Source organism: Pseudoduganella sp. SL102, from assembly GCF_027856995.1.
In the GTDB taxonomy this organism is placed as follows: domain Bacteria; phylum Pseudomonadota; class Gammaproteobacteria; order Burkholderiales; family Burkholderiaceae_D; genus Rugamonas; species Rugamonas albidiflava.
In genome coordinates, this window is record NZ_CP115554.1 from 1,374,522 (window position 1) to 1,431,180 (window position 56,659).

A 56,659-nucleotide genomic window follows, 5' to 3' on the forward strand; every position below is an offset into this window, starting at 1 on the left:
GCATCGATTCGCTGAGCCAGGCCGTGACGATCCTGGGCCGCCGCCAGTTGCAGCGCTGGCTACAGATCATGCTGTACGCCGAACCGGGCAAGCGCGGCGGCAGCCAGACGCCGCTGCTGATGCTGGCCACCACCCGCGGCCGGCTGCTGGAACTGCTGGCCCACAAGCTGCGGCCGGCGCACCGCCATGTCGCGGACATCGCCTTCACGGTGGGTATCATGTCGCTGATGGATACGCTGTTCTCGATCCCGATGGCCGAACTGCTGACACAGATCGCGGTCAGCGACGAAGTGGCCGAAGCGCTCGTGTACCGCACCGGCTTCTTCGGCGAGCTGCTCAAGCTGGCCGAATGTATCGAACGCATCGAGGACATGGAACATGCCATCATGCCGGCCCTGCGCGACCTCGAGATGTCCACCGAAGAACTGGTGGAGCTGGAAATGTCCGCCTACGTGTGGAGCGACAACGTGGTGCGCTACGCGATCTGACCGGGACGGCACGGCCAGCGGACGGCATCGCGGCGCGGTGCCGTTTTCAATTGAGGAGAACGATGCGGGAAGTATTGCTGGAGGTGCGTGACCTGGCCAAGTCCTATGGCAAGCGGCGCGCGGTGGATGGCGTGTCGTTCCACGTGCGGCGCGGCCAGACGGTGGGCCTGCTGGGACCGAACGGCGCCGGCAAATCGACGACCGTCGGCATCATTGCCGGCATCCTCGATGCCGATGCCGGCGAAGTGCTGCTCGATGGCCAGCCCGCCGGCACGCGCCACCACGATACGCGGCGCCGGATCGGCCTGGTGCCGCAGGACCTGGCGCTGTATGACGACCTGCCGGCGGTCGAGAACCTGAAACTTTTCGGTGCGCTGTACGGCTTGAAGAACGCCGCGCTGGCGGCGCGTTGCGCGGCCGTGCTGGAACTCGTGGGCCTGGCCGACCGGGCGCGCGACAGGCCCGCCACCTTCTCCGGCGGCATGAAGCGGCGCCTGAACATCGCCGCCGCGCTGCTGCACGAGCCGGCGTTGCTGATCCTCGACGAACCGACGGTGGGCGTCGACCCGCAAAGCCGCAATGCCATCTTCGACACGCTGGCGGCACTGCAGCGCGCCGGCACGGCGCTCGTCTATACCAGCCACTACATGGAAGAGGTGGAGCGGCTGGCCGACCATATCGTCATCATCGACCATGGCAGGGTGCTGGCCGACGAGAGTCCGGCGGCGCTGTACGCGCGCCTTCCGGCACGCGCCGCGCTGCACGTCGACCTGGCGGAGCCGCTGTCCGGCGAGCTGGCCGGCGAGCTGGCCCGGTTGCCCGGCGTGGCAGGCTTGCTTGGCGAAGGTTCGGCGTGGGACGTGCGCCTGCAGGACAGCACGCAGGCCATCGCCGTGCTCGACTGGCTGCGCGACCGGGGGCAGGTGCCGGTGCATTTCGCCACCGCCCGCGCACGTCTCGAAGAGGTCTTCCTCGATCTCACCGGCCGCTCGCTGCGCGACTGAAGGAGCGATGATGACCGCCATTCTCGCCCTGGTCCGCAAGGACCTGCTCCTCTACCTCAACGACCGCCGCGCGCTGGCGATCCACCTGCTGGTCCCCGTCATCGTGGCGGCGTTCTTCGGCTCGCTGTTCGGCGGCACCGGCAACGGCAAGACCGGCAGGATCGATGTCGCCGTCGTGCAGCAGGATGACTCGGGCCTTGCTGCGAACCTCGTGGCCAGCCTGCAGGCCGATCCGAACCTGCGCGTGCAGGTGTTGCCGCTCGCCGCCGCGCGCGACCGGGTAGTCGCCGGCAAGGCCACCGTGGCCGTGGTGATCCCGCCGGGATTCGGCGGCGCGGCGGTCGGCGCGCTGACCGGCACGGCCCCGGCGCCCATGCTGCCGCTGCTGTTCGATCCTTCGCAAGGGGCCGTGCTGGCGATGGTGAAAGGGCTGGTGACGCATCACGCCATGCAGCACGCGAATGCCGGGATGATTGCCCGTGCCTCCGGCCTGGGGGCGGCGCTCCCGGCCGGTGCCGGGATGCCGTTCTTCATGCGCGACGAGGCTGTCAGCGCCGGTCCGGCCTACGATGCTTACGCCCACTCGTTCGCCGGCATGGGCGTGCAGTTCATCCTGTTCATGGGGGTGGACTGGGGCATCGGCCTGCTGACGGCGCGGCGCAGCGGGATCTGGAGCCGCCTGCTGGCCGCGCCCGTCACGCAATGGCAGATCCTGCTGTCGCGGCTGTTGTCCGGCACGCTCATCGCGGCGGCCCTGCTGGTGGCGATCTTCCTGTGTGCCGTCGTGCTGTTCGGCGTCACGATCTCCAACCCGGCCGGCTTCGTGCTCGTCACGCTGGGCTTTGCGCTGATGACAGCCACGTTCGGCCTCCTCGTTGCCGCACTGGGCCGCACGCCGGAAGCGACGCGCGGCATCGCCACGTTCGCCACGCTGATGATCGTGATGCTGGGCGGCGCGTGGGTGCCGTCGTTCATTTTCCCCGAATGGCTGCAGCAGGCCTCGCTGGTCGTGCCGGCCCGCTGGGCGATCGACGGCCTCGATGCCGTGACGTGGCGCGGCCTGGGCATCGACGCCGCGCTGCACTGCGCCGGCGTGCAGCTGGCGTTCGCCGCGCTGTTCGGTGCGCTGGCGGCATGGCGCTTCAGCGTACAGGCACGAGAGGCCTGACGGCCGGCGGTCGACCGGCCTGCCAGTCGCTTACAGGTTCGGCGCCAGCCAGCTTTCCAGCTGCGCCTTCGGCACGCCGCGGCGCTGCGCCATGTCGGCCAGCTGGTCTTCGTTGATCTTCCCGACCGTGAAGTACTTCGATTGCGGATGGGCGAAATAGAAGCCCGCCACGGCGGCGCCGGGGAACATGGCGAACGATTCCGTCAATTCCATGCCGATCTCCTCGGCGCCGGTCACGCGGAACAGGTCGGCCTTCACCGTGTGCTCCGGGCAGGCCGGATAACCGGGGGCGGGGCGGATACCCGCGTACTCTTCGCGGATCATCTGCTCGTTGGTCAGCCGCTCGTCCGCGGCGTAGCCCCACAGGTCCTTGCGCACGCGCTCGTGCAGGTATTCGGCGAACGCTTCGGCCAGGCGGTCGGCCAGCGCCTTCAGCATGATCGACGAGTAATCGTCGTGCGCATCCTCGAAGCGCTTTTCGTACTTCTCGATGCCCAGGCCGGCCGTGACGGCGAACATGCCGAGGTAGTCCTTCACGCCGGAAGCCTTCGGCGCGATGAAGTCGGCCAGGCACTGGTTCGGGCGCTGCACGCCGTCGATCACCGGCTTCACGCCCTGCTGGCGCAGGCCGTAATAGGTGAACGCCACTTCGCTGCGCGTATCGTCGGTGTAGACCTCGATATCGTCGTCGTTCACGCTGTTGGCGGGCAGCAGCGCGACGGTGCCGTTGGCGGTCAGCCAGCGGCCCTCGATGATGCGCTTGAGCAGCGCCTGGCCTTCCTCGAAGACCTTGGTGGCCGCTTCGCCGACCACTTCGTCGGTGAGGATCGCCGGGAACGGGCCGGCCAGGTCCCAGGTCTGGAAGAACGGGCCCCAGTCGATGTACTGCGCCAGCAGGGCCAGGTCGACGTTGCGGAACAGGCGGCGGCCGACGAACTTCGGCTTCACCGGCGCGAACTGGAGCTTTGCCTTGTTGGCGCGCGCGGCGGCCAGCGTCACGGTCGGCAGCGCCTTCTTGTTGGCATGCTGCTCGCGGATGCGCGCATAGTCGGTTTCCAGTTCTTCCACATAGCGATCGCGTGCGTCCGGCGTCAGCAGCGACTGCGCCACCGAGACGGAACGCGAGGCATCCGGCACGTACACCACCGGGCCGTCGTAGTTGTGGGCGATCTTCACCGCCGTGTGGGCGCGGCTGGTGGTGGCGCCGCCGATCAGCAGCGGGATCTTCAGCATGCGGAAGTGCTCGTCGCGCTGCATTTCCTTGGCCACGTGCGCCATCTCTTCGAGCGACGGCGTGATCAGGCCGGAAAGGCCGATGATGTCGGCATTTTCCACCTTGGCACGCGCCAGGATCTCGGAAGCGGGCACCATCACGCCCATGTTCACCACTTCGAAGTTATTGCATTGCAGGACCACCGAGACGATGTTCTTGCCGATGTCGTGCACGTCGCCCTTGACGGTGGCGATGACGATCTTGCCCTTCGGTTTCGCGACGATGCCGGTGCGCTTTTCCTCGGCCAGCTTTTCTTCCTCGATGTAGGGGATCAGGTGGGCCACGGCCTGCTTCATCACGCGCGCCGACTTCACCACCTGCGGCAGGAACATCTTGCCCTGGCCGAACAGGTCGCCGACGATGTTCATGCCATCCATCAGCGGGCCCTCGATCACGTTGATCGGGCGGCCGCCGCCGTTGAGGACCTGCAGGCGCATTTCCTCGGTATCCTCGGTAATCCATTGCGTGATGCCATGCACCAGCGCGTGCGCCAGGCGCTTTTCCACCGGCCCCTCGCGCCACTCCAGGTTGGCTTCCTGTTGCTTGCCGCCGGCCTTCAGCGTGCCGGCGAATTCGATCATCCGCTCGGTCGCATCGGGGCGGCGGTTCAGCACCACGTCTTCCACGCGTTCGCGCAGTTCGGCCGGCAGGTCGTCGTACACGCCCACCATGCCGGCGTTGACGATGCCCATCGTCATGCCGGCCTTGATGGCGTGGTACAGGAACACGGTGTGGATCGCTTCGCGCGCCGGGTCGTTGCCGCGGAACGAGAACGATACGTTCGACACCCCGCCCGAGATCTTCGCGTGCGGCAGGTTGTCCTTGATCCAGCGCGTGGCGTTGATGAAGTCCACCGCGTAGTTGTTGTGTTCCTCGATACCGGTGGCGACCGCGAAGATGTTCGGATCGAAGATGATGTCCTCGGCCGGGAAGCCCACTTTTTCGGTCAGCACCTTGTAGGCCCGCTCGCAGATCTCGATCTTGCGCTCGAAGGTATCGGCCTGGCCCGTTTCATCGAAGGCCATCACGATCACCGCGGCGCCGTAGCGGCGGCACAGGCGCGCCTGGCGGATGAACTCCGCCTCGCCTTCCTTCATCGAGATCGAGTTGACGATGGACTTGCCCTGCACGCACTTCAGGCCAGCCTCGATGACCGACCATTTCGACGAGTCGATCATGATCGGCACGCGCGAGATGTCCGGCTCGGAAGCGATCAGGTTCAGGAAGCGCGTCATGGCGGCCTGCGAATCGAGCATGGCCTCGTCCATGTTGATGTCGATGACCTGGGCGCCGTTCTCCACCTGCTGGCGCGCCACGGACAGGGCCTCGTCGTACTGCTCGTTCAGGATCATGCGCGCGAACGCCTTCGAGCCGGTGACGTTGGTGCGCTCGCCCACGTTGACGAACAGCGAGTCGTCGTCGATCGTGAACGGCTCCAGGCCGGACAGGCGCTGCGCCACGGGGATGCGCGGCAGCGCGCGCGGCTTCATGTCCTTCAGCAGGCCGACGATGGCGGCGATATGGTCCGGCGTGGTGCCGCAGCAGCCGCCGGCCATGTTGATGAAGCCCGCCTCGGCGAATTCGCGCAGCAGGGCCGAGGTGTCGGCCGGCAGCTCGTCGAAGCCGGTGTCGCTCATCGGGTTGGGCAGGCCGGCGTTCGGGTAGATGCACACGAAGGTATCGGCGATCTGCGACAGTTCTTCGGCATAGGGGCGCATCAGTGCCGCGCCCAGCGCGCAGTTCAGGCCGATGGTCAGCGGTTTCGCGTGGCGCACCGAATTCCAGAAGGCCGGCACGGTCTGGCCGGACAGGATGCGGCCGGACGCATCGGTGACGGTGCCGGAGATCATCAGCGGCAGGCGCTCCTGCTCCGGGTGGTCGTCGAAATACTGGTCGATGGCGAACAGCGCGGCCTTGCAGTTCAGCGTATCGAAGATGGTCTCCACCAGCACCACGTCGATGCCGCCCTCGACCAGTGCGTCGAGCTGCTCGTAGTACGACGTCACCAGCTGGTCGAACGTGATGTTGCGGGCCGCCGGGTCGTTGACGTCCGGCGAGATCGATGCCGTCTTCGGCGTCGGGCCCAGCGCGCCGGCCACGAAGCGCGGCTTGTCCGGCGTGCTGTACTTGTCCACCGCCGCGCGGGCCAGCTTCGCGGCCTGCAGGTTCATCTCGTAGACCAGATGCGCCATGTGGTAGTCGTCCTGCGCGATGCCGGTGGCGCCAAAGGTGTTGGTTTCGATCAGGTCGGCCCCGGCCGCCAGGTAGCGCTCGTGGATTTCCTGGATCACGTGCGGCTGCGTCAGGTTCAGCAATTCGTTGTTCCCCTTCACGAACAGCTCGCGCGCGCCACTGCCGGCCGGCGCCGCGAAGTCCGCGAAGCGTTCGCCGCGATACGCCGCTTCATCGAGCTTGTATTGCTGGATGATCGTGCCCATCGCACCGTCGAGGAACATGATGCGGCGCGACAGGATGTCGCGCAGTTGCGCTTCGGTCTGGGAGGCGGGGCGGTTCGCGGGCTGGTTCATTGGTATCGGTCGGGAACGGAAAGGGGGTACTGATTATACGGCAAAGCGCCATTCCCGCCCCGCCAGGGCCCGGCCGGCACGCGGCCGCGGATCCGCCATGATGCCGGCGCGCGGCGGCGCATGCCGGGCAGCCGGTGGCTGCCGGCACCGGTATCGGCATGCAATTGCGCAGGGGAGGAACGACGTGGCAGCCGCGTTGGCTGCCGTGGACCGGCGCCGGTACGAACCGGCGCCGCGGTGGCGCCCGGGCGCCGGAAGGCAAGCGGGGAAGTCAGCCTCGGATCGGCTGTTCCGCCTGGCGGCGGCGCCGTGCCGCGCCGGTCACCAGCAGCAGGCCGGTGGCCAGCATGGCCCAGGTGCCCGGTTCCGGCACGGCGATCACGGGCGAGCCGCCCACGGCGACCTTGTCGATGGCGAACTGGGTCTGTTCCGTCCACAGGTAATCGTTGCGATAGCTTTCGAAAGGCGTGAACAGGTATTCGAATTCACGGTCGCCAGTCGTGTAATAGTGGCCGTTATACATGCCGCCATAGGGATCTTCGCCACGCTGGCCGGCGGAGAACGCGAGCGCGCCACCGATCTGGTATTCGAACGTGTCGGTACCGCACTGGTAGAACTCATTACTGTCGCCTGCACAGCCGAGAAACTCCGTGCCGTTCAGGGAAAAGGACGTGATTTCGTCTTTCCCCACATAGCCGTCACCATTTGCATCGTCGCCGGAGAACGATCCTTGCAGCACGCGCGCGTCGTCGAAAAAGGAAGTGCTTTCATGCAGAAAACCCGTGTACGAGAAGTTCCACGTCGTTACTGCGTGAGCGCTGCAGCTGGCGGCCATCAAAGTGGCAAGGGCAATCGTCTTGAACATGATACTTCTCAACAAAGGTGAAGAGGAGTAAACATAGTAACTGGCCCGGCTTTGCGGCGAAACAAAATATCGACATGTTTGTGCCGAAACAACGCAAGCGGTGCCGGTGCTGTCATCGCCGGGGAACAGCATGCCGTTGCGCAGGGGAGAGGGTGTAACAGTCGTGTTTGCGGCCGGCCCCGGCACCCACCGCGGCGCCTGGGCGGGCCGGCGTCCGCAGTGGGGGCCGGGCGCCGGAGACGGGGAGGGAAGTCAGTTGCGGACAGGTTGCGCCGTCCCGGCGCGGCGCCGTGCCGCGCCAGCCACCAGCAGCAAGCCGGTAGCTAGCATGGCCCAGGTGCCTGGTTCCGGTACGGCAAGCACGGCCGATGCCATCATGGGGTTATTACCCGCGCCTTTGCTCTTGCCGATATTGAACCTGGTCTGGTCTGTCCACCGGTACGCGCTCGTCAGATAGGAATCGGGCGTGTAACGGTAATCGTATTCGCCGTCACCAGCGACGAAATAATGCCCGCCACCAAAATATCCCTCCGGATCTCCACCGTTTTCCCCGACGGAAAAGTCGAGCTTCTTGCTGCCGATCTGGAAGCTGAAGCTGTCGGTGCCGCAGCGATAAAATTCATTGCTGGTACCGGCGCAGCCAATGTAATCGACGCCATTCAGGATAAAGGTGCTGATTTCATCCTTGTCGAGAAAACCATCGTGGTTTCCATCGCGGCCCGAAAAAGAGCCCTTCAGCTTGTAAGTACTGGCAAAAATACCGGTATTCTCATCCAGAAAACCCGTGTACGAGAACGTCCATACCGGTACTGCGTGAACGGCGCAGCTGGCGGCCAGCAAGGTGGCGAAAACAAGGGGTTTAAACATGATTCTGCTCGACGAAGGCGATGAAGAGCATGCATGGTAACTGGCGCCGCATTGCGGTGAAACAAATAATCGCAGGGTTTGTACCGATACAACGCAGTGTTAAAACCAAGATAACGAAATCAATGTCGGCATATGGCAACAAATGAAACTCCAGCAATCAGCTTTATCCGAAAAGATTCTAACTGGAAATATATATTAAAGAATGGAATTAAATCGGGCTGGAAATGGCGCACAGGATGCCAGTTCAGAATATCGTCCAGGGGGCGGGGGAGTCCCCGCCCCGGCATGCGTCATTCGAAACGCAGGCCTTCCAGCGCGAAGCCCTTGATGAACTCCGCCGCCGGCAGGCGTTTGCCGCCCGGCTTCTGCAGATGCGTCAGGCGCAGTGCGCCGCTGCCGCAGGCTACCACGATGCCGTGCTGGGCATCCGCTGCCAGCACCTGGCCGGCCGGGGCCGTGCTGTCCGCATCCAGCAGCTCGGCGCCCCACAGCTTGATGACGGTGCCATTCACCACGCCATGGGCGCCGGGGAACGGATTGAAGGCGCGGATCTTGCGGCCGACTTCGCGCGCCGGCAGGGAAAAGTCCAGTGCCGCTTCTTCCTTGGCGATCTTGGCGGCATAGGTGACACCCGCTTCCGGCTGGGGCACGGCTTCGATCACGTCGTGTTCCATCTTGCGCAGTACCTTGACCACCATCTCTGCGCCCATGGCCGCCAGGCGGTCGTGCAGCATGGCCGTGGTGTCCTGCGGGCCGATCGGCGTGCGTTCGATCAGCAGCATGGGGCCGGTATCGAGGCCTTCTTCCATCTGCATGATGGTGACGCCCGTTTCATGGTCGCCCGCTTCGATCGCGCGATGGATGGGCGCGGCGCCACGCCAGCGGGGCAGCAGCGAACCGTGGATATTGATGCAAGGTTTGATGTCGAGCGTGCTGCGCGGCAGGATCAGGCCATACGCGGCCACCACCATCGCGTCATAGTCCGTGGCCAGCAGCAGTTCATGCGCTTCCCGGGCCTCCTGTGCGCGCTGCGGGTCCTTGGCATCCATCCGCAACGACAGCGGCTGCGCCACGGGAATGCCGTGGGCCACCGCATACTGCTTGACGGCCGAGGGCTGCAGCTGGAGGCCGCGCCCGGCCGGGCGGTCCGGCTGCGTCAGCACCAGCGGGATCTCGATGCCCGCGGCATGGATGGCCCGCAGCGCCACGGCTGCGAACTCGGGAGTGCCGGCGAAAACGACCTTCATCGGGCGCCCGGTCAACGGCGGGCGGCGCTGCGCAGCTGGCGCTCGCGTTCCATGCCGCGTTCTTCCTTCTGCAGCTTGGTCTTGATGCGGTTGCGCTTCAGCGGCGACAGGTATTCGACGAAGACCTTGCCCATCAGGTGATCCATTTCATGCTGGATGCACACGGCCAGCAAGCCGTCCGCGTCGACCTCGAAGAATTCGCCCTTTTCGTTCTGGGCGCGCACCTTGACCTTGGCGGGGCGCTCGACATCGTCGTAGATGCCGGGTACCGACAGGCAGCCTTCGTCGTAGACCTGCTTGTCGTCGCTGGCCCACAGCACTTCCGGGTTGATGAAGACGGTCAGCTGGTCCTTGGTTTCGCTGATGTCGATGACGATCACGCGCTCGTGCACGTCGACCTGCGTGGCGGCCAGGCCAATGCCGGGTGCGTCGTACATGGTCTCGGCCATGTCGGCAACGAGGCGCGCGAGGCGCTCGTCGAACACGGTGACGGGCTTGGCAACCTTGGTCAGGCGCGGGTCGGGATAGCGGAGGATGTTCAGTTTCGACATGGGTGATCTGGTAAAAGGCTAAAGCGGGCTAAAAGCGGGATGCCGGAAGCGGGATACTCAAAGCGCAGGTGTTCAATAAAAACAAAAAAGCCGGCGCCGCAGTGTTATCGGTGCCGTTATGGATACCGTTATCGGTAGCGTTAACAATGCCCTCATCGATTCGGTCATGATTCGGCCCCGCAACAAAGCAACGCCTGAACCATGGCCCATTGCGCATTGCAGCGCTGTTCGGCTTGTCAGTTCAGGGTAAGTTGGGCAGAATGATTCTGTTCGGCAACTTCTGCGAGCGCTTCGCTTCTTTCCATGATGGGTTCGTCAAGTAAATTGAACGAATATCATTGAAGGAATGATAGTGAGAAATGACAGGCGGAGCGTCGAAAAAGCAATGACCGGGCGTTTTTTGGTGCCGAATCAACGGACATATTCAATGAAAAATTTTAGCACAGTCGGCGCACGCCTGTTGGTAGCCATGGCGTTTTGCGGAACCACCGCCGTGTCCGCCACGGCACAGGAAAGCCGTTGCGAATTCCGGCCGAACGCGCCGGACCAGCATACCGTGGCCCGGGGCGACACCCTGTGGGACATCGCCGGTACCTTCCTGCAGAAACCATGGTGCTGGCCGCAGGTATGGGGCCTGAACCGCGCCGAGATAGCCGATCCCCACTGGATCTATCCCGGCCAGGTCATCTGGTTCGACCGCGCCGCCGGGCGCCTGCGGCTGGGCAACAAGGTCGGCGGCAACACGGCCAGCGGCGAGCCGGGCTCGGCCAGGTTGTCGCCCCAGGCGCGCATCGAGGGCCTGGGCAAGGATGCCATTCCCGCCATCGCACCCGGTGTGATCGAGCCATTCCTGGCGCAGCCGCTGATCGTCGAGGCGGACGAGCTGAAGGATGCGCCCCGCATCGTGGCCACCGACGGCAACCGGGTCTTCCTCGGCAAGGACGACAAGGCCTACGTGCGGGGCAGGCTGAAGGGCGCCACGTCGTTCCAGGCGTTCCGGCCCGGCAAGCCGCTGCGCGACCCGGTCACCAAGGCCGTGGTGGGCCAGGAAGCGCATTACCTGGGCACTCTGGCATTGCAGAAGGAGGCCGCCCCCGGCACGGACGTGCACACCTTCATCGTCACCGGCGCGAAGGAAGAGATGGGCGTGGGCGACCAGCTGATGCGCACCGAGCCAGTGCCGGTGCAGAACTATGTGCCGCACCCGCCGGCGGTACCGGTGGAGGCGCGCGTGCTGGCCATCTACGATGGCGTGGTGCATGCGGGCCAGAACCACGTGGTCTCGATCAATCGCGGAAAGCTTGATGGGCTCGACGTTGGCGCCACCCTCCAGCTGTACCATGTCGGGCAGGCGGTGACCGACAAGTCGGCCAGCAAGGGCTGGCACAATCTCGGAAATCCGCAGGTCAAGCTGCCGGACGAACAAGTCGGCAGCTTGTTCATCTTCCGCGTGTTCAAGCGCATTTCCTATGGCCTGATCATGCAGGCGACCGAACCGGTAGTGGTGGGCGACGTCGCCAGAACTCCGGAGTGACCGCGCCGTGCAAGCCACGGAATCCCTTTTCTCGCCTGGCGCCGGTTGCGGCGCCGATGGCACTGTCGAAGGCACTGCCGGTTGCAGTGCTGCCTGCGGTGCGAACTGCGGCGTTGCATGCACCGATTGCCTGTTGTCGTGGCTGCGCCTGGCGATGATGCCGGGCCTGCCGCGCCACGCGGCCGCGCAGCTGGTGCGCGCGCATGGCACCGCGCCCGCGGTGATCGCAGCGGCTCGCGCACAGCGCCTCGCCCACGTGGGTGTCGCATTGCCCACGGCTGCGATTGCCGCGCCCTTCGCGCCGCGCGCCCGCGCGGTGGCCGAAGCCACCTTGCACTGGGCCAGCCAGCCCGGCAACCGGCTGCTGACACTGAACGATGCAGCCTATCCCGCGCAACTGAAAGAGATTGCCGATCCGCCAGTGCTGCTGCATGCGCAAGGCGATCTCGCGCTGCTGCAGGGCGACAGGGCAGGCAGGGCGATCGGCATCGTCGGCAGCCGCCGTGCCACGCAGCAGGGCATGGCCAATGCCGGCAATTTCGCGCGCGCATTGTCGGACGCCGGCGTCACAATTGTCTCCGGTCTCGCGCTCGGCATCGACGCGGCCGCGCACCAGGGCGGCCTGGCGGGCATCGGCTCGACCGTGGCGGTGGTCGGCACCGGCATCGACGTGGTCTATCCGCCATCCAATGCGGCACTGGATGCGCGCATTCGCGAGGCCGGTTGCGTGCTCAGCGAGTTTGCCCTGGGCACGCCGGCGCGCAAGCAGAACTTCCCGATCCGCAACCGCATCATCAGCGGGCTGTCGCGCGGCGTGCTGGTGGTCGAGGCGGCGGAGCAATCGGGGTCGCTGATCACCGCGCGCCTTGCCAACGAGCAGGGGCGCGATGTGTTCGCGATTCCCGGTTCGATCCATGCGAGCCTGGCGAAAGGCTGCCACCGGCTGATACGCGATGGTGCGCGGCTGGTCGAGACGGCGAACGATATCCTGGACGCATTTGGCATGGAGGCCGTGCGCGGCACCGAAACGATGCTCGATGAATTGACGCGGGCGGCCGATGTGTTGTTAACGGCATTGACGTACGATCCAGTACCGGCCGATGAACTGGCGGCAAGGCTGAAACTGGATCCGGCTGACACTCAGGCAAGTTTGCTTGCACTAGAGTTAGCAGGTGTTGTGGAACGGCTGCCTGGTGGTGTTTTTCAGCGACTCAAAAGGTGAAAAGCAAGGGTGCGGGTCTTGTGCCGCGTCGATTTATGCTGATAGAGTAGCGCCATGTTCGACATCCTTGTTTATCTCTACGAGACCTATTATCGCCCCGACGCATGCCCCGAACCGGCTGCGTTGGCGAAGAAGTTGTCCGCTGTCGGTTTCGACGACGTGGAGATTTCCGAGGCGCTGGTCTGGCTTAACGACCTGACCGCGATGGCCGGTGAAATGGCCGGCGTCGAACAGGCCGCGACCGCCGCATCGACCGGCACGCGGTTCTATGTGGAAGAAGAACAGGACGTCCTCGGCACGCAAGCCATCGGCTTCATCGCGTTCCTGGAAAGCGCGCGCGTGCTGTCGCCGCTGCAACGCGAAATCGTCATCGAGCGCGCGCTCGCGCTCGAAGAGTCGCCCGTCAACCTGGGCAAGCTGAAGATCATCGTCCTGATGCTGCTGTGGAGCCAGGGCAAGGAACCGGACGCGCTGATGTTCGACGACCTGTTCGGCTCGGACGAGGAACAGGCGCCGCGCCTGCTGCACTGAACCTGCTGCACTGAGCCCTGCCGCCCGCCGCGGCAAGCGCGAGACGGCACAAGCCGTGCATCCTGTCTCGTGCATCCCGGCTCATGTCTCATGTTCACGTCTCCTGCAGCCTGACTTATTCGTGATGCACCATGCGTGACGCATCATGCGTGACCCGTCTTGCATCATGCAGCCTGCCTTGTCATCCCGCGTTGTCCATCCTGCGTTGTGCATCCTGTATGTGCAGGCTCGTCACTGATAAGAAGTATCTGGGAAGTATGCTTGCCGGCCGCCTTTGCGGCCGGATTGCATTCGTGCGCGTGCTTGCGGTTTTGCCGCTTGCGCGATTATGATTGGCCCCTTGACAAAAATGCCCGGGGCGAAAAAGTCGGCACGAAGCGTGATGCCCATGTATCATGCGCCTGCCATACCCCGGAGGCCGGCCGACGCGCCGCGCGCGACGCTGGCCCCCGCAGCAACCGAGCAAAAGCAAACCGAGAACAACAATCATGAGCAAAACCCTCATCATCGCCGAGAAGCCTTCTGTCGCGAACGATATCGCGAAGTCGCTTGGCGGCTTCACCAAGCACGATGAGTATTTCGAATCCGAAGAATACGTGCTGTCGTCCGCCGTCGGCCACCTGCTGGAAATCGCCGTGCCGGAAGAGTACGACGTCAAGCGTGGCAAGTGGAGCTTCGCGCACCTGCCGATGATTCCGCCGTACTTCGCGCTCAATCCGATCGCCAAGACGGAAAGCCGCCTCAAGGTGTTGAACAAGCTGATCAAGCGGAAGGACGTTACCGCCCTGATCAACGCATGCGACGCGGGCCGCGAAGGAGAACTGATCTTCCGCCTGATCGCGCAGAACGCCAAGGCCAAGCAGCCGGTCAAGCGCCTGTGGCTGCAGTCGATGACGCCGGGCGCCATCCGCGACGGCTTTGCGCACTTGCGCAGCGACGAAGAGATGCTGCCGCTGGCGGACGCGGCACGCTGCCGTTCCGAGGCCGACTGGCTGATCGGCATCAACGGCACCCGCGCGATGACGGCCTTCAATTCGAAAGAGGGCGGCTTCTACCTGACCACCGTGGGCCGCGTGCAGACGCCCACGCTGTCGATCGTCGTCGAGCGCGACGAGAAGATCAAGAAGTTCGTGCCGCGCGACTACTGGGAAGTGCGCGCCGAGTTCGTGTGCGCCGCCGGCGTCTACGAAGGCCGCTGGCTCGACACCGGCTTCAAGAAGGACGAGAACGATCCCGAGAAACGCGCCGAGCGCCTGTGGAGCAAGGCCGCGGCCGATTCGATCGCGCTGGCGTGCAAGGGCAAGCCCGGCATCGTCAGCGAGGAATCGAAACCCACCACGTCGATGGCGCCCGCGCTGTTCGACCTGACCAGCCTGCAGCGCGAGGCCAATGGCCGCTTCGGCTTCTCGGCCAAGAACACGCTGGGCCTGGCACAGGCGCTGTACGAAAAGCACAAGGTGCTGACGTATCCGCGTACCGATTCGCGCCACCTGCCGGAAGACTACCTGCCCACCGTGAAGTCCACGCTGGAAGTGGTGAAGCAGAACCCGAACTACCACCAGTTCGCCAAGCAGATCCTGGACAAGGGCTGGGTCAAGCCGAACAAGCGCATCTTCGACAACACCAAGATCTCGGACCACTTCGCGATCATCCCCACCGGCATCGCGCCGAAGGGCCTGTCGGAGCCGGAACAGAAGCTGTACGACCTCGTCACGCGCCGCTTCATGGCCGTGTTCTTCCCGGCCGCCGAATTCCAGGTGACCACCCGCTTCACCGAAGTCTCGGGCCACCAGTTCAAGACCGAGGGCAAGGTGATGACCAACCCCGGCTGGCTGGCCGTGTATGGCAAGGACACCACCGACGACAAGGAAGGCGGCGGCAACCTGGTGCCGGTGGCGAAGGGCGAGAAGGTCCACACCGACAAGGTGAATGCGAACGGCCTCGTGACGAAGCCGCCCGCGCGCTACACGGAAGCCACGCTGCTGTCGGCGATGGAAGGCGCCGGCAAGCTGGTCGATTCGGATGAACTGCGCGATGCGATGGCCGGCAAGGGCCTCGGCACGCCGGCCACGCGGGCGGCGATCATCGAGGGCCTGCTGACGGAGAAATACCTGATCCGCGAAGGCCGCGAACTGATGTCCACCGCGAAGGCATCGCAGCTGATGACGCTGCTGCGCGGCCTCGGTGTCAGCGAACTGACCGCTCCCGAGCTCACCGGCGAGTGGGAGCACAAGCTGTCGCAGATGGAAAAGGGCCGTATCTCGCGCGAGGAGTTCATGCGCGAGATCGCGCAGATGACGCAGATCATCGTCAAGCGCGCCAAGGAATACAACAACGACACGATCCCCGGCGAATACGCGACGCTGGAAACGCCGTGCCCGAACTGCAGCGGCGTGGTCAAGGAAAACTACCGCCGCTTCGCCTGCACCAAGTGCGAATTCTCGATGACGAAAACGCCGGGCAGCCGGCAGTTCGAGATCGCCGAAGTGGAAGAGCTGCTGAAGAACCGCACCATCGGTCCGCTGCAGGGCTTCCGCTCGAAGATGGGACGGCCGTTCGCCGCGATCCTGCGCATTGCGCGCGACGAGGACATCAACAACTTCAAGCTCGAGTTCGACTTCGGCCAGAACGACGAGGAAGGCGAGGATGGCGAAGGCGTCGACTTCTCCGGCCAGACGCCGCTGGGCCCGTGCCCGAAGTGCAATGCCGGTGTCTACGAGATGGGCCTGGCCTATGTGTGCGAGCACAGCGTGGCAAAGCCGAAGACCTGCGACTTCCGCAGCGGCCGCATCATCCTCCAGCAGGAAATCCTGCCCGAGCAGATGGCCAAGTTGCTGAACGAAGGCAAGACCGACCTGCTGCCCGGCTTCATCTCGCAGCGCACGCGCCGGCCGTTCAAGGCGTTCCTGGTGCGGGGCAAGGATGGCAAGATCAGCTTCGAGTTCGAGCCGCGCAAGGAAAAGCCGCCCGCGAAGGGCAAGGCGGCCGTCGCCGCACCGGAAGGTGCGGAAGGGCAGGCCGACGAGGCGGCGGTGGTGAAGAAGCCGGCGGCGAAGAAAGCCGCGGCAACGAAGACCGCCGCCACCAAGGCCGCGGCAGCCAAGAAGGCCCCGGCGAAGAAGGCGGCGGCGAAGAAGGCCGTGACGACCGAATAAGCGGATCAGCCGGAACAAAAAAACGGGGCCATGTGGCCCCGTTTTTTTTAGTCCTTCAGGTCCGCGGGGACCTTGCCGCCGTTGGCGGCCAGCTTGTTCATCACCTGCCGGTGCAGCCACACATTCATCTTCGCCGAATCGCCCATGTCGCCCGTGTAGTTCAGCTCCTGGGCAAGTTCCTTGCGCGATTGCAGGCTGCTGTCCAGGTCCAGCAGTTTCAGCAGGTCGACGATCGAGGTACGCCAGTTCAGTGGCTGGCCGGCCTGCTGCGCCTTGCCGTTCAGGATCGCTTCCACGTCAACTTCCGACAGCGCGGCCGGCTGTGCAGGCGCGGCCGGCGATTGCGCCGCGGTCGCGGTGGCCGGCGCAGCAGGCGCTGCCTGTGGCGTGGCGGCCGGGGCCGCTGCGGGGGCCTGCGCGGGTTTTTGCTGTGCTACGGCCGGGTGCGACGACGGGAAGATCTTGTGGAAGATATTGCTGAGGATGCCCATGTGATGTCTCCTTGAAAGTGGATCAGATGCAAGATGGATCGTTGCGCAGATCAGTTGGTCCGATCAGTTGGTCCGATCAGTTGCGTCGCTCAGTTGCGTCGCTCAGTGGCGTGAATCAGTGGCGTAAATCAGTTACGGCTGGCTTGCGCGATCTTGCCCAGCACGATCGCCAGCGCGGCGCCGCCCAGGGCCTGCACGAGCTGCGGATGCTCGGCATAGAAGTCGCCGATGCGGTCGACGATGCCGGGGTTGTGCTGCTCGGCCGTGGTGGCGATTTCCTCCACCTGCTGCGGCGTGATCTTTTCCGCCTGCTCGGGCGTCACCTGCGGCTGGCCGTTCTGGCCGAACAGGTTGCCGATGCTGCCGGCCAGCGCCGTCAGCATGGCCGGGTTGACGTTGCCCAGCAGCTGGTTCAGCATGCCGGCCCGCTGCTGCGGGTCGCTGCGGCCGAACAGCTGGCTGACCATCTGTGCGAATGGCGGGGTCTGGTCGGAGCGGAGTGCTTCGGTGACGCCTTGTGCCACCGCGCCGCGCGGCGCCTGTTGTGCCGCCTGCGGAAAATCCTGCTCCGCGCGGGCGGGGTCGATAGCCCCGCCGAGGTATTGCTGTAACAGATTACCGAGATCGAATCCCATTGCCGGCTCCTGTGTGAAAGTCAGCCGACAGCATAAGCCCATTCGCGCCGCGGGTCTGTTCGCGGACTAACTATTGGTGGCAACGGCACCAGTCAGGGCGGTGCCATGTCCACGGCAATCATGTTGTCGTCCGGCTTCCGGTCGATCAGCTTGTTGTCGGGGTCGATGCCGGCGCGGGCCGGCCGGCCCGAGACCACCAGCGTGACCGTGCTTTCGCGGCGGTCGACCAGCCGGCGTTCGCGCAGCAGCGGCTTGCCATCCTTGTCGTCGATGCCGATATCGATCATGTCGGCCAGCAGCGCATCCTTCTCGGCGCCCAGGCCGTCCGTGCGCAGCTTCGCCGCATGGACCGTCAGGCGCACGTCATAGCGGCCATCCTTGCGGCGCTGCGCCGTGGCCGCCAGCGCGCGGTTGTCGTACAGGACGATCGCATTGAACAGGTCGTCGATCAGGTAGGCCTGCGCGGGCGGCACCACGGCGCGCAAGCCGTCCACCAGCGCCGTCACGCTGGGGTAGGGATCGCCCCGGTAGGCATACTGCCCGAGCAGGCCGCGCAGCACCGTGTTCACACGCTCCTCGCCGATCACGTCCTGCAGCTGGTACATCGCCAGGCTGCCCTTGCGGTAGTGGATATAGTCCTGGTCCTCGTTGTCCGCCAGCGGCAATTCCCGCTTGTTCTCCATCGCCCGGCCATACAGGTACATGTCCAGGTCGTGGCGCAGGAAGCGGCGCATGCCGCCGGGGCCGAACGTGCGCTTCATGACCATCAGCGCGGAGTATTCGGCCAGCGTTTCGGACAGCACCGTGCCGCCACGCGTATTGCCGGCCACCAGTTGCTGGCCCCACCACTGGTGGGCCAGTTCGTGCGCCGTCACGTAGTACGGATAGTCGATGTCCTTCGGATCGTCCTCGTCCACCTCGGCAATGAAGCCCATGCCTTCCGAGAACGGGATCGAGTTCGGATACGGCTGCGCGTGCGACTGGTAGCGGGGGAATTCGACGATGCGCAGGATCTTGTGCTGGTAGGGGCCGAAGCTGCGCGTGTAATAGTCGAGCGCATCCTTCGCGCCCTTGGTCATCCGGTCCAGGTTGGCTTCGTGCCCGGGGTGGTAGTAGATCTCGATGCCCACGTCCTGCCACCAGTCGTGCTTGACGACGTAGCGGGCCGACTGGAACGCATAGAAATTCAGGATCGGCTTGTCCATCCGGTAGTGGAACCAGCGCCGGCCATCCTTCATCCATTCCTTTTCCAGCGTGCCCGGCGCGATCGCCGTCTGGTCGGCATCCGTGCCGACCACGGCATCGAAGGTGACCCAGTCGGCGTCGCTGCCCAGCATGTTGCTGGCCAGGCCCTTGGGATCGTCGCGCGGCAGCGCGCGGTCCTGGGCCGGCAGCCCGTGCCGCTTGCGGTCGCGCGGATCGGCCAGCTCTCGGTCGCGCTGGTAGCCGATATGCGGCAGGATCGTGTTGTTGAAGAAAGTGCCGTTGGCCACCACGGGCGTATCCTTGCCGAGGCCGAAGAAGCCATGCGGCGCATACGACATCTCGAAGTCCAGCGCCAGCGTGGCGCCCGGCGCCAGCGGTTGCGCCAGCGTATAGCGGTGGAAGCCCAGTTCCCGGTCGGCGAGCGTGACCCGGCTGGCGGTGCCGAACGCCAGCGGACGCAGGTCGGCCTGCGGGTCGGTGCTCACATGGATCGTGGCCAGTGGCGTGCTGCCGCGGTTGGCCAGCAGGTAGCGGCCCTTGACCAGCAGCCGCCGGTCGGCCGGCATGATTTCCACGCGCAGCTTGACGTCGGTGATGCGCGGCTGCGCCATGCCGGCGGTGGCCTTGTATTTGCGCTCGTAGTCGGCCCGGTCGGCATCGCGCCGGAACTGCGACTGGAATCCGTTGGCCACGTTCAGGTTCCAGTACACGATCGCGCCCGCCGCCGTCATCACGGCAAGGCCGATACCGAAGCCGGCCAGCACCGGCATGGTCAGCGCGCGGCGCGCCAGTTGCAGGCGGGTGCGCCATTCGTCGTTCGCGCCGCGTGGCCAGAACACGCGCGTGGCCACCGCCAGCATCAGCGCCGCGCCGCTCCAGTACAGCGCATACCAGTGCTCGCGCGCCAGGTAATGGCCGAAACCGTTCATGTCCGAGTAGCGCATCGGCGGCGTCCACGCATACAGCACCATCGGGTGGTCGAAGCCCGCCGTGGTCATCGCGATCGTGGCCACGTAGTACATCACCATCACGAAGTACGCCACGTACTTGTGGCCGATCAGCACCTGCATCGCCACGGCCAGCACGGCCAGCAACGCATACAGGGGCAGCTGCACCGCGTAGAGCGTGTGCAGGTACTGCACCGGTTCCAGGTGGGAGTAGCCGCGGAACACCTGCACCGCCATGCCGCATGCCATCACCAGCAACAGCAGCAGCGCCTGCAGCGCCACCAGCGCAAGCAGCTTCGACACCATCGGCAGCCAGCCCGGCACCGGCAGCGCGTCGAGCATCAGCGCCATGCGGTGTTCGCGTTCCCGCCATACCATCTCGCCCGCATAGAACGTGGTCACCACCAGCATGATGAGCGCGAACGATTTCGACATCGATTCGAGCACCATGTACGTGACCGGGTAGGTCGCGCTGCCCCACATCGGTCCCATTTTCAGGGCGCTGGCGAACATCAGCAGCACGCCGGCCAGCACCAGCACGGCGAAGTACACGTTCTTCACCGTTTCGCGCAGGTTCATCCAGCTGAACTGGACCAGCAGCAGCGCCAGGCTGCGCGACTTGAAGTCGGGTGTCTCGGTGGTGCGGGCCGCGGTGGTGGTGATCCGCAGCGGCACGTCGCCTTCGCCGCGCGCGGCGGCGTGGCTGTCCACGGTGCTGACGAAATGGAAGCGCCAGTAACCGAGCAGCAGCGCCACCAGCGCGAACGACGACCAGATCGCGCGGTTCAGCAGGTACACGCCTTCCGGCAGCACCAGCCGCGTGCTGCGTTCGGCGACCGGCCAGTATTCGGTGAGGCGCAGCAGGGCGGCGGTGCCGAACGGATCGATCAGCGCGGCCAGCATCTTGTAGTCGAGGTCACGGGCCAGGCCGGGCGCCACGATATAGCCGATCAGCATCACCACGCTGCTGATGTACACCGGCAGCATGCGCCGCGTCAGCGCGGCCAGCACATAGAAGATGGCGCCGAAGATGAACAGGTTCGGCAGCAGGATCAGCACGTAGGGCAGCAGGTAGGCCTCGGGCACGAAGGGACCGAGCCGCTCCGGATCCATGCCCGGCAGCCAGGTTCCCAGCAGGATGCCCAGCAGGATGCTGGAAAAGATCACCACCAGCACCAGCCAGGCGCCGGCGAAGCGGCCGAACATGTACTGGTACTTCCTGATCGGCGCCGAGAAGAAGAAGTGGTGCATGTCGTATTCGAAATCCTGCTGCACCGAGCGGCCCATCACGGCGGCCACCACGATCACGCCCAGGCAGCCCAGGGCGCTGGTGGTCAGCATGATCGAGCGCGGGCCGTTGACCAGCACCTTGCCGCCGAACGTCACGGTGAAGTCCTTGAACACGCCGCCGGCGCCGGCCATCCACAGCATCGCCAGCGCCAGGAACATCAGGAAGTACACCCATGTCGACAGCAGCCGGAGGCGCTGCTTCGCTTCGAAAAGCGCGATGTGCAGCATGGCGCCCTTTCAGTCGCACGCGTCGGCCGCGTGGCGGCCGGCGATCGTGGCGAAGTACACGTCTTCCAGGTCGCCGATGGCTTCCTCGAAGCCATCGCCCGGGTCGTCGTCGCTGTAGGCGTGGATCAGCGTGCGGCCGGACAGCAGCCGGGTGGAGATGATCGTATGGCGCTGCTGGAAGTAGGCCAGCTCGCGCTTGTCGATGAAGCGCGCCCAGATCTTGCAGCTGATATCGTCGACCAGCTGTTGCGTGGCGCCGGTAAGCAGCAGCTGGCCCTTGTTGATGATCGCCATGTTCGAGCACAGGTCGGCCACGTCGCTGACGATGTGCGTCGACAGGATCACCGTGCGCTCGTCGCCGATATCGGACAGCAGGTTGTGGAAGCGCACCCGTTCCTGCGGATCGAGGCCGGCGGTCGGCTCGTCGACGATGATCAGCCTGGGGTCGCCCAGCAGGGCCTGGGCGATGCCGAAGCGCTGGCGCATGCCGCCGGAAAAGGTGCCCAGTTTCTGGTTGCGCACGTCGAACAGGTTGGTCTGCTGCAGCAGGCCGTCGACCACTTCGCGCCGGCGCGGGCGGTGCGACAGGCCCTTCAGCACGGCGAAGTGGTCCAGCAGCTCGTAGGCGGTCACTTTCGGATACAGGCCGAAATCCTGCGGCAGGTAGCCGAGCAGGCGGCGCACTGCATCCTTTTCATCGAGCACGTCGAGGTCGCCGAAGAACACGGAGCCGGTATCGCATTCCTGCAGCGTGGCGAGGATGCGCATCAGCGTCGACTTGCCGGCGCCGTTCGGGCCCAGCAGGCCAAACATGCCGGCGGGGATGTCCAGCGTGATGTTGTCCAGCGCGACCACGCCATTGGCGTAGGTCTTCGACAGGTTGCGGATGCGTAGTTCCATGCTTACTCCTGGGTTGATGCGGCGCAGCATGGAGCCGTCGCTGCCATCCGTTCCTTTAACGGCATTGTATTGAATCGTCGACATAAGGGTTGCCGCCTTGCGACAGCCCGCGCAATCCGGGCGCCAGAGTGCACAAACACGGGGCTGGCGGGCCGGGAACGGTGCACGCCGCATCGGGAGGGCCGCGCCTGACCCGCATCCCGACCCGCATATGCGTCGCCTGTTCCCCGCCTGTGTTTGTCTACTGTCGAGCTGAAAGGTGGCCAAGGGTAGCAAGCGTTACCGTTGGTGACAAGGCGGAAAAACGTTCCAGCGCAGGAAGGGCTTGCGATATAGTTGCGCCATGAGCCACGAGAACAGCAAACTCGACAGCACCTTGCAGGAGCAGATCCTGACAGTCACGCGCTGCGGCCTCTCCGCCGGAGAAGCCACTGATTTCTTTCGCCTGGCGCTTGGCCTGTGCTACCTGGCGACCTTGATGACGAAGGAAACGCTGGATTTCAAGAAGCTGGACAAGGCCTTCAACCGCTTCATCTACCGCTCGATCGGCCCCGGCCACAGCATCACCAGCATCCTGCAATGGATGAGCGGGGAGGGCGTGGTCGCCGTGCTCGATTCGAAGCGCTTCACGCGCGCGTTCGGCGAATACCTGCCGCACGTGCCGGTGGAATCGATCCCGTTCCTGCTGGGCCTGAACCTGGGCGTGGCCAAGGATTTTTCCGGGCTCGACGTGCGCGGCCCGGTGGCCGACTGGATCGAGCGCCAGCGCATCATGCGAGAAGGCGCATAACGCCTTCGAGCGGGCCCCGGACCGATCGTTCGCCCACGGGAAGGCGCATAACGTCTTCGAGCGGGCACCGGACCGATCGTTCGCCCACGGGAAGGCGCATGACGCCTTCGAGCGGGCATCGTCATCCCCGGCGCGGCTGGGACGATTTGTCCGGCCCGCCGTGCGGCATGCGCCGCGGGGCGGCCCTTATAATCGTGGTTGTCCGAACAAGATGGATCGCATGCCATGAGCTCCAAATTCCATTTCCATACTCCCCTCGACCGCTTCATCTGCAGCGCCGACAAGGCGCTGCGCGTCTTGTCCGGCGTGTCGTCCGCCTCCCGTCCGACGCCGGCGGCACACGTGGACGATACCGAACTGAGCGAGGATGAAAGCCGCCACAGCGCCGGCCTGATCCGCGTCGACCACGTGGGCGAGGTAATGGCGCAGGCGCTCTACAACTCGCAGGCCCGCTTCGCCAAGAGCGACACGCTGCGCGAGCAGTTCGAGCACGCCAGCCGCGAAGAGGAAGACCACCTGGCCTGGACTGCGCAACGGCTGAAGGAACTCAATTCGCACGTCAGCGTGCTGGCCCCGCTGTTCTATGCCGGTGCGTACGCGCTCGGCACCGTGGCGGCCAAGATGGGCGATCCGCACAGCCTGGGCTTCGTGGTCGAGACCGAGCGGCAGGTCGAGAAGCACCTCGAGCGCCACCTGGAAAGCCTGCCGGAAAACGACAGGAAATCCCGTGCCATCGTCGACCAGATGCGCATCGACGAGATCGCGCACGGCAAGGCTGCCCAGGATGCCGGCGCGGCGCAGACGCCGCTGCCGGTGCGCGTGGCGATGACGGCGATGTCGAAGCTGATGACCGGTACCGCGTACTACGTCTGATTCCTTACGTCTGATTAATTTACGTCCAATTCTTTACGTCCGATTCTTTACGTCCGGCCCGGCCTTGGAGCGGCGCCCGGACTTGCCGCCCGCTAACATGCGCCGTTCGCCGCGCCCGCCATCGTATAGTGTGGTCAAAATGATCACGGAGAAACATCATGAAGTGGGAAGGCAACCGGGAAAGCGATAACGTGGAAGACCGCCGCGGCGATGGCGGCGGCGGTGGCGGTGGCGGAGGATTCAGCTTTGGCGGCGGCTCGCTGTCGATCGGCGGCGTTGTCATCGCGCTGATCCTGTCCTTTGTCTTCGGCATCAATCCGCTCACCCTGCTGGGCGGCATGGAAGGCGGCGCGCCGCCGCAGCAGCAGGCGACCGGCCCGAAGGCGACCGCCAACGACACCGAAACCCGCTTCATGAAGACGGTGCTGGCCGATACCGAGGATACCTGGGCCGCGCTGTTCAGCGCCCAGGGCGCGCAGTACCAGCCGCCCACGCTGGTGCTGTTCACCGGCCGCACCTCCACCGCCTGCGGCACCGGCCAGTCGTCCACCGGGCCGTTCTACTGCCCGGCCGACCGCAAGGTGTACATCGATCTCGCCTTCTACCGCCTGATGAAGGAGCGCTTCCACGTCTCCGGTGAATTCGCGCAGGCTTACGTGATCGCGCACGAAGTGGGACACCACGTGCAGCACCTGCTGGGCGTGTCGGACCAGGTGCACCAGGCGCAGCAGAGCGCCAGCGAGACGGAAGGAAACGCGCTGTCAGTGCGGCTGGAATTGCAGGCCGACTGCTTTGCCGGCGTGTGGGCCTTCCATGCGAACCGGTCGCGGCAGATCCTCGAGCAGGGTGACGTGGAAGCGGCGCTGTCGGCCGCCACCGCGATCGGCGACGATGCCCTGCAGCGCCAGGCGCAGGGTCACGTGGTGCCGGATTCCTTCACGCACGGCACTTCGGCGCAGCGCACGCGCTGGTTCCGCACCGGGCTCGAATCTGGCGACGTGGCGCAGTGCGATACCTTCAAGGCGCGGCAGCTGTAAGGCTGCTCAGGTTCGGGGCACGCCAGCTGAAGCGCCGCTCAGGCGCCGGCGCGCCAGTTCAAGGGACCCTCAGGCTTCGACGATCTCGAAGGAGTGCGTGATCTCGGCCGTCTTGGCCAGCATGATGCTGGCCGAGCAGTACTTGTCGTGCGACAGGTTGACGGCGCGTTCCACCGCTTCCGGTTTCAGATCCTTGCCGGTGACGACGAAGTGGAAGTTGATCCGGGTGAAGACCTTCGGATCGGTATCGGCGCGCTCGGCCCGCAGCGTGACGTCGCAGCCCCGCACGTCGGCGCGGCCCCGTTTCAGGATCAGCACCACGTCGTAGGCCGTGCAGCCGCCGGTGCCCAGCAAGACCATTTCCATCGGCCGCGGCGCCAGGTTGTGGCCGCCGCCTTCGGGCGCGCCATCCATCACGACCATGTGGCCCGACCCCGTCTGGGCGCGAAAACTCATGCCCGACGGGCCGTTCCAGCTGACTTTGACTTCCATTTCGATCTCCGGATAACTCTGACAATATTGACGTGCGATTGTAAATCAGCCCGGCCGCGGCTGCCGGAGACGCCTTCGCCGGCCGCTTTCGCCGTCCCGCCTTCACCCCCATTTGCCAACCCTACACGCCCATCATGTAGCGCTCGCTCTTCATCCGCCAGTTGGTGAAGGCAACGCACGCCAGCGCCGCCAGCAGGCTGCTGCCGAACGTCAGCAGGAACGGCAGCGGGCCCACCGCCTGGCCCTTGGCCAGTTCGCGCAGCAGCGTCTGGTGCGCCAGCAGCGGCACCAGGTACATCCACAGTTGCGTGGCCAGGTCCAGCATCGGCACCACGATCACCGGGACCATGGGGATGATCATGGCGAAGCTGGCCGTGGTTTGCGCTTCCTTGAACGTTTTCGCATTGATCGCCAGCGCGATCTCCAGCGCGGCGGCGAACAGCGGCAGCGACACCGAGACCAGGCACACCAGCACCAGGTCGCTCCAGGTCAGGCGCCACGACATGCCGATCTCCTCCAGCGGCAGCCATTTCAGCACACCGTGCGCCATGCACAGTTCCACCACCAGGCCAACCAGCGCCACGGCGGACGCGGCGAACCACTTGCCGGCCACCAGGTCGATCGTGCGGGCCGGCTGCGCCAGCAGCACTTCCATGGAACGCCGCTCGCGTTCGCCGGCGGTACTGTCGACGGCGGGGCTGAGGGCGAAGAAGAAGGCGGGGATGAAGAACATGCCGAGCATCGTGCCGATCACGGAAGCCGAGCGCGAGGCGCTGGTGCCCGTGTCGTAGCGCTGCACCTGGATCGGAACCAGCGTGGCCGGCGATACCCCGTGCGCCAGCAGCCGCGCGCCGGCGATCGTGTTGCCGTAGGCGCGCAGCACATCCTCGATATCGCGCACCCTGCGGCCATTGTCCGTGGCCGAGTCGAACCACAGTTCGATCCGCGCGGGGCGCATGTCGCGGTAATCGCTGCCGTAGCTGTTGCCAAGCCGCAGTACTGCTGCTGTCCTCTGCGCGCGCAGCAGGGCGGTAATGTCTTCTTCCGGCATCGGCGGCGCATCGGTCACGTTGACGTTCCTCTGCTTCAGCTGCGCCATCAGCGTCGGCGCATGCAATGCGCCGATCACGGTCAGCTCGATGCCTTCCTTGTCCGACGCCGTGGCGCGGTTGATCTGCTGGTTCAGGATGCCGCCCACCATCAGCGGATACATCAGCACGAACACCAGCAGCAGCGACAGCGCGCGCCGGTCGCGCAGCGTTTCGCGCAACTCCTTCAGGAACACGACGATGAACAGGGGCCTGGTGCGCGGCTTCATGCGGAAATCCCCTCGTCGGTGCCGACCAGCTTGACGAAGGCGTCTTCCAGACTGGCGATGCCGGTGCGTTCGCACAGCGATTGCGGCGAGCCCTGCGCCACCGTGGCGCCGCGCGCGATCACGATCACGTCGTCGCAGGAATTGGTCACTTCCTGCATCACATGGGTGGCCATGATCACGCAGCAGCCGTCGGCCCGCAGCGCGGCCAGCGCGCGCCGCAGCGCCCGGGTGCTCATCACGTCCAGGCCGCGGCTCGGCTCGTCGAGCAGCAGGTTGCGCGGGCGGTGCAGCAGCGTGCGCGCCAGTGCCACCTTGATGCGCTGGCCCTGCGAGAAGCCCTTTGCACGGCGTTCCAGGATATCTTCCAGCGACAGCAGCGCCGTCACCTCGTCGATGCGGCTGTCGATGGCGCGGCGGTCCATGCCGTTCAATTCGCCGAAGTAGCGCAGGTACTCACGCGTCGACAGCTTGTCGTACAGTCCGAACTGGTCGGTCAGGAAGCCGATACTGCGCCGGGCCGCCAGCGGATCGGTGCCGGGATCGATGCCGTCGATGCGGATCGTGCCGCCGTCGCGCCCGAGCAGGCCGACGAGCAGGCGCAGCAGGGTGGTCTTGCCGGCGCCGTTGGGGCCCAGCAGGGCGGTTACCTGGCCATCGCGCGCGGTGAAGGTGGCACCGGCCAGGGCTTGCACCTTGCCGAAATGCTTGCTGACGTCGTGGACTTCTATCATCGCTTGTCTGCCATTGATCCGTGGTTGATCCGTTCAGGGTTGCGGGCCGGCGCTGTTCAGCTGGAACGTGGGGGCGGGAATCTCGTCCAGGCACTGCGCGGCCACGCGCTGGTGCGGCGCATCCAGGAATTCGCGCATCAGCCGCGGCAGGCAGCCGAGCGGCGAAACGATGTGGCCACCGTTTTTCACCACCAGGTGCTGGGCCGCCTTCATCAGCCTGGCCGCCGCTTCCGCGCGGCGTGGTGGTGTCACCGGATCCTGCGCGCCGGACAGCAGCAGCGCCGGTGCGTCGATCCGGGCCGGCGCGCCATGGACGACGGGCTGGACGTCGAGGACCGGGCACAGCGCGGCCAGCTGCGTGACCTGCGGCGTGCCGAGGAACGAGCCGCGCGCATCCTCGGCCACCAGTCGTGGTGTCAGCAGCGGAAAATCCTCGGCGCACACCACGGCCAGGTACAGCGGGCCGGCCATCGCTCCATCGGTGACAAAGTCGCTGTCGCGGTTGCTCTGGGCGACGAACGGTTCCCAGCGGTCCCGGAACGCGCTGTGGATCAGGAACGGCAGCGTGTGCGCGTCGGCCTGCGAATACAGCGCGCGGTGCACGGTGGCGGTGAAGCGGCGCAGGCTCATCGTCACGGTGCGCGGCGCGGCCGTGCGCGGATCAGCCATCTCGATGCTGACTGGCGCTTTGGCCAGCCGCGCCGCCAGCGAGGCGAATTCCGCACGCAGGGCGGGAAACGCGCGGGCGCACGCCGCGTTCCGTTCACATTGGCGGAAGGTGGTATCCAGGGCGGCCTGGGCGTCGCGCCCGGCGGCGGGAATCACCTGGTCCGGCGCGGCCACCCCGTCGAGCACCAGGGCGCGCACGTTGGCCGGGAACAGGCGCGCGTAGTGCTGCGCCAGGCGGGTACCGTACGAACCGCCCCACAGGTTGACCTGCCCGTAGCCCAGCGCCAGCCGCACCCGGTCGATGTCGCGCGCCGCCGCATCGGTGGTGTAGCTGCCGTAGGGGGCGCCCAGCGATTCGATGCAGCGCCGGGCGTCCGCATCGAGCTGTTCTTCCGTCATGCTGTCGATCTCGGCCGGCGGCTTGCAATCGAGCTTGCCCGACAGGCCGGTGCCGCGCTGGTCGATCAGCACGATGTCGCGCGTGGCGCGCACGCGGCGCATCGCCATTTGCACCACCGGCAGGATATCGCTGCCGGCCTGGCCGGGGCCGCCGGCCAGCACGAACAGCGGGTCGCCGCGCGCCGCTTCGCGGAAGGCCGGGGCCACCGTGGCGTGGATCGCGATGGACTTGCCGGGTTTGCCATAGTCGAGTGGTACCCGCACCGTCACGCAGCGCAGCGCTTCCTCGGCGCCGGGCAGGTGGCACGTGCGGCCGGCCTGCGGCGCCGGCGCGGGCATCGGCGCGGCCAGGGCCATCTGTGCGGCGAACAGCAGGGGGAAAACAAGGGGAAAGCGCACTGCAGGGCCCTCTCGACAATATCGGTAGGCAATACTAGCTTGGGTTTTGCACGAGAAGCAACAGTCGGCCGATCGGCCCGTGAACGACTTTGCAGTGCTTGACCCGGCTGCGGGAGCCACGCTATAATCGCCGGCTTTCCGTTCGCTCAGGAAAAGTCATAAGAAGGATGCGTCCGCTGTCGGCTGTTGTATCGAACCTGATACCGCGTCGCTGTGCGGAACCACCGATTTGAGCGTTTATTTTTTATCTTCATTAGGAAGTCAAACATGAAAACTTTTTCCGCTAAGGGCCATGAAGTCCAGCGCGACTGGTTCGTGATTGACGCGACGGACAAAGTCCTCGGCCGTGTTGCCAGCGAAGTGGCACGCCGACTGCGCGGCAAGCACAAGCCAGAATTTACCCCTCACGTCGACACCGGTGATTTCATCGTCGTCATCAACGCAGGCAAGCTGCGCGTGACCGGCACCAAGGCCACCGAGAAGACGTACTACCGTCACTCCGGCTACCCGGGCGGTATCTACGAAACGAACTTCCTGAAAATGCAACAGCGTTTCCCGGGCCGCGCCCTGGAAAAGGCCGTCAAGGGCATGCTGCCGAAGGGCCCGCTGGGCTATGCAATGATCAAGAAGCTGAAAGTGTACGCCGAAGGTTCGCACCCGCACGCTGCCCAGCAACCCAAAGCACTCGAATTCTAAGGAACTGACATGATCGGTAACTACAACTACGGCACCGGCCGTCGCAAGAGTGCAGTGGCTCGCGTGTTCATCAAGGTCGGCACCGGCCAGATCATCGTGAACGGCAAGCCTGCTTCCGAGTACTTCTCCCGCGAAACCGGCCTGATGGTGATCCGTCAGCCGCTGGAACTGACCGGCAACGTCGAGCGTTTCGACATCAAGGTCAACGTGCATGGCGGCGGCGAGTCCGGCCAGGCAGGTGCAGTGCGCCACGGCATCACCCGCGCGCTGATCGACTACGACGCAGGCCTCAAGGGCGATCTGGCACGTGCCGGCTTCGTTACCCGTGACGCCCGTGAAGTCGAGCGTAAGAAAGTCGGCCTGCGTAAAGCACGTCGCGCAAAGCAGTTCTCGAAGCGTTAATCGGTTTCCGATTCGCGTTTCCTGTCCTGCCGCCGCCCGGTTCGCCGGGCCGGCAATCGAGAAAGCCGCTGGTTTCCAGCGGCTTTTTTGCTTTTCCGGCACGGGTAAGACGCCTGTCACCACAGGCTGATAAAATTCGCTCTCACTCATTCATCTTTTGCAAGGAACAAGAACATGATCAAAGTTGGCATCGTCGGCGGCACCGGCTACACCGGCGTGGAACTGCTGCGATTGTTGGCAGTCCATCCCGAAGTGCAGCTGACGGCAATCACGTCGCGCAAGGAAGATGGCCTGCCCGTGGCCGACATGTATCCGTCGCTGCGCGGCCGCGTGAACCTGGCGTTTTCCGCGCCGGACAAGGTGGACCTGACGCAATGCGACGTCGTGTTCTTCGCCACCCCGCACGGCGTGGCGATGGCGCAGGCGCCGGAATTGCTGGCCAAGGGCGTCAAGGTGATCGACCTGGCGGCCGATTTCCGCATCAAGGACCGCGCCGTGTTCGAGAAGACGTACAAGATCGACCACACCGCGCCGGAACTGCTGGAGCAGGCCGTGTACGGCCTCGTCGAGCTGAACCGTGAAGAGATCAAGGGCGCGAACCTGATCGCCAACCCGGGCTGCTATCCGAACACGATGCAGATCGGCTTCGCGCCGCTGCTGAAGGCCGGCGTCATCGACGCGGGCAACCTGATCGCCGACTGCAAGTCGGGCGTATCGGGTGCCGGCCGCAAGGCCGAGATCGGCATCCTGTTCTCCGAATCGAGCGACAATTTCAAGGCCTACGGCGTGGCTGGCCACCGCCATACCCCGGAAACCACCGCCCAGCTGCAGCGCCTGACGAACGACAAGGTGGCGCTGGTGTTCACGCCGCACCTGGTGCCGATGATCCGCGGCATGCATTCCACGCTGTACGGCAAGCTGACGAAGGATATCTCCAACGACGAACTGCAAAAGCTGTTCGAGGATGCGTACGCCGGCGAGCAGTTCATCGACGTGATGCCATTCGGCTCGCATCCGGAAACCCGCACCACCAAGGGCTCGAACATGCTGCGCCTGGCGGTGCACCGTCCGGACAATGGCAACACCGTGATCGTGCTGGTGGTGCAGGACAACCTGGTGAAAGGCGCTTCCGGCCAGGCCGTGCAGTGCATGAACCTGATGTTCGGCCTGGAAGAAAGCCTGGGCCTGAACACGATCGCGCTGCTGCCTTGATGTTCTGCCATTGAACTGGTGCCGCATCAGCCACACCTTGCCTCATATCCTCAGGGAAATGGAGCGTGCCGCAGCAGGGGCGCGCGCAAAGGTCTATAATGACCGCAATGATTTCTAGTGGGAGTTTCCAATGAATGCAGTAGCCGAAGCACAAGACGTGATCCCGGCACCGATCGTCTTTTCCGACAGCGCGGCCGACAAAGTGGCCCAGCTGATCGAGGAAGAAGGCAATCCCGACCTGAAACTGCGCGTGTTCGTGCAGGGCGGCGGCTGTTCCGGTTTCCAGTACGGTTTCACGTTCGATGAAATCGTCAACGAAGACGACACCACCATGGTCAAGAACGGCGTGCAGCTGCTGATCGACTCGATGAGCTACCAGTACCTCATCGGCGCCGAGATCGACTACAAGGATGACCTGGAAGGTGCCCAGTTCGTGATCAAGAACCCGAACGCCCAGTCGACCTGCGGCTGCGGTTCTTCGTTCTCGGTGTAAGCTTTTTCAGCCTGAACGAAAAAGGCGGTCAGCGCGAGCTGGCCGCCTTTTTTTCGTTCAGGGTCCGGGACCGCGGCCTTGCCGGGGATCAGACCGCCGCCGCAAGGCGGGCATTCGCCGCCAGGCGCTGCTCCAGGCGGTCCCACAGGCGGTCGTGGTAGGGCAGCGCGATCACGTTCAGGATCGGCTCCAGCACGGCCGCAACGCCGCCGAAAGCCGCCGAGCCGGTAGCCCAGAACATCACGCCGAAGGCAACCGCCATGTGGAACAGCGTCTGGCTCAGTTTTTCAGCTGCCAGCATGGCCGTCGCGTTGTAGCGGGAGCGTGCCCTCAGGCGGCGCCAGAAGCCTTCGTGCAGCGGCAGGAACGCCACGTTGATGACCGGCTCGAGGATCGCCGCGAGGCCGCCGAAGGCCACCGAACCCGTCATCACGTACATCAGCGTGAACGCGATGGCCATGTGGGTGGTGACCTGGCTGAGTTTTTTCGCTGCGACGATCATGTCTGCCTCTGCAATGGATAACGGTTGAGACAGATGATAACGATTCTCGTTCAGATTTCAAAATTAATTGTGTTCACCGGAGCGATTGATTTTTACAATGGGCCAGCTGTCGATCATAGCGCTGCCCGCACGTCGTACCGGTGAACCCATTTGACAAGGAGAGAACAATGTCCAGCCAGCCCAAGGGCCCCGCGTCCTATTTCCCCTCGATCGAGCAGAAGTACGGTCATCCAGTCGGCCACTGGTTCGCCCTGTTGGGCGAGCACGGCAGCGGCCTGAAACACATGGAACTGGTGAACTGGCTGAAAAGCGAACATGGCCTCGGCCATGGACATGCGAACGCCCTCGTGGCCCATCACCTCGCGCAGGCGAAGTAGGGGTCAGCGCGGATACAGCGCGCCAAGGACCCGTTCGCCCCGCGCGCCGGTCACCGAGGGCAGGTTGCCCGCCTTGCGGTCATCGAAGCGCCAGGCCAGCCAGGCCCAGCATAGTGCTTCCACGTGGGACGGATCGGCGCCCAGCGCCGCCGTCGTCTCCACGTTCACGCGCTGGCCCAGTTCTTCCGCCAGCATGCGCAGCAGCGTGCCGTTGAAGGCGCCACCGCCGCACACGTACAGCGCGTCCGTTTCCGGCGCGTGGGCGCGGATGGCCTGTGCCAGCGATGCGGCCGTCAGCCGCGTCAGCGTCGCGGCGACATCGGCCGGGGCGGCGCTGGAGAAGCCGGCCAGGCACGCGCGCAGCCAGTCCAGGTGGAACAGGTCGCGGCCGGTGCTTTTCGGCGGTGCGAGGGCGAAATAGGGATCGGACAGGAGCACGGCCAGGAGGTGCGGCAATTCCTGGCCGGAGGCGGCCCAGGCACCATCCGCATCGTAGGGCTTGCCCAGGTGGAGGCGCGTCCACTCGTCGATCAGCACATTGCCGGGGCCGGTATCGAAGCCGATGACGTGGCCGCCCGCCTGCAGCACGCTGATGTTGCCGATGCCGCCGATATTGGCCAGCACGCGGGTCTTGCCCTGCGCGCCGAACAGTGCGTGGTGCGCGGCCGGCACCAGCGGTGCTCCCTGCCCGCCGGCGGCCACGTCGCGCGAACGGAAATCCACGATCGCATCGATGCCGGTCAGCTCGGCAAGCAGGGCGCCGTTGATGGTCTGGCGTGTGAAACCCAGTTCGGGGCGGTGGCGGATGGTCTGGCCGTGGGCGCCGATCGCGCGCACGTCGGCCGCCTGCATGCCGGACTGTTCCAGCAGCGCCGCCGCGCAGGCGGCGTAGACGCGGGCAATGCCGTTGCCGGCAAGCGCTTCGCGTTCCAGCTCGTTGTCGCTGGCGGCTTGCAGGGCGCGCAGCTCATCGAGCAGCTCGGGCGGGTAGGGCAGGTGGTGGGTCGCCATCGTACGGGCGCTGCCGGCCCAGAAGTCGACCAGTACACCGTCGACGCCGTCGAGGCTGGTGCCCGACATCATTCCAATAAACAAGCTCATCAAGTACCCGCGAAATCAAGTGGATGTTGCGGCATTGTGCCTGATGTGCTTCAGTGTTAGCCAGCTAACGGTCGGGCCCGGAGCGCGGGCGTAAACTGGCTTCACAGTGAGGGAGGATGAAAAACGACGCCCCTCGGGGCGCCGTCTTTCTACTGCGGATGTGTCTACTGCGGGATGTGTCTACTGCGGGATGTGTCTGCCGGGGTACGTTGCGCTTACTTCTGTGCCAGCGTATCGGTCGGGCTGGCGCCTTGCGGACGCAGCAGCGCGAAGCGGTGGGCGATTTCGTTCGACACCGTCTTGAAGCGCGCCATTTCGGCGGCGGTCAGCGGTGCCTGCGTGATGGAGCCGAGCTTGGTCGGATCCTTCGACTGGCCAGCCACGCGGAACTCGTAGTGCAGGTGCGCGCCGGTCGACCAGCCGGTCGAACCCACGTAGCCGATCAGTTCGCCCTGGCGTACTTTCTGGCCCTTCTTCAAGCCCGAAGCAAAGCGGCTCATGTGCGCATACGCGGTGGTGTAGTTGCTCCAGTGCTTCAGCACGACCACGTTGCCGTAGCCATTCTGGGTGCCCGCGAAATCGACCACACCATCGCCCGCGGCGCGGATCGGCGTGCCGGTCGGTGCCGCGAAGTCGATGCCCTTGTGGGCTTTCCAGTTGCCGGAAATCGGATGCACGCGCATCGAGAAGCCGGACGAGATACGGGAAAACTCCAGCGGCGACTTCAGGAAGCCTTTCTTCAGCGCCTTGCCATCCAGGCTGTAGTAGCCGCCGCCCTGCTTGCTGACCGGATCTTCGTACCACACGGACTGGTGCGTCACGCCGCGGGTGGTGAACTCGCCGGCCAGGATACGGCCGGCCTTGACGAATTCGCCATCCTGCCAGAACGTTTCGTAGACCACGTTGAAGCGGTCGCCACGCTTCACGTCGGAACGGAAGTCGATATTGTTCGAGAACATTTCCAGGATCTGGCGCGTGACGGAATCCGGCAGGCGCGCACCGTCCGCATCGGAATCGGTGGCCGCGAACAGCGTCGTCTTGATTTCACGCGCATGCATTTCCACGCGGCGCTCCAGCTTCACGGGCGATTCCGCCGCGACGAAGCCTTCGCCCTTGCGGGTCACGGCGATATTCTTGACCGGCGTATCCTGGCTGTCGACGACGCTGGCGCGCAGCCACAGCAGCTGGCCGTTGTCGTCCGTCTGCGCCAGCACGCGCTTGCCGCTGCGCAGCTGCATGATGGCCTTGGCGGTCTTGTCCTTCTTGATGAAGGTTTCCGCGGCACGGTCATCGACGCCCAGGCGCTGCAACAGGGTGGCCAGCGTGTCGCCGGCACGGATGCGCTCTTCGCGCACGTATTTTTCCGTGCCGTCCTGGGCTTCGAGTGCGGTGAGCTGGGAAGAAAGGTTCGGAGAGGCGAGATCTTGCGTGACCGTGGTCACCGGCAGGTCGCCGGCATCCGGTGCAAGCGGCGCCACACCTGCGGCGCCGAAGGCGCACAAGGCGAGGGCCACTGCGGACGCGCTGACGATGCGGGCCTTGCGGGTCGAACCTAGCAGATGATACAAGCGCGAGCTTGTGAACTTATGTATAGGGTTCATGCAATCAGTTAAAATTTGCCGCTTGAACTGTTGAATTTTTGCTTTTTTGTTCTAACTTGTTGATTTATTTAGTTTTCGTTGGGCAAGATTGACGGGATCGGGCATTATAACAAACTCCTGCGCTACGCCAACATTTTGAGAAAATTTTCGGATACATGGATACAAACTCCCCGGCGCCAGGCGCTGCTGCTGCCTCTTCAACAACTCCCGCGTTACCCCTGAGCGATACCGTACAAGAAGCCCTGGCCATCGCCAAGAGGGGTGTGGACGAACTGCTGATCGAAAGTGAATTCGCTCAGAAACTTGCTCGTTCCGAAGCCACCGGCGTACCGCTGCGCATCAAGCTGGGCCTGGATCCAACGGCGCCCGACCTGCACCTGGGCCATACCGTGGTGCTGAACAAGATGCGCCAGCTGCAGAACCTGGGCCACCAAGTGATTTTCCTGATCGGCGATTTCACCTCCATGATCGGCGACCCGTCCGGCCGCAACGCGACGCGCCCGCCGCTGACCCGCGAACAGATCGAACTGAACGCCCAGACCTACTTCAAGCAGGCTTCGCTGGTGCTCGATCCGGCGAAGACCGAGATCCGCTACAACTCCGAATGGTGCGACCAGCTGGGCGCGCGCGGCATGATCCAGCTGGCCTCGCGCTATACCGTGGCGCGCATGATGGAACGCGACGATTTCGCCAAGCGCTTCAAGAACGGGACGCCGATCTCGGTCCATGAGTTCCTGTACCCGCTGATGCAGGGCTACGACTCGGTGGCGCTGAAGAGCGACCTGGAGCTGGGCGGCACCGACCAGAAGTTCAACCTGCTGGTCGGCCGCGAACTGCAGAAGGACTGGGGCCAGGAACCGCAGTGCATCCTGACGATGCCGCTGCTGGAAGGCCTGGACGGCGTCGACAAGATGTCGAAGTCGAAGAACAACTACATCGGCATCACCGAGCCGGCCAATACCATGTTCGCGAAAGTGATGAGCATCTCGGACACGATGATGTGGCGTTACTACGAGCTGCTGTCGTGGCGCTCGCTCGACGACGTCGCGGCGCTGAAGAAAGCCATCGAAGGCGGTGCCAACCCGCGCGATGCCAAGGTGGCGATCGCCCAGGAAATCGTCGAGCGCTTCCACTCGCGCCAGGCGGCCGAGGATGCGCTGGCCGACTTCGTCAACCGCTCCAAGGGCGGCATCCCGGACGACATCGCCGAGATCGCCGTCAGCGGTGCGCCGCTGGGTGTGGCGCAATTGCTCAAGCAAACCGGGCTGTGCGCATCGACGTCGGAAGCGATGCGCATGATCGACCAGGGCGGCGTGCGAATCGACGGCACCGTCATCAGCGACAAGGCCCTGAAGGCCGAAGCCGGCACGTTCGTGCTGCAGGTCGGCAAGCGCAAGTTTGCCCGCATCGCCCTGTCGGCATGATCGCTGCATCATGATCGGCTTATTGCAGCGGGTAACGGCGGCGCAGGTCGTCGTCGAGGGTGCCGTCGTCGGTGCCATCGATGCCGGGCTGATGGTGCTGGTCTGCGCCGAGAAGGGCGATACCGAGAAGGAAGCGGATGCGCTGCTGGGCAAGCTGCTGTCGTACCGGGTCTTTTCCGATGACGCCGGCAAGATGAACCGCAGCGTGACCGACGTGGCCGGCGGCCTGTTGCTGGTGCCGCAGTTCACGCTGGCCGCGGATACCCGCTCGGGTACCCGCCCGTCATTCTCGCCGGCCGCCGCGCCGGCGGACGGCCAGCGCCTGTTCGATCATTTCGTGCGGCAGGCCCGCGCCCGCCATGGCATCGTGGCGACCGGGCAGTTCGGTGCCGACATGAAAGTCACGCTGACCAACGATGGTCCGGTAACCTTCTGGCTCCAGACAGGTCCAAGTAAATAACAATGAACCTAAAGGACGACTTATGAAGTTGTGGAGCGATTCATTCAAGAATGGCGCCGCGATCCCCGCCGAGTTCGCATTCGCGGAACCCGGCCCGGCAACGCGCGTGCGCCTGGCGGGCAACCGCAACCCGCACCTGGCGTGGGACGACATCCCGCCCGGCACCGCGTCGCTGGTGCTGCTGTGCATCGACGGCGACGCGCCCACCGTCGGCACCGATGTCAACCAGGAAGGCCGCACGCTGCCGGTGGAACTGCCGCGCGGCGACTTCTATCACTGGGCACTGGTGGATATTCCGCCGTCGCTGTCCAGCCTGCCCGCCGGCTCGCACTCGGCCGGCGTGACGGCGCGCGGCAAGTCCGGGCCCCTGATCGCCAGCGGCGGTGATGGCGGCACGCAGCTGCGCCATGGCCTGAACGACTACACCGGCTGGTTCGCCGGCGACCCGGACATGAATGGCCGCTACTTCGGCTATGACGGCCCGTGCCCGCCCTGGAACGACGAGCAGGTACACCACTACATCTTCCGCCTGTATGCGATCGACGTCGCGCAATTGCCCGTCGAGGGCGATTTCACGGCCCAGCAGGCGCTCGCGGCGCTGCACGGCCACATCCTCGACGAGGCACAGATCATCGGCACCTATACCCTGAAAGGCGCGCAAGGCGCATGACGACGGAACTGCTGCTGATCCGCCACGGCGAAACGGCCTGGAATGCCGTGCGCCGGCTGCAGGGCCACCTGGACATCGGCCTGAACGACGCCGGCCGGCGCCAGGCCGCCGCGCTGGCGCGGGCATTGGCCGCCGAACCGCTGGCGGCGATCGTCACTTCCGACCTGCAGCGCGCCATGCACACGGCCGAGGCCGTTGCTGAGTACCACCACGTGCCGTTCCACACGGACCGCGAACTGCGCGAGCGCGGCTATGGCGTATTCGAAGGCCTGCTGTATACAGAGATCGAGGAACGCTATCCCGATCACTTCGCCGCATGGCAGGGGCGCCATGTGGACTCGGTCATGCCGCACGGCGAGCGCCATGCCGAAAGCTTCCGGCATTTCTACGCGCGGTGCATCGCCGCCATCGGCCGCTGGGCCGCGCAGTATCCCGGCCAGAAGATCGCCATCGTCGCCCACGGCGGCGTGCTGGAATGCGCCTACCGCGCCGCCCGCGAAATGACGCTGGAAAGACCGCGCGACTTCCAGGTCCGCAACGCCAGCATCAACCGCTTCACCTTCAGCGACGGCAAGCTGGGGCTCACGCACTGGGGCAACGTCGACCACCTGGCCCAGGCGCTGGACGATATCGTCTGAAACATTGCTGCAAAAATGGGGACGGACCCTATTTTCAAGGCAACATCAATTTCCGAAAAAACGGTGACAGGCTCCAATTAATCGGAAATATTTCCGAAAAAGTGGTGTCTGTAAAAAACGGTGACAGGCTCCAATTAATCGGAAATATTTCCGAAAAAATGGTGTCTGTCACCGTTTTTGAAAGCGCATGCATTCACCCCAACAGCGAAGGGCTGGGGTCAGGAAGGAATGCTGGCATGCATGCCAGCATCGTTCCGCAGGCGCGAAGCACGCTTCGCGAAACCCCTGCTTAACCCCGGCGGGTCTGACCCCAGAACTTGCTTTTGGGGTGGACTTAACTCAACGGCGTTAGAGCCTGTCACCGTTTTCAAAACAGTGACAGACACCGATAAATTAAACAGTGACAGACACCGATTAATTTGAAAGTGTTTCCAAATAAATGGTGACTGTCACCGTTTTTGCTGTCAGCGCCCGATCACCTTCACCATCTTCGGTGCCGCGGCGGCGAAGCCGGATGGTCCGCCGCTGGCGCTCAGCGTGCCGTCCGACTGCTTCCACCGCAGCTTGCCGCTGACCACGCCCTTGCCCTTCTCATAGTCGTACGTCAGCCCGTCGTCGTCGTACAGCGTGAACTCGGCATCGCCGGCGCCCGGGTAGACGCGGATCTGCTCGATCGCCTGCTTGCCGGCGGTCGATTGCACGGCGGCGCCCAGCGGCACGATGGAGCCGGCCTTGACGAAGACGGGGATCTGGTCGATCGGCGCGGCCACCTTCACCCACTGCCCGCCGGCCAGCTTTTCATCGGTCCACCAGTTGTACCAGTCGGTGCCGGCCGGCAGGTAGACGTTCTTCTCCGTCTGGCCCTGTTCCGTCACCGGCGCCACCAGGAACGCCGGGCCGAACATGTACTGCGTGCCGATATTGGCCACGTTCGGATCGCTGCCGAAGTCCATCCACAGCGGGCGCATGAAGGGCGCGCCGGTATCGTGCGTCATCTTCGCCTGGCTGTAGATGTACGGGATCAGCTGGTAGCGCAGCGCGTTGAACTTGGCCATCACCGCTTCGGCCTGCTTGCCGAACGACCACAGCTCGGCTTCCTTGCGCGAGCCGTGCAGGCGCAGGGTGGGCGTGAACGTGCCGTACTGGAACCAGCGGGTGTGCAGTTCCGGGTAATCGTGGTTCTGGCCGACGACATTGCGCGCGTCCGATGGATCGAGCAGCGGTGCCTTGGTGGCTTCCGTGGTCTGCGGCAGGTTTTGCCAGCCGCCGATGTCGTTGCCCCAGTAGGCGATGCCCGAAGCGGTCATGTTCAGGCCGGCCGGGATCTGGCGCGCCAGCGCTTCCCACGTGGACTTGATGTCGGACGACCAGAACAGCGCGCCGGTGCGCTGCGAACCGAGATACGCGGCACGCGACAGGATCAGCACGCGGCGGTTCGGCTTCCAGGCGCGCATGCCTTCGGCAAAGCCTTCCACGTGCACCAGCGGATACAGGTTGCGGTAGCGGTCGCCCGTGCCGATCGAAAAACGGAAGCCGTCCGGTACCAGGTCCGGTTCGGTCTCGTCCAGCCACGGGTAATCGAAGCCGCGCGACAGCACGTTGTCGCGCACCTTTTCAAAGAACCACTTGCGGGCCGCCGGGTTGGTGGAGTCGATCAGGCCGCCGGTGCGGTCGGAACGGAACGGCAAGCCATCCTGCGTCTTGCCATCCTTGTCCTTCAGCAGGTAGCCCTTGGCGTCCAGCTCGTTGAAGTAGCGGCCCGCCGTCTCGAAGCGGGGCCAGACCGAGATGATCGACTGCATGCCCATGTCGTGCAGCTGCTTGTTCATGCCTTCCGGGTCCGGGAACTGCGCCGGATCGATGTCGAGCTGGCCCATCCGCGTCCAGTAGAACCAGTCGACCACCATGATGTCGAGCGGATAGCGTTTTTCGCGGTAGGTCTTGGCGATGCGCAGCACCTGGTCCTGGCTGTCGTAGCGGGCCTTCGACTGGATCAGGCCGAACGCGGCCTTCGGCGGGATCGGCGTCTTGCCCGTCAGGCGGGCATAGCCGGAATACAGTTCATCGGCATTCTTGCCGGTGATGATGAAGAAGCTGACCCGCTCGCCTACATTGGACTGGAAGCGCGTGCTGCCCAGTACCCCGGCGCTGAACCGCGTGGCCGACGGGTTGTCCCACACGATGCCATAGCCTTTCGACGACACCATGAACGGCACGCACACGGTTTCGCCGCCCGGCGCGTCGTACCAGTGCTTGCAGTCGAGCGTGCGGCCGCGCAGGTCCAGGCCGGACAGCGATTCCTGGTTCTGGCCCATGCCGTAGTAATGCTCGTCGGCGGGCGCGTGGAACTCGGCGCCGACCTGGTAGGTCTTTTCCTCGTTGACGGTTTGCGGCGACATTTCCCAGCCCGTCATCTTCAGGATCTGCTGCCCCTGCGCATTGCGCACTTCCAGCCCCACCGGGGCCAGCGACGGCGCGAAGTATTTCTGGCTCTGCGTCGGGATCGACGGCACGGCGGCCGGATTGATGCGCAGCGTCATGCCGTTCGACGTGAACGTGTCGCCGTCGGCGGCGGGGCGATGCTGGAACGCCTTGTTGTCGGCATGCTGGGCGATGATCCCGTAACCCGGGCCCTTCAGTACCTCGGCTTTGTCCACCGCGATCGTCACGTGCACGATATTCGGGCCGTAGGCCTCGACCGAGACAAAGGCGCCGTTGCGGTCGAGCGTGGCCAATGGGGCGGCAGCGGCGGTACCGGCCGTGCCGCCAGCGAACACGAAGGCGGCGGCAATGGCCGAGGCCAGCCGGGTGGGGGCGGTGCCGGCAGGGCGGCGCGCGGTGAGGGGCATCATCGTCATTTCCTTGCTCATCTCCATGATCGTTTTTGTTAGCTAACACGCCATTGTTAGCGCTATCGTGATGATCGGGGAGCATTGGCCTTATGTCAACCATGCAGCGGGATCGCTTGCAATGGCACGCCTGTCCGAGAAATTTCTTCCCGTAACCCATTGTTTCATAACCGGAAAGCTGCACACATGGCTGTTTCATACAGATTCGTGCGTATTAAATGAGCAGCGCTTGGGTTAGAATTGCGGGTTCCTCCGGCAAGTTTCCTTTGATACCCCAGTGCAAATCGGCCCCTATCTGCTGCGCAATAACGTCTTCGTCGCCCCCATGGCGGGCGTTACCGACCGCCCGTTCCGCCAACTCTGCAAGGAGCTCGGCGCCGGCTATGCCGTTTCCGAGATGGCGGCGGCGAACCCGCGCGTGTGGGCCAGCGAGAAAAGCTCGCGGCGCACGGACCACGCCGGCGAGATGGAACCGAAGGCGGTGCAGATCGCCGGCTCCGATCCGCAGGAACTGGCCGATTGCGCGAAGTTCAATGTCGACAAGGGTGCCCAGGTCATCGACATCAACATGGGCTGCCCCGTGAAAAAGGTGTGCAACAACTGGTGCGGCTCGGCGCTGCTGCAGTTCGAGGACCTGGTGGAAAAGATCCTGCATGCCGTGGTCGGCGCGGTCGACGTGCCCGTCACGCTGAAATTCCGCACCGGCTGGAACCGCGACAACAAGAATGCGCTGAACATCGCGCGCATCGCGGAAGAGGCCGGCATCCAGATGCTGACGCTGCATGGCCGCACCCGCGCCGATGGCTACACGGGCGACGCGGAATACGACACCATCGCCGCCGTCAAGGCTTCCGTCAGGATTCCGGTAGTTGCCAATGGCGACATCACCACACCCGAGAAAGCCCGCTTCGTGCTGGAAAAGACCGGCGCCGATGCGGTGATGGTCGGCCGCGCCGCCCAGGGCCGCCCATGGATCTTCCGTGAAATCGACCATTACCTGCGCACCGGCACGCACCTGCCGCCGCCGCTGGTGGCCGAAGTGCGCAAGCTGATGGACGAACACCTGCGCGCCCACTACGCCTTCTACGGCGAATACCTGGGCGTGCGCACCGCGCGCAAGCATATCGGCTGGTATGTGCGCGACCTCCCGGGCGGGGAGGATTTCCGCCAGGAGATGAACCGCCTCGAGTCCACCACCGACCAACTGCGCGCCGTGGACAGCTTCTTCGAATCCCAGTGGAAGCATGGCGAGCGGTTACAATACCGCCTCGCCGAAAACATGCTGGCCGCCTGACTTGGCGCCAGATCGGCAACTTATTTCGTTAAATAGAAGAACATGAGCAAAGAAAGTATCCAGGAAGTTGTCACGAAGAGCCTCGAAGAGTATTTCAACGACCTGGGCGAACAGCAACCGTCGAACATCTACGACATGGTCGTGATGACTGTCGAACGGCCGATCCTGCAAGTAGTGATGCACCGCGCCGACGGCAACCAGTCGCACGCCGCGCAAATGCTGGGCATCAACCGCAATACGCTGCGCAAGAAATTGCAGGAGCACGGCCTGCTGTAAGGCTTCTGTCCGGCCTCTTGGAGTGGCTGCGACGGCCACGTGTGCCGGCGACTGCTCGATAACAAGAATTTTCAACCTGGACTACAGCCATGATCAAACAAGCTCTCCTCTCCGTTTCCGACAAGACCGGCGTTCTGGATTTCGCGCGGGCCCTGTCGGCGATGGGCGTCAACCTCCTGTCCACCGGCGGTACCGCCAAGCTGCTGCAGGAAAACGGCCTGGCCGTGACCGAAGTCGCCGACTACACCGGCTTCCCGGAAATGCTGGATGGCCGCGTGAAGACGCTGCACCCGAAAGTCCACGGCGGCATCCTGGCCCGCCGCGACTTCCCGGAGCACATGGCCAAGCTGGATGAGCATGGCATTCCCACCATCGACATGGTGGTCGTCAACCTGTACCCGTTCCAGGCCACGGTGGCCAAGGACGACTGCACGCTGGACGACGCGATCGAGAACATCGACATCGGCGGCCCGGCCATGCTGCGCTCGGCGGCCAAGAACCACAAGGACGTGGTGGTGATCTGCGACCCGTCCGACTATGGCCAGATCCTGGCCGAGATGAAGACCACGGACAATTCGCCCGGCTACATCAGCTACGAAACCCGCTTCAACCTGGCGAAGAAAGTCTACGCGCACACCGCCGCCTACGACGGCGCGATCACCAACTACCTGTCCAGCCTGGGCCCGGACCGTTCGCACGCCAACCGCGGCGCCTACCCGCAAACGCTGAACGTGGCCTTTGAAAAAGTGCAGGACATGCGCTACGGCGAAAACCCGCACCAGGGCGCCGCGTTCTACCGCGACACGAAGGCCGTGCCGGGCGCGCTGGCCAACTACCGCCAGCTGCAGGGCAAGGAACTGTCGTTCAACAACATCGCCGACGCCGACGCGGCCTGGGAATGCGTAAAGAGCTTCACGGGCATGGACCAGCCGGCGGCCTGCGTGATCGTCAAGCACGCCAACCCGTGCGGCGTGGCGCTGGGCGGCTCGGCCGTGGAAGCCTACAGCCGCGCGCTGCAGACCGACCCCACCTCGGCATTCGGCGGCATCATCGCCTTCAACGTGGAAGTCGACGCCGCGGCGGCAACCGAACTGGCCAAGCTGTTCGTCGAAGTGCTGATCGCGCCGTCGTTCACGGAAGAAGCGAAGAAGATCATGTCGGCCAAGCAGAACGTGCGGTTGCTGGAAATCGCACTGGGCTCCGGCGTGAACACCTTCGATTTCAAGCGCGTCGGCGGCGGCCTGCTGGTGCAGTCGGCCGATTCGAAGAACGTGCTGCTGGCCGATACCCGCGTGGTGACGAAGAAGCAGCCGACCCCGCAGCAGCTGGTCGACCTGATGTTCGCATGGAAGGTGGCGAAGTTCGTCAAGTCGAACGCCATTGTCTTCTGCGCCAACAACATGACCCTGGGCGTGGGCGCCGGCCAGATGAGCCGCATCGATTCCGCGCGCATCGCCTCGATCAAGGCCCAGAATGCCGGGCTGACGCTGGCCGGTTCCGTGGTCGCCTCCGACGCGTTCTTCCCGTTCCGCGACGGCCTGGACGTGGTGGTGGACGCCGGCGCGACCTGCGTGATCCAGCCGGGCGGCTCGATGCGCGACCAGGAAGTGATCGATGCCGCCGACGAGCGTGGCGTTGTCATGCTGTACACCGGCACGCGCCACTTCCGGCATTAATAGTCAGCAGGTCGTCAGCTTCCATCGTACCCCAGATGCAAAACCTGGGGGTCAGACCCGGCGGGGTGAGGCAGGGGTTTCGCGGAGCATGCTCCGCGCCTGCGGAACGATGCAAGCCTGCTGGCTTGCATTCCTTCCTGACCCCGGCTTCTGCCTTGGGGTACAAGAAATTTGCCAGCAGGCCGACTCCTGCACCATATTGCGCCCGCCTAGCGGGCGCTTTGTTTCCTGCATATAATCCCCAGATGATCATTCTCGGCATCGACCCTGGCCTGCGTACCACCGGCTTCGGCGTCATCCACAAGCAGGGCACGAAGCTGCGCTACATCGCCTCCGGCACCATCAAGAGCGGCGAAGGGGACTTGCCCACGCGCCTGAAGGTCATCCTCGACGGCGTCATGGAACTCACGGCCACTTACCAGCCGGACTGCGCCGCCATCGAGCAGGTGTATGTCAACGTGAATCCCCAATCCACCTTGCTGCTGGGCCAGGCGCGCGGCGCGGCCATCTGCGGCCTCGTGAGCGGGGCGCTGACGGTGGCGGAGTATTCGCCCACCCAGATCAAGCAAGCCGTCACCGGCTCGGGCAGGGCGGTCAAGGAACAGATGCAGCTGATGGTGGCGCGCCTGCTGGCACTGCCGGGGCTGCCCGGCACCGATGCGGCCGACGCGCTCGGCGTCGCCATCTGCCATGCCAATTCGCACGACACGCTGGCGGCCATCGCCGCCACCGGAATGACCCAACTGCATATGAAGCGCGGCCGCCTGGTCGGCTAAACTTCTTCCATCGTAAAAATTCCAAGGCTGCGCCATGATCGGACGTCTCTCCGGTGTTCTGCTTGAAAAAAATCCGCCCCAGTTGCTGGTCGACGTGGGCGGGGTCGGCTACGAAATCGACGTACCGATGAGTACCTTCTACAACCTGCCGCACACGGGCGAGCGCGTGACCCTGTTCACGCATCTCACCGTGCGCGAGGATGCCCACCTGCTGTACGGCTTCGGCCATGCGGAAGAACGGGTCGTGTTCCGGCAGCTCATCAAGATCAGCGGCATCGGCGCGCGCATGGCGCTGGCCATCCTGTCCGGCATGTCGATCGCCGACCTGTCGCAGGCCGTCACCCGCCAGGAAGCGGGCCGCCTGGTCAAGATTCCCGGCATCGGCAAGAAGACCGCCGAGCGCCTGCTGCTGGAACTGAAGGGCAAGCTGGGCGCGGACCTGGGCGCCGTCGGCGGCGTCGCCGCGGTGCCGGATGCGCAGACCGATATCCTGAACGCCCTCATCGCGCTGGGGTATTCGGACAAGGAAGCGCTGCTGGCGCTGAAGACCGTGCCGGCCGGCGCCTCGGTGTCGGACGGCATCAAGCAGGCGCTGAAGGCGCTGTCGAAAGGTTAAGAGATGGCCATCCAGACCGATAGTTTTACTGAACAGCGCATCATCGATGCCGCGCCCTCGTCGCCGAACGAGGAAGCGATCGAACGCGCGCTGCGCCCCAAGCTGCTCGACGAATATGTCGGCCAGCAGAAGATCCGCAACCAGCTCGAGATTTTCATCTCCGCGGCGCGCGGGCGCAGCGAGGCGCTCGACCACACGCTGCTGTTCGGCCCGCCGGGCCTGGGCAAGACCACGCTGGCCAACATCATCGCCCGCGAGATGGGCGTCAACCTGCGCCAGACGTCCGGCCCGGTGCTGGAGCGCCCGGGCGACCTGGCCGCGCTGCTGACCAATCTCGAAGCGAACGACGTGCTGTTCATCGACGAGATCCACCGCCTGTCGCCGGTCGTCGAGGAAATCCTGTATCCGGCGCTGGAGGACTACCAGATCGACATCATGATCGGCGAAGGCCCGGCCGCCCGTTCGGTCAAGCTGGACCTGCAGCCGTTCACGCTGGTCGGCGCCACCACGCGCGCCGGCATGCTGACCAATCCGCTGCGCGACCGCTTCGGCATCGTCGCCCGCCTGGAGTTCTATACCACCGAGGAACTGGCGAAGATCGTCACGCGCAGCGCCGCGCTGCTGAAGGCGCACATCGACGACACCGGCGCGCTGGAAATCGCCCGCCGCGCACGCGGCACGCCCCGCATCGCCAACCGCCTGCTGCGCCGCGTGCGCGATTACGCCGAAGTGAAAAGCAATGGCGACATCACCAAGGATGTCGCCGATGCCGCGCTGGTCATGCTCGACGTCGATACCGTCGGCTTCGACGTGATGGACCGCAAGCTGCTCGAAGCAGTGCTGTTCAAGTTCAACGGCGGGCCGGTCGGCATCGGCAACCTGGCCGCCGCCATCGGCGAGGCCGCCGATACGATCGAGGATGTGCTGGAACCCTACCTGATCCAGCAAGGCTACCTGCAGCGCACGCCGCGCGGCCGCGTTGCCACGCCTGCCGCGTTTGAACACTTCGGCCTGAAGCCGCCGCGCACCAGCCTCACCGGCGAACTGTGGTGATGCCATGAAGATCTGGGTCGATGCCGACGCCTGCCCGGGGGCCGTCAAGGAAATCCTGTACCGCGTGGCCGACCGCGTGCAGGTCGACGTCACGCTGGTGGCCAACCAGTTGCTGCGGGTGCCGCCATCGAAATACGTGCGCTCGGTGCAGGTGCCGGCCGGGTTCGACGTGGCCGACCGCGAGATCGTGCGCCTGGCCGAGCCGGGCGACCTGGTGATCACGGCTGACATTCCGCTGGCGGCGGATATACTGAAGAAGGGCGCCCATGCATTGAATCCGCGCGGCGATTTCTACACGCCGGACAATATCGCCCAGCAGTTGACGATGCGTGCGTTCCTCGACGAACTGCGCGGCAGCGGCGTCGATACCGGCGGCCCGTCCGCCTACGGGCAGGCGGACCGCCAGCGCTTTGCCAACGCGCTCGATGGCCACTTGCGCCGCCATCTGCCGAAGTAGATCGTGATTGTCGAAGTAGATCGTGATTGTCGAAGTAGTTCGTGATTGTCGAAGCAGATCGTATCCTTCAATCCACCCGTAGCCGGAGGCTGACCATGCTGACCAGGACTTTCCTTGCCGCGCTCGCGCTGGCCTGCAGCGCGATCGTGCAGGCTGCCGTGCCTGTCTACGGCTACATCGTCAGGAACACCTATCCGCACGATCCGGCCGCCTTCATCCAGGGCCTGTTCTACCGCGACGACGTGCTCTACGAAAGCACCGGCCAGTACGGTGCCTCGTCGATCCGCAAGGTGGAACTGGAGACGGGCGAGGTGCTGCTGAAACGCGACTTGCCGGCCAATTATTTCGGCGAAGGCATCGCCCCGGTCGGCGAGCGCATCTTCAGCCTCACCTGGACCAACGAGCGGGGCTTCATCTTCGATATCGACACGTTCGAACAGGTGGGATCGTTCGGCTACCAGGGCCAGGGCTGGGGCCTGACCGGCGACGGCAAGGTGCTCTACATGAGCGATGGCACGGCCTTCATCCGCGTGCTCGATCCCGCCACGATGGGCGTGCTGCGCCGCATCCGCGTCACGGCGGACGGTATTCCCGTCGCGCAGATCAACGAGCTCGAGTGGGTGGGCACGGAAATCCTGGCCAACATCTGGCAGAGCGACCGTATCGCCCGGATCGATCCAGTGACCGGCCAGGTACGCGGCTGGATCGACCTGACCGGGCTCGATGAACTGGCCGGCGCCGGATCGGACGCGGACAACGTGTTGAACGGCATTGCCTGGGACGACAAGAACCGGCGCCTGTTCGTGACCGGCAAGCGGTGGCCGAAACTGTTTGAAATTCGCCTGGTGAAGCGCCCGTAGCAGCTCGCATCGCGGCTACATAGGGGTTAGCTCGGGGCCAACCCGGGGCCCTGCGCAAGGCCCAGCGCGATGCCACTTCGGCCGCGTCAATTGTCGCGCCCGGCTTACAAATTCCGGGCAATTTTCCACTATGGGCGTCAATTCCGGTCTCGCATAATCCAGGGTCGCCGATCGTTGTATCAAGGACCCGACCATGCACCCCCTTCGACTTTTCGTACTGCCATGCGCGCTGCTGGCGGCTGGCACCGCGCATGCCCAGTTCATGGACATGCTGAAAAACGCCGTCACCAACGCCGCCCAGAACGCCGTTACCAGCGCGGCGTCCCATGCCACCACGAAAGCCGTCAACGGCGCCATCGATGGCACCGTCGACAGCGTGAAGAATCCGCCGAAGGAGCGTCCGCAGCCGGCCCCCGCCGCGCGTGTGGCTGCCACGTCGCCTGCCGTTGCCCCCGCCGCTGGGGTTGCCCCGGCCGCGGCCGGCACGTACTACTGCCCCGATGACGAAGGCCAGCCACTGCCGCCGCTCGGCGAGCGTCCGCCGCTGTACCAGCCTGCCGTGCTGTGGCCCGATACGCCGAAGTGCACGCCGCGCAGCTTTTCCGACTACACGTTCACGGAAGCCGACGCCCAGGTCAAGGCATTCAACAAGGCGGGCTCGCCGCTGTGTCCGGAATGCGTGAGCGGCCGCGCAAGTGATGCCCTGCCGGCGTTCCACCTCGGCGGCCGGAGCGCGCAATACGACCTTTCCGGAGGGCTGCTGGCGCTGAAGGAGGGCGGGCAGGTGGCATGGCAGGGACACCGGCTGGCCGGACGCATCGAACTGGTGGGCGAACAGCCGATCGGTACCTTCCCATGCAAGCAGTTCCGCTGGACGCTGACGAACAAGGAGCGGGACATCGTCGCTGAGCGGCCCGGCCTCTACTGCAAATTCTCGTGGCGTGGCGACCAGCCTGCCTGGCATCGGGTCATCTGAGGAGCGAGCATGAACAGGATTTGCCTCGCCGCCGCGCTTTCCACGATCCTTGCCTCGGGAGCGGTCCATGCGCAGTTCGGCGACCTGCTGAAGAACGCCATCACCAATGCCGCCACCAACGCGGCAACCAGTGCCGCAGCGCATGCCACGACGAACGCCGTGAACGGCGCGATACGCGAAGCCACTTCGCCATCGGCACCAGCGCCGGCGCCGGCATCGCCCGCGGCACCGTCGCCCGCAAGGCCCGCCACCGGAACGGCGCCCGAAGCGGCGTGGGAACAAGTGCCTGCCAGCGCTGCCCGGCCCGGATGCGAAAGCACCCGCAAGCGCAAGCCACTGCCACCGTTGGGGCCGCGTCCGGCAAATTTCCCGGCTGCGCTGTGGCCCACCGAGCCGGCATGCGCCTACGGATTCGAAGACTATGACTTTACGGGCGGCAAGGAGCAGGCGCGGGCCTTCGAACAGGCCGGCCGCGTGGCCTGCAGCGAGTGCGCAGGCGGCTTTTCCCACGACGCCAACGCCCAGGGCAAGCTGGCCGTCAGCGGCGGGCTGACGAAACGTTTCCTGGAAATGCTGGTAACGATGCAGCCGGGCGAACAGATCGCATGGCAGGGCGCCCGCTATCGCGGCGCCATCACGCTCACCGGCGAGCTGCCGATCGGTGAATTCCCGTGCCGGCAATTCCGCTGGACGCTGACCAACAAGGCCGATGTGGTCATGGCCGAGCGCGATGGCCTGTATTGCATCTGGAAATACCGGTCGGACGATCCGGTGTGGCACAAGGTGCTGTGATTGTCGCCGGGTGCTTACAAATTTGCGGCAATCTCACTGAACCCTTGCGCATGGCCAGTGCGCATAATTCAGTCATCGGATTTGACTCGCTGCTTTTCAGGAAAGAGCGGCGAATACCAGACAGGAGCGCGTTTCACCCGGGAAGAAACGGCTCCGCCAGAGCCAAGTGGCAGGAAGTGTTGTATTTTTGGGGGGCTGCGGCCCCCCGTTTTTTATGGTGCTTGGCGATCAGGCGTGTGTCGCTGCGTTCTTCCGGCGCCATGCCAGCAGGCCGAGACCGACAGCTAACATCGCATAGGTGGAGGGTTCGGGGACTGCCGGTGTCATGGACCAGAAATTCACGTCTGCGTTCACGGTAAAGTCTTCATCGAGAATCTGATGATACTTGTAGGAGAAGCGTGAAGGGCCGATCAGTCTTAAGGTATCTGCTGTCAGCTGGCTATTCGGGAAAATTGCTGCCGACGAAGATCCAAAGTCGAGAAATGTATCGCTCAAATATACCGGCGTGTAGTAATAGCCTCTGTGGTAGAGCGAGACCTTGTCCCCTCCGTGTTCGGAGTCGGAGCTGTCGACGACCGATACCGATCCAAACCCGCCAGCCTCTCTGAATTCGCCTATGGAAAGCGAATACCCGCTCAGGTCATGGTACAGGCCCGTCTCAGGGCCATTTTCCCACGTTCCGGCCACGACCCCGGTATCAAACCTGAAGACTCCTGTTACCGTGTCTCCTATGCTGACGATCGATCCTGCCAGGCTGGTACTTTGTAGAGCACGAGGAAAGTAGGCTTCATCTGCCGTAATACTGGTTACCGTTGCAGTGTATTTGAGGTCGAAGAGCTCGGCGTTTGCCTGCGAATTTGCCCCCAAACAAGTAAGCAGGGCAAGAGATTTCAAATATTTGTATTTATTCATTAGTGGGTTTCTGATTTTGATTGCATGATCAACAGGGGAGCTGCTGCCGTCTAATCCTGCCTGATCCAGACCTGCGAACGTCCCAGCATGGGCACGCCGAGATAGCCGCGAACCTCGAGTTTCGCGCCGCCATCGAGCAATTTCATCCTGCTCTTGTACACCTTGCCATTCTCCGGATCGAGAATCGTGCCGCCACTGTAGCCGTCGCCATCCTTTTTCATGCCGTCGATGATCGACAGCCCAATGATTGGCCTGCCTTTATCCTCGCCGTCGCATTTGGCGCACACCGGGTTCTGGTCCTCGCCGGGGGCCCGATACAATTTCTCGACGCGGCCCGTCAGCACGCCGTTCGATTCGCTGATGCGAATCTCGGCTTTCGGCTTGCCGGTTCCATCGTCGATACTTTTCCACAGGCCGACGGCCGAGGTACTGCCGGCAAGCGCGGGTAAGGCGATGGTGAAAAGGGCGGCGCAGAGCAGTGCACGCATCGGGGTCTCCTTGAAATGATTGTGCGACGAGTGTAGCTCGAGTGAGTGAAAAAGCCGGCGCGGGGAACCCGGTCCGGCTTTTGCAGGATGCGGACTTGCCAGGCCCGCGCCTGGCAACCTGCTCTCGCAACTTAACTTGGCAGGGTGTCGAAAGCGGCGCGCCCCGCTGTTCAGCAGTTCAGTTCAGGCGGTTCCTGCGCCAGGCCACGAAGCACAGGCCAGCGGCGAGCATCGCGTAGGTCGAAGGTTCGGGAACTTCCGAAACAAGGGCGAACGAACCAACCGTGCCGGTCAGGTAAATGGTCTCCATGCCTCCGTTGCCGAGAATACTATGGCGCATAGCAAAGGATGGGGCCAGTTGCTTGAACGCTTCCAGGTCCAGCGCCGTATTGGTCAGCGCTTGCCCGGACTTGTCGGTCAGCTCGAAGGTGTACTCGGTATAAGCCATCACAGGCCAGTAATGGTAAGCGGTGTACGCTGCGGTAAAGCTATCGCCGCCGTAGACGCCATTCTGGGCGTCGATCACTGCGGTGTATTCGGAAGCGTTGGTGCTTTCCGTATAACCGGACTGTTCGAAATGCACGTTGTAGTTGCTTGTCGAATACCAGGCCATATACCTGTCGCTATATGGGTCGTAATAGGGGGACGATGAACTGTCGACGGTGAAGCGTGTCGTGACCACATCACCGATGGAGGTCGTCACCGTGCCCAGGTCTACCGACGATAAAGCGGAAGAGGGCAAAGCCGGGTCGCCGCGGGTGATCGAATCAATGGTGGCTTTATATTCGAAAGTGTACGATTCCGCTTGGGCAAGCGAACTGGATAATGCCAGGGCCAGCAATGCAATGTATTTCGTCGTCATGATTCTGGAGTGGTTTTGGAAGGATTTTTTATTATGGATTTGTCCTGGCACATCCGCTGCCGCGGCTTGCACTGAGCAGGAGAACAAGTCCGCATCGTTGATCGATACCGGATCGGCAACGGGACCCGGCGAGCGGCTTCCCGTATGCTACTTTCCATTAAAACATCTATGTGGATAATGTGTCAACAAGTTTAATCCGGATGCATCATTAGCGTGTAGAAGCTGACTGTCCCATGTGGCGAAAAAAAAACGGTGGGCCGGAATGACCCGGTCCACCGTCTTCAGGGCGTGCAGGAAGCTTACGCGGCCGGCAGCTTGGCGAACTGCTCGCGCAGCTTGTCGAGCGTGGCGGTGAAGTTGGCCACGCGCTCCTTCTCCTGCGCCACCACGGCGGCCGGGGCACGTGCCACGAAGCTTTCCGAGGACAGCTTGCCGGAAGCCTTGGCCACTTCGCCTTCCAGGCGGGCGATTTCCTTCGACAGGCGCTCGCGCTCGGCCTTCACGTCGATCTCCACCTTCAGCATCAGCTTGGTGGTGCCGACCACCGAAACGGCGGCCGGCGATTCCGGCAGCGCATCGACGATCTGCACTTCGGACAGCTTGCCCAGCATTTGCACGTACGGTGCGAAGGCGGCGATCTTGTCCTTGTCGGCGGCGGTCGCTTCGACGATCAGCGGCACGCGCACCGATGGCGACAGTTTCATTTCGCCGCGCAGGTTGCGGGTCGAATCCGTGAAGCCCTTCAGTTCGGCGATCCATGCCTCGGCCGCTTCGTCGATGGCCGCTTCGTTGGCGATCGGGTAGGGCTGCACCATGATCGACTTGCCTTCGGTATCGCCCTTGCCGGCCAGCGGAGCCACGGTCTGCCACAGCTGTTCGGTCACGAAAGGAATGATCGGATGCGCCAGGCGCAGCACCACTTCCAGCACGCGCAGCAGCGTGTTGCGGGTGGCGCGCTGCTGGCCTTCGGTACCTTGCTGGACCTGCACCTTGGCCAGCTCCAGGTACCAGTCGCAGTACTCGTCCCACACGAATTTATAAATTGCGGTGGCGATGTTGTCGAAGCGGTAGTCGGCAAAGCCCTTGGCCACTTCCTGCTCGGTGCGGTTGAGCAGCGAGACGATCCACTTGTCGGCCGGCGACAGGTCGGCATCGCTGGCGCTGCAATCCTTGCCCTCGGTATTCATCAGCACAAAACGAGTAGCGTTCCACAGCTTGTTGCAGAAGTTGCGGTAGCCCTCGGCGCGGCCCAGGTCGAAGTTGATGTTGCGGCCCAGCGAGGCGTAGCTGGCCATCGTGAAGCGCACCGCATCGGTGCCGTAGGCCGCGATCCCTTCGGGGAATTCCTTGCGCGTGGCCTTCTCGATCTTCTCGGCCGCGCGCGGATTCATCAGGCCCGTGGTGCGCTTGGCCACCAGTTCGTCGACGCCGATGCCGTCGATCAGGTCGATCGGGTCGAGCGTGTTGCCCTTCGACTTCGACATCTTCTGGCCCTGCGAGTCGCGCACCAGGCCGTGCACGTACACGGTCTCGAACGGTACCTTGCCGGTGAAGTGGGCGGTCATCATCACCATCCGGGCGACCCAGAAGAAGATGATGTCGAAGCCCGTCACCAGGACGGAGGAGGGCAGGAACGCCTTCAGGTCGGGCGTTTCCTCGGGCCAGCCCAGCGTGGAGAACGGCACCAGCGCGGACGAGAACCACGTGTCGAGCACGTCGCTGTCGCGGCGCAGCGCGCCCGTGCCGCCGGCGGCCTGCTGTTTGGCCAGCGCCTCATCTTCGGTGCGCGCAACGAAGATGTTGCCCGCTTCGTCGTACCAAGCCGGGATCTGGTGGCCCCACCACAGCTGGCGCGAGATGCACCAGTCCTGGATGTTGTTCAGCCACTGGTTGTACGTCGTGGTCCAGTTCTCCGGCACGAACTTGATCTCGCCCGAGGCGACCTTTTCCAGCGCCACGTCGGTGATCGACTTGCCAGGATTGAAGGTGCCTTCCGGGGCCGGCTTGCTCATCGCCACGAACCACTGGTCCGTCAGCATCGGTTCGATGACCACGCCGGTACGGTCGCCGCGCGGCACCATCAGCTTGTGCGGCTTGACCTGTTCCAGCAAGCCCTGCGCTTCCAGGTCGGCGACGATCTGCTTGCGGGCGGCGAAGCGGTCCAGGCCACGGTAGGCTTGCGGCGCATCGTCGGTGATCTTCGCGTCCAGCGTCAGGATCGACAGCATCTCCAGGTTGTGGCGCTGGCCGACCGCGTAGTCGTTGAAGTCGTGTGCCGGCGTGATCTTCACGCAGCCGGTACCGAACGCCTTGTCCACGTAGGAGTCGGCGATGACGGGGATTTCGCGATCGGTCAGCGGCAGCTTGAGCAGCTTGCCCACCAGCGCTTCATAGCGCTCGTCGGTCGGGTCGACGGCCACGGCCACGTCGCCCAGCATCGTTTCGGGACGCGTGGTCGCCACCGTCAGCGAACCGCTGCCGTCGGCCAGCGGATACTTGATGTACCACATCGAGCCGTCTTCTTCTTCCGACACCACTTCCAGGTCGGAGACGGCAGTGCCCAGCACCGGATCCCAGTTCACCAGGCGCTTGCCGCGATAGATCAGGCCCTGTTCGAACAGGCGCACGAACACTTCGGAAACGATCTTCGAGCGCGGCTCGTCCATCGTGAAGTATTCGCGGTTCCAGTCCGGCGAGGTGCCCAGGCGGCGCATCTGGCCGGTGATCGTCGAGCCGGATTTTTCTTTCCACTCCCAGACCTTTTCCACGAACTTTTCGCGGCCCAGGTCATGGCGCGAAATCTTCTGCGCGTCGAGCTGGCGCTCCACCACGATCTGCGTGGCGATGCCGGCGTGGTCGGTACCCGGGATCCAGGCCGTGTTATGGCCCAGCATGCGGTGGTAGCGGGTCAGGCCATCCATGATCGTCTGGTTGAACGCATGGCCCATGTGCAGCGTGCCCGTCACGTTCGGCGGTGGCAGCTGGATGCTGAAGGAGGGCTGCGAGAGATCCATCGAAGCGGCGTAGTAACCGCGCTTCTCCCATTCGCTGCGCCAGAACTGTTCAATGTCGGCAGGCTCGAAAGACTTGGCTAATTCCATGATCCGGGATATGTGATTTTGGCGAAAACGACCATTATAAGGGAGGGATGCGGGTAGGGATGCGGGATGGATGAGGGGAGGGATGAGGGGAGGGATGAAGCCGGGTCCTGGCAATCCATGCAGCATCGCCGATCCCAATCCCGGGAGTCACTGCAATGTTGCGGGAATGCGTTTTTGTTCGGGGGCGGGTTGCCGCGTCACTGCGCGGCCATATGAGTCAGGTTGGCGCGGGGCGGCGCGGCAAACCATGTGGCGGTGCTGAACGCCGCGATGGACGGCATCGTGGCGGCGCTTGCCGGCGCGCTCAAGCCGGTGTGCGCCGGCGTGCCGCCCGGCTGATCAGGAAGGCAGGCGCTGGAGATTGCGCCGCGTGCCGGCGGCGGCGCCGGCCTGCACCTTGAACACGGCGATCGCCTGCGCCACGCAGCGCGTCTGCTCGACCAGTTCACCGGCCGCCGCCGCGGCCTGTTCGACCAGCGCGGCATTTTGCTGCGTGATGTCGTCGATCGACGCCACCGCTTCGTTGACCTGGCCGATGCCGAGGCTCTGTTCGGTCGCCGTGTTGGAGATCTCGTTCATTACCTGCTTCACCTGCGCCACGGAGGCGATCACCTCGGCCATGATGGTGCCGGCGCTGCCGGTCAGCTGCGTGCCGGCATCCACCTTGTCGATCGACTGGTCGATCAGCGTCTTGATTTCCCTGGCGGCGGCGGCGGAACGCTGGGCCAGCGCGCGCACTTCGGATGCCACCACCGCGAAGCCGCGGCCCTGTTCGCCCGCGCGGGCCGCTTCGACGGCCGCGTTCAGGGCCAGGATATTGGTCTGGAAGGCGATCCCGTCGATGATGCCGATGATGTCGAGCACCCGGTGCGACGAGGCGCTGATGCCTTCCATCGTGGCGACCACCTGCGATACCACGTCGCCCCCCTGGCCGGCCATTTCCGAGGCGCGCTCGGCGAGCCGGTCGGCATCGGCCACGTTGGTGGCGCTTTGCCGCACGGTGGAATTGAGCTGTTCCATGCTGGCCGCCGTCTCCTGCAGGCTCGATGCCTGCGATTCGGTGCGGCCCGACAGGTCCATGTTGCCGGTGGCGATTTCGCTGGTGGCCTGTTCGATCTGCTCGAAGTTGCTGCGCACGTCGCCGATGATGCTGCGCAGGTTGATGCTCATCTGGCGCAGCGCGGCCAGCAGTTCGCCCGCTTCGTCGTCGCGTGCCGCGTCGAAGCTGGCGGTCAGGTCGCCGCCGGCCATCTGCTG

51 protein-coding genes (2 of these 51 only partly in view) are annotated in these 56,659 nt (G+C 64.4%); 29 read left to right on the forward strand and 22 right to left on the reverse strand.

Annotation, left to right across the window (positions count from 1 at the left end):
• From OU994_RS05835 to OU994_RS05845, 3 genes are all read left to right on the forward strand, one after another.
• Positions 1-488 carry the final stretch of an EAL and HDOD domain-containing protein gene (locus tag OU994_RS05835; RefSeq protein ID WP_281609983.1) on the forward strand. Its footprint begins 811 nt before the window's first position, so the window shows 488 of its 1,299 coding nt (coding positions 812-1,299); its start codon lies off the left edge, out of view; the stop codon is at positions 486-488.
• Positions 489-550: 62 nt separating this feature from the next.
• Positions 551-1,492, forward strand: a complete 942-nt coding sequence (locus OU994_RS05840) for an ABC transporter ATP-binding protein (RefSeq protein WP_281609984.1) — start codon at positions 551-553, stop codon at positions 1,490-1,492.
• A 7-nt stretch (positions 1,493-1,499) separates the two neighbouring features.
• On the forward strand, positions 1,500-2,660 hold the full coding sequence (locus OU994_RS05845; RefSeq protein ID WP_281609985.1) for an ABC transporter permease: 1,161 nt from the start codon (positions 1,500-1,502) through the stop codon (positions 2,658-2,660).
• Between the two features lie 30 nt (positions 2,661-2,690).
• On the opposite strand, the gene metH is transcribed toward OU994_RS05845, so the two are convergent.
• From metH to def, 5 genes are all read right to left on the reverse strand, one after another.
• Positions 2,691-6,461: a methionine synthase gene (metH, locus tag OU994_RS05850; protein WP_281609986.1), complete on the reverse strand. Its 3,771-nt coding sequence runs from the start codon at positions 6,459-6,461 to the stop codon at positions 2,691-2,693.
• Positions 6,462-6,732: 271 nt separating this feature from the next.
• Complete coding sequence (locus OU994_RS05855; RefSeq protein WP_281609987.1) at positions 6,733-7,458, reverse strand: PEP-CTERM sorting domain-containing protein; 726 nt, start codon at positions 7,456-7,458, stop codon at positions 6,733-6,735.
• 120 nt (positions 7,459-7,578) lie between these two features.
• Positions 7,579-8,193, reverse strand: a complete 615-nt coding sequence (locus OU994_RS05860) for a PEP-CTERM sorting domain-containing protein (protein ID WP_281609988.1) — start codon at positions 8,191-8,193, stop codon at positions 7,579-7,581.
• 290 nt (positions 8,194-8,483) lie between these two features.
• The gene (gene fmt / locus OU994_RS05865) at positions 8,484-9,440 is read right to left on the reverse strand and encodes a methionyl-tRNA formyltransferase (protein ID WP_281609989.1); all 957 of its coding nucleotides are present in this window, start codon (positions 9,438-9,440) and stop codon (positions 8,484-8,486) included.
• A gap of 11 nt (positions 9,441-9,451) precedes the next feature.
• A complete protein-coding gene (gene def / locus OU994_RS05870; RefSeq protein ID WP_131147746.1) occupies positions 9,452-9,991 on the reverse strand; it encodes a peptide deformylase in 540 nt (179 codons plus the stop codon).
• 427 nt (positions 9,992-10,418) lie between these two features.
• Here def and OU994_RS05875 point away from each other — a divergent pair, with 427 nt between their 5' ends.
• From OU994_RS05875 to OU994_RS05890, 4 genes are all read left to right on the forward strand, one after another.
• Positions 10,419-11,525: a LysM peptidoglycan-binding domain-containing protein gene (locus tag OU994_RS05875; RefSeq protein WP_373922555.1), complete on the forward strand. Its 1,107-nt coding sequence runs from the start codon at positions 10,419-10,421 to the stop codon at positions 11,523-11,525.
• Positions 11,526-11,532: 7 nt separating this feature from the next.
• Entirely contained in the window at positions 11,533-12,747 is a 1,215-nt protein-coding gene (gene dprA, locus OU994_RS05880; protein WP_281609990.1) for a DNA-processing protein DprA, read from the forward strand.
• A 54-nt stretch (positions 12,748-12,801) separates the two neighbouring features.
• Positions 12,802-13,278 carry a DUF494 family protein gene (locus tag OU994_RS05885; protein WP_131147744.1) on the forward strand — a complete coding sequence of 159 codons (477 nt, stop codon included), beginning with the start codon at positions 12,802-12,804 and terminating at the stop codon, positions 13,276-13,278.
• 488 nt (positions 13,279-13,766) lie between these two features.
• Complete coding sequence (locus OU994_RS05890; RefSeq protein WP_281609991.1) at positions 13,767-16,433, forward strand: DNA topoisomerase III; 2,667 nt, start codon at positions 13,767-13,769, stop codon at positions 16,431-16,433.
• Positions 16,434-16,480: 47 nt separating this feature from the next.
• On the opposite strand, the gene OU994_RS05895 is transcribed toward OU994_RS05890, so the two are convergent.
• The 4 genes from OU994_RS05895 to OU994_RS05910 form a co-directional block, all read right to left on the reverse strand.
• On the reverse strand, positions 16,481-16,924 hold the full coding sequence (locus tag OU994_RS05895; RefSeq protein ID WP_281609992.1) for a DUF3597 domain-containing protein: 444 nt from the start codon (positions 16,922-16,924) through the stop codon (positions 16,481-16,483).
• Between the two features lie 128 nt (positions 16,925-17,052).
• Positions 17,053-17,559, reverse strand: a complete 507-nt coding sequence (locus tag OU994_RS05900; protein ID WP_131147741.1) for a hypothetical protein — start codon at positions 17,557-17,559, stop codon at positions 17,053-17,055.
• Positions 17,560-17,651: 92 nt separating this feature from the next.
• Positions 17,652-21,230: a M1 family aminopeptidase gene (locus OU994_RS05905; protein ID WP_281609993.1), complete on the reverse strand. Its 3,579-nt coding sequence runs from the start codon at positions 21,228-21,230 to the stop codon at positions 17,652-17,654.
• A 9-nt stretch (positions 21,231-21,239) separates the two neighbouring features.
• A complete protein-coding gene (locus OU994_RS05910) occupies positions 21,240-22,130 on the reverse strand; it encodes an ABC transporter ATP-binding protein (RefSeq protein ID WP_281609994.1) in 891 nt (296 codons plus the stop codon).
• Positions 22,131-22,473: 343 nt separating this feature from the next.
• Between OU994_RS05910 and OU994_RS05915 the strand changes: the two genes are divergently transcribed.
• The 3 genes from OU994_RS05915 to OU994_RS05925 all read left to right on the forward strand — a co-directional run bounded on the left by OU994_RS05915 (position 22,474) and on the right by OU994_RS05925 (position 24,830).
• Complete coding sequence (locus OU994_RS05915; protein WP_281609995.1) at positions 22,474-22,920, forward strand: hypothetical protein; 447 nt, start codon at positions 22,474-22,476, stop codon at positions 22,918-22,920.
• A 225-nt stretch (positions 22,921-23,145) separates the two neighbouring features.
• Complete coding sequence (gene coq7, locus OU994_RS05920; protein ID WP_281609996.1) at positions 23,146-23,793, forward strand: 2-polyprenyl-3-methyl-6-methoxy-1,4-benzoquinone monooxygenase; 648 nt, start codon at positions 23,146-23,148, stop codon at positions 23,791-23,793.
• A gap of 158 nt (positions 23,794-23,951) precedes the next feature.
• Positions 23,952-24,830 (forward strand): neutral zinc metallopeptidase, encoded by an 879-nt coding sequence (locus OU994_RS05925; protein ID WP_281609997.1) that lies wholly within the window; start codon positions 23,952-23,954, stop codon positions 24,828-24,830.
• Between the two features lie 69 nt (positions 24,831-24,899).
• Here the strand turns inward: OU994_RS05925 and OU994_RS05930 are convergent, their stop codons facing one another.
• From OU994_RS05930 to OU994_RS05945, 4 genes are all read right to left on the reverse strand, one after another.
• Positions 24,900-25,322 carry an OsmC family protein gene (locus OU994_RS05930; RefSeq protein WP_281609998.1) on the reverse strand — a complete coding sequence of 141 codons (423 nt, stop codon included), beginning with the start codon at positions 25,320-25,322 and terminating at the stop codon, positions 24,900-24,902.
• 121 nt (positions 25,323-25,443) lie between these two features.
• Positions 25,444-26,640 (reverse strand): ABC transporter permease, encoded by a 1,197-nt coding sequence (locus tag OU994_RS05935; protein WP_281609999.1) that lies wholly within the window; start codon positions 26,638-26,640, stop codon positions 25,444-25,446.
• A complete protein-coding gene (locus tag OU994_RS05940) occupies positions 26,637-27,371 on the reverse strand; it encodes an ATP-binding cassette domain-containing protein (protein WP_131147733.1) in 735 nt (244 codons plus the stop codon). The genes OU994_RS05935 and OU994_RS05940 overlap by 4 nt, the downstream gene beginning before the upstream one ends.
• Before the next feature lie 33 nt (positions 27,372-27,404).
• Positions 27,405-28,838 (reverse strand): alpha/beta fold hydrolase, encoded by a 1,434-nt coding sequence (locus OU994_RS05945; RefSeq protein ID WP_281610000.1) that lies wholly within the window; start codon positions 28,836-28,838, stop codon positions 27,405-27,407.
• A gap of 267 nt (positions 28,839-29,105) precedes the next feature.
• Here OU994_RS05945 and rplM point away from each other — a divergent pair, with 267 nt between their 5' ends.
• From rplM to erpA, 4 genes are all read left to right on the forward strand, one after another.
• A complete protein-coding gene (gene rplM, locus OU994_RS05950; RefSeq protein ID WP_107140762.1) occupies positions 29,106-29,534 on the forward strand; it encodes a 50S ribosomal protein L13 in 429 nt (142 codons plus the stop codon).
• Positions 29,535-29,543: 9 nt separating this feature from the next.
• A complete protein-coding gene (rpsI, locus tag OU994_RS05955; RefSeq protein ID WP_107140763.1) occupies positions 29,544-29,936 on the forward strand; it encodes a 30S ribosomal protein S9 in 393 nt (130 codons plus the stop codon).
• Between the two features lie 174 nt (positions 29,937-30,110).
• Positions 30,111-31,148, forward strand: a complete 1,038-nt coding sequence (gene argC, locus OU994_RS05960; RefSeq protein ID WP_281610001.1) for an N-acetyl-gamma-glutamyl-phosphate reductase — start codon at positions 30,111-30,113, stop codon at positions 31,146-31,148.
• 130 nt (positions 31,149-31,278) lie between these two features.
• Positions 31,279-31,641, forward strand: coding sequence for an iron-sulfur cluster insertion protein ErpA (gene erpA / locus OU994_RS05965; RefSeq protein WP_130186193.1), 363 nt, complete (start codon positions 31,279-31,281; stop codon positions 31,639-31,641).
• Positions 31,642-31,729: 88 nt separating this feature from the next.
• Here the strand turns inward: erpA and OU994_RS05970 are convergent, their stop codons facing one another.
• Positions 31,730-32,143, reverse strand: coding sequence for a DUF2061 domain-containing protein (locus tag OU994_RS05970; RefSeq protein WP_281610002.1), 414 nt, complete (start codon positions 32,141-32,143; stop codon positions 31,730-31,732).
• A gap of 167 nt (positions 32,144-32,310) precedes the next feature.
• Here OU994_RS05970 and OU994_RS05975 point away from each other — a divergent pair, with 167 nt between their 5' ends.
• On the forward strand, positions 32,311-32,520 hold the full coding sequence (locus OU994_RS05975; protein WP_281610003.1) for a DUF4287 domain-containing protein: 210 nt from the start codon (positions 32,311-32,313) through the stop codon (positions 32,518-32,520).
• Between the two features lie 3 nt (positions 32,521-32,523).
• On the opposite strand, the gene OU994_RS05980 is transcribed toward OU994_RS05975, so the two are convergent.
• Together OU994_RS05980 and OU994_RS05985 are read right to left on the reverse strand one after the other, a co-directional pair.
• Positions 32,524-33,621 (reverse strand): anhydro-N-acetylmuramic acid kinase, encoded by a 1,098-nt coding sequence (locus OU994_RS05980; protein WP_281610004.1) that lies wholly within the window; start codon positions 33,619-33,621, stop codon positions 32,524-32,526.
• Positions 33,622-33,836: 215 nt separating this feature from the next.
• A complete protein-coding gene (locus OU994_RS05985) occupies positions 33,837-35,222 on the reverse strand; it encodes a M23 family metallopeptidase (RefSeq protein WP_281610005.1) in 1,386 nt (461 codons plus the stop codon).
• A 155-nt stretch (positions 35,223-35,377) separates the two neighbouring features.
• On the opposite strand from OU994_RS05985, the gene tyrS reads away from it, so the two are divergent.
• The 4 genes from tyrS to OU994_RS06005 are packed head-to-tail and all read left to right on the forward strand — an operon-like array spanning position 35,378 to position 38,414.
• Positions 35,378-36,646 carry a tyrosine--tRNA ligase gene (gene tyrS, locus OU994_RS05990; RefSeq protein ID WP_281610006.1) on the forward strand — a complete coding sequence of 423 codons (1,269 nt, stop codon included), beginning with the start codon at positions 35,378-35,380 and terminating at the stop codon, positions 36,644-36,646.
• Between the two features lie 10 nt (positions 36,647-36,656).
• Positions 36,657-37,106, forward strand: a complete 450-nt coding sequence (gene dtd / locus OU994_RS05995) for a D-aminoacyl-tRNA deacylase (RefSeq protein ID WP_281610007.1) — start codon at positions 36,657-36,659, stop codon at positions 37,104-37,106.
• Positions 37,107-37,128: 22 nt separating this feature from the next.
• Positions 37,129-37,776: a YbhB/YbcL family Raf kinase inhibitor-like protein gene (locus tag OU994_RS06000; RefSeq protein ID WP_281610008.1), complete on the forward strand. Its 648-nt coding sequence runs from the start codon at positions 37,129-37,131 to the stop codon at positions 37,774-37,776.
• Positions 37,773-38,414, forward strand: coding sequence for a histidine phosphatase family protein (locus tag OU994_RS06005; protein ID WP_281610009.1), 642 nt, complete (start codon positions 37,773-37,775; stop codon positions 38,412-38,414). The genes OU994_RS06000 and OU994_RS06005 overlap by 4 nt, the downstream gene beginning before the upstream one ends.
• 464 nt (positions 38,415-38,878) lie before the next feature.
• On the opposite strand, the gene OU994_RS06010 is transcribed toward OU994_RS06005, so the two are convergent.
• A complete protein-coding gene (locus tag OU994_RS06010) occupies positions 38,879-41,266 on the reverse strand; it encodes a glycoside hydrolase family 31 protein (RefSeq protein WP_281610010.1) in 2,388 nt (795 codons plus the stop codon).
• A gap of 274 nt (positions 41,267-41,540) precedes the next feature.
• Here OU994_RS06010 and dusB point away from each other — a divergent pair, with 274 nt between their 5' ends.
• The 10 genes from dusB (at position 41,541) to OU994_RS06060 (ending at position 50,039) form a co-directional block, all read left to right on the forward strand.
• Positions 41,541-42,557: a tRNA dihydrouridine synthase DusB gene (gene dusB, locus OU994_RS06015; protein WP_281610011.1), complete on the forward strand. Its 1,017-nt coding sequence runs from the start codon at positions 41,541-41,543 to the stop codon at positions 42,555-42,557.
• Between the two features lie 42 nt (positions 42,558-42,599).
• The gene (locus tag OU994_RS06020) at positions 42,600-42,833 is read left to right on the forward strand and encodes a helix-turn-helix domain-containing protein (protein ID WP_131147721.1); all 234 of its coding nucleotides are present in this window, start codon (positions 42,600-42,602) and stop codon (positions 42,831-42,833) included.
• A gap of 89 nt (positions 42,834-42,922) precedes the next feature.
• Positions 42,923-44,509 (forward strand): bifunctional phosphoribosylaminoimidazolecarboxamide formyltransferase/IMP cyclohydrolase, encoded by a 1,587-nt coding sequence (gene purH / locus OU994_RS06025; protein WP_281610012.1) that lies wholly within the window; start codon positions 42,923-42,925, stop codon positions 44,507-44,509.
• 245 nt (positions 44,510-44,754) lie between these two features.
• Entirely contained in the window at positions 44,755-45,285 is a 531-nt protein-coding gene (gene ruvC / locus OU994_RS06030; RefSeq protein ID WP_281610013.1) for a crossover junction endodeoxyribonuclease RuvC, read from the forward strand.
• Between the two features lie 34 nt (positions 45,286-45,319).
• Positions 45,320-45,901, forward strand: a complete 582-nt coding sequence (gene ruvA / locus OU994_RS06035; RefSeq protein ID WP_131147718.1) for a Holliday junction branch migration protein RuvA — start codon at positions 45,320-45,322, stop codon at positions 45,899-45,901.
• A 3-nt stretch (positions 45,902-45,904) separates the two neighbouring features.
• Positions 45,905-46,954 (forward strand): Holliday junction branch migration DNA helicase RuvB, encoded by a 1,050-nt coding sequence (gene ruvB / locus OU994_RS06040; RefSeq protein WP_281610014.1) that lies wholly within the window; start codon positions 45,905-45,907, stop codon positions 46,952-46,954.
• 4 nt (positions 46,955-46,958) lie between these two features.
• On the forward strand, positions 46,959-47,411 hold the full coding sequence (locus tag OU994_RS06045; protein WP_131147716.1) for a YaiI/YqxD family protein: 453 nt from the start codon (positions 46,959-46,961) through the stop codon (positions 47,409-47,411).
• A 95-nt stretch (positions 47,412-47,506) separates the two neighbouring features.
• On the forward strand, positions 47,507-48,271 hold the full coding sequence (locus OU994_RS06050; RefSeq protein ID WP_281610015.1) for a glutaminyl-peptide cyclotransferase: 765 nt from the start codon (positions 47,507-47,509) through the stop codon (positions 48,269-48,271).
• Between the two features lie 193 nt (positions 48,272-48,464).
• Complete coding sequence (locus OU994_RS06055) at positions 48,465-49,247, forward strand: hypothetical protein (protein WP_281610016.1); 783 nt, start codon at positions 48,465-48,467, stop codon at positions 49,245-49,247.
• A gap of 9 nt (positions 49,248-49,256) precedes the next feature.
• A complete protein-coding gene (locus OU994_RS06060) occupies positions 49,257-50,039 on the forward strand; it encodes a hypothetical protein (RefSeq protein WP_281610017.1) in 783 nt (260 codons plus the stop codon).
• Positions 50,040-50,267: 228 nt separating this feature from the next.
• Here the strand turns inward: OU994_RS06060 and OU994_RS06065 are convergent, their stop codons facing one another.
• From OU994_RS06065 to OU994_RS06085, 5 genes are all read right to left on the reverse strand, one after another.
• Complete coding sequence (locus OU994_RS06065; RefSeq protein WP_281610018.1) at positions 50,268-50,951, reverse strand: PEP-CTERM sorting domain-containing protein; 684 nt, start codon at positions 50,949-50,951, stop codon at positions 50,268-50,270.
• Positions 50,952-51,001: 50 nt separating this feature from the next.
• Positions 51,002-51,439, reverse strand: coding sequence for a DUF2147 domain-containing protein (locus OU994_RS06070; protein ID WP_281610019.1), 438 nt, complete (start codon positions 51,437-51,439; stop codon positions 51,002-51,004).
• Between the two features lie 178 nt (positions 51,440-51,617).
• Positions 51,618-52,301: a PEP-CTERM sorting domain-containing protein gene (locus OU994_RS06075; protein ID WP_281610020.1), complete on the reverse strand. Its 684-nt coding sequence runs from the start codon at positions 52,299-52,301 to the stop codon at positions 51,618-51,620.
• A 299-nt stretch (positions 52,302-52,600) separates the two neighbouring features.
• A complete protein-coding gene (locus OU994_RS06080; protein ID WP_281610021.1) occupies positions 52,601-55,402 on the reverse strand; it encodes a valine--tRNA ligase in 2,802 nt (933 codons plus the stop codon).
• Positions 55,403-55,741: 339 nt separating this feature from the next.
• Positions 55,742-56,659 carry the 3' portion of a PAS domain-containing methyl-accepting chemotaxis protein gene (locus OU994_RS06085; RefSeq protein ID WP_281610022.1) on the reverse strand. It continues 693 nt past the right edge of the window, so 918 of the gene's 1,611 nt are visible here — the last part of the coding sequence; its start codon lies beyond the right edge, outside the window; its stop codon occupies positions 55,742-55,744.

What these genes read in the sequence shown, in the direction of transcription:
- tyrS (WP_281610006.1), top strand. Translation starts at nt 35,378, where the DNA reads ATGGATACAAACTCCCCGGCGCCAGGCGCTGCTGCTGCCTCTTCAACA.
- OU994_RS05895 (WP_281609992.1), bottom strand. Translation starts at nt 16,924, where the DNA reads ATGGGCATCCTCAGCAATATCTTCCACAAGATCTTCCCGTCGTCGCAC.
- OU994_RS06080 (WP_281610021.1), bottom strand. Translation starts at nt 55,402, where the DNA reads ATGGAATTAGCCAAGTCTTTCGAGCCTGCCGACATTGAACAGTTCTGG.
- rpsI (WP_107140763.1), top strand. Translation starts at nt 29,544, where the DNA reads ATGATCGGTAACTACAACTACGGCACCGGCCGTCGCAAGAGTGCAGTG.
- fmt (WP_281609989.1), bottom strand. Translation starts at nt 9,440, where the DNA reads ATGAAGGTCGTTTTCGCCGGCACTCCCGAGTTCGCAGCCGTGGCGCTG.
- OU994_RS06045 (WP_131147716.1), top strand. Translation starts at nt 46,959, where the DNA reads ATGAAGATCTGGGTCGATGCCGACGCCTGCCCGGGGGCCGTCAAGGAA.
- OU994_RS06055 (WP_281610016.1), top strand. Translation starts at nt 48,465, where the DNA reads ATGCACCCCCTTCGACTTTTCGTACTGCCATGCGCGCTGCTGGCGGCT.
- def (WP_131147746.1), bottom strand. Translation starts at nt 9,991, where the DNA reads ATGTCGAAACTGAACATCCTCCGCTATCCCGACCCGCGCCTGACCAAG.
- OU994_RS05985 (WP_281610005.1), bottom strand. Translation starts at nt 35,222, where the DNA reads ATGAACCCTATACATAAGTTCACAAGCTCGCGCTTGTATCATCTGCTA.
- ruvA (WP_131147718.1), top strand. Translation starts at nt 45,320, where the DNA reads ATGATCGGACGTCTCTCCGGTGTTCTGCTTGAAAAAAATCCGCCCCAG.
- OU994_RS05845 (WP_281609985.1), top strand. Translation starts at nt 1,500, where the DNA reads ATGATGACCGCCATTCTCGCCCTGGTCCGCAAGGACCTGCTCCTCTAC.
- OU994_RS05925 (WP_281609997.1), top strand. Translation starts at nt 23,952, where the DNA reads ATGAAGTGGGAAGGCAACCGGGAAAGCGATAACGTGGAAGACCGCCGC.
- rplM (WP_107140762.1), top strand. Translation starts at nt 29,106, where the DNA reads ATGAAAACTTTTTCCGCTAAGGGCCATGAAGTCCAGCGCGACTGGTTC.
- OU994_RS06070 (WP_281610019.1), bottom strand. Translation starts at nt 51,439, where the DNA reads ATGCGTGCACTGCTCTGCGCCGCCCTTTTCACCATCGCCTTACCCGCG.
- OU994_RS06010 (WP_281610010.1), bottom strand. Translation starts at nt 41,266, where the DNA reads ATGATGCCCCTCACCGCGCGCCGCCCTGCCGGCACCGCCCCCACCCGG.
- OU994_RS05885 (WP_131147744.1), top strand. Translation starts at nt 12,802, where the DNA reads ATGTTCGACATCCTTGTTTATCTCTACGAGACCTATTATCGCCCCGAC.
- OU994_RS06020 (WP_131147721.1), top strand. Translation starts at nt 42,600, where the DNA reads ATGAGCAAAGAAAGTATCCAGGAAGTTGTCACGAAGAGCCTCGAAGAG.
- OU994_RS06060 (WP_281610017.1), top strand. Translation starts at nt 49,257, where the DNA reads ATGAACAGGATTTGCCTCGCCGCCGCGCTTTCCACGATCCTTGCCTCG.
- OU994_RS06065 (WP_281610018.1), bottom strand. Translation starts at nt 50,951, where the DNA reads ATGAATAAATACAAATATTTGAAATCTCTTGCCCTGCTTACTTGTTTG.
- OU994_RS05855 (WP_281609987.1), bottom strand. Translation starts at nt 7,458, where the DNA reads ATGCTGTTCCCCGGCGATGACAGCACCGGCACCGCTTGCGTTGTTTCG.
- OU994_RS05900 (WP_131147741.1), bottom strand. Translation starts at nt 17,559, where the DNA reads ATGGGATTCGATCTCGGTAATCTGTTACAGCAATACCTCGGCGGGGCT.
- ruvB (WP_281610014.1), top strand. Translation starts at nt 45,905, where the DNA reads ATGGCCATCCAGACCGATAGTTTTACTGAACAGCGCATCATCGATGCC.
- OU994_RS06000 (WP_281610008.1), top strand. Translation starts at nt 37,129, where the DNA reads ATGAAGTTGTGGAGCGATTCATTCAAGAATGGCGCCGCGATCCCCGCC.
- OU994_RS05970 (WP_281610002.1), bottom strand. Translation starts at nt 32,143, where the DNA reads ATGATCGTCGCAGCGAAAAAACTCAGCCAGGTCACCACCCACATGGCC.
- argC (WP_281610001.1), top strand. Translation starts at nt 30,111, where the DNA reads ATGATCAAAGTTGGCATCGTCGGCGGCACCGGCTACACCGGCGTGGAA.
- OU994_RS05930 (WP_281609998.1), bottom strand. Translation starts at nt 25,322, where the DNA reads ATGGAAGTCAAAGTCAGCTGGAACGGCCCGTCGGGCATGAGTTTTCGC.
- OU994_RS06050 (WP_281610015.1), top strand. Translation starts at nt 47,507, where the DNA reads ATGCTGACCAGGACTTTCCTTGCCGCGCTCGCGCTGGCCTGCAGCGCG.
- OU994_RS05860 (WP_281609988.1), bottom strand. Translation starts at nt 8,193, where the DNA reads ATGTTTAAACCCCTTGTTTTCGCCACCTTGCTGGCCGCCAGCTGCGCC.
- OU994_RS06075 (WP_281610020.1), bottom strand. Translation starts at nt 52,301, where the DNA reads ATGACGACGAAATACATTGCATTGCTGGCCCTGGCATTATCCAGTTCG.
- OU994_RS05980 (WP_281610004.1), bottom strand. Translation starts at nt 33,621, where the DNA reads ATGAGCTTGTTTATTGGAATGATGTCGGGCACCAGCCTCGACGGCGTC.
- OU994_RS05905 (WP_281609993.1), bottom strand. Translation starts at nt 21,230, where the DNA reads ATGCTGCACATCGCGCTTTTCGAAGCGAAGCAGCGCCTCCGGCTGCTG.
- OU994_RS05875 (WP_373922555.1), top strand. Translation starts at nt 10,419, where the DNA reads ATGAAAAATTTTAGCACAGTCGGCGCACGCCTGTTGGTAGCCATGGCG.
- ruvC (WP_281610013.1), top strand. Translation starts at nt 44,755, where the DNA reads ATGATCATTCTCGGCATCGACCCTGGCCTGCGTACCACCGGCTTCGGC.
- erpA (WP_130186193.1), top strand. Translation starts at nt 31,279, where the DNA reads ATGAATGCAGTAGCCGAAGCACAAGACGTGATCCCGGCACCGATCGTC.
- OU994_RS05975 (WP_281610003.1), top strand. Translation starts at nt 32,311, where the DNA reads ATGTCCAGCCAGCCCAAGGGCCCCGCGTCCTATTTCCCCTCGATCGAG.
- OU994_RS05890 (WP_281609991.1), top strand. Translation starts at nt 13,767, where the DNA reads ATGAGCAAAACCCTCATCATCGCCGAGAAGCCTTCTGTCGCGAACGAT.
- OU994_RS05840 (WP_281609984.1), top strand. Translation starts at nt 551, where the DNA reads ATGCGGGAAGTATTGCTGGAGGTGCGTGACCTGGCCAAGTCCTATGGC.
- purH (WP_281610012.1), top strand. Translation starts at nt 42,923, where the DNA reads ATGATCAAACAAGCTCTCCTCTCCGTTTCCGACAAGACCGGCGTTCTG.
- OU994_RS05935 (WP_281609999.1), bottom strand. Translation starts at nt 26,640, where the DNA reads ATGAAGCCGCGCACCAGGCCCCTGTTCATCGTCGTGTTCCTGAAGGAG.
- OU994_RS06005 (WP_281610009.1), top strand. Translation starts at nt 37,773, where the DNA reads ATGACGACGGAACTGCTGCTGATCCGCCACGGCGAAACGGCCTGGAAT.
- metH (WP_281609986.1), bottom strand. Translation starts at nt 6,461, where the DNA reads ATGAACCAGCCCGCGAACCGCCCCGCCTCCCAGACCGAAGCGCAACTG.
- coq7 (WP_281609996.1), top strand. Translation starts at nt 23,146, where the DNA reads ATGAGCTCCAAATTCCATTTCCATACTCCCCTCGACCGCTTCATCTGC.
- OU994_RS05940 (WP_131147733.1), bottom strand. Translation starts at nt 27,371, where the DNA reads ATGATAGAAGTCCACGACGTCAGCAAGCATTTCGGCAAGGTGCAAGCC.
- OU994_RS05910 (WP_281609994.1), bottom strand. Translation starts at nt 22,130, where the DNA reads ATGGAACTACGCATCCGCAACCTGTCGAAGACCTACGCCAATGGCGTG.
- OU994_RS05915 (WP_281609995.1), top strand. Translation starts at nt 22,474, where the DNA reads ATGAGCCACGAGAACAGCAAACTCGACAGCACCTTGCAGGAGCAGATC.
- dtd (WP_281610007.1), top strand. Translation starts at nt 36,657, where the DNA reads ATGATCGGCTTATTGCAGCGGGTAACGGCGGCGCAGGTCGTCGTCGAG.